This window comes from Bradyrhizobium sp. 2TAF24 (assembly GCF_052115025.1).
Classification (GTDB): Bacteria; Pseudomonadota; Alphaproteobacteria; order Rhizobiales; family Xanthobacteraceae; genus Bradyrhizobium_A.
Genome location: NZ_JBFRFW010000020.1, coordinates 57,672 through 112,083 on the forward strand (window position 1 = coordinate 57,672; position 54,412 = coordinate 112,083).

Sequence of the window (54,412 nt, forward strand, 5' to 3'; positions counted from 1 at the left end):
CCGGCGCATGGGGATCGAGCCGCAGCAGCCGCCCCTGCGCGCTGCCCCAGCCGCCCATGTCGGCGACCACGAACAGCTCGCTGTCCGGGATCTGGACAATGGTGCGGGGAAATTTCAGACCGTCGTCCTGGCTGGCGACGAGGCCTGCACAGAAGCCCTCCGCAAGGCCGATGCGCAGTTGCGGAAACGCCAGCGCGCCGCCGCCGCAGGTATCCGGACCGAGCACGTAGCCGCTCCTGCGCACCGTCTCCTGCGCACGCGGCGCAGCGGCGACCAGCATCGTCGCGGCAACGGCGACCGCCACGGCGAGCGATCGGCAACGCAGCAGGCTTCGGATCATCCCCAGCGCTCCCCCGCGAACAATGACGCGGGCGACGCTAGCGTGCGTATCGCTTCATGCCAAGCGAGGTGCGAACCCAATGAGGCGTGCCACACCCACTGCGTCATTGCCGAACTTGATCCACGAGTGTTCGGTTCGTTCTCGGCGCAGACCACACCCATTGCGTCATTGCCGGGCGAAGACCCGGCAATCCAGCTTGCTCGCAGTGCGACGTGAGTTTGAAGCTGGATCACCGGGTCACGGCGCTACGCGCCGGCCCGGTGATGACGCAGAATATGTGGAACGCCCCCAATCCACAGCTCCGGCCCTCAAGGCGTCTTCTTCGGATTGATCGAGAAGCGCAGGTTCAGGGGTTGCAGCATTTCCGGCGGCGGGGCCTCGCCGACATTGCCGCGGGTGAGGATGGTGCGCAGGTCCGCGTCCGCCGCCGCGTTCTTCAGCGCGGCGAATGACACCTTCTCCACCGTACCGTCCGGATTGAGCCAGGCGCGCACCACGAGCGCCGGCGGCAGCCCGTCCTCCTTGCCCGCGTGCTCCTTGACATAGGCGCGAAACCGCCGCGCGACCTCGTCGTCGCCCTCGATCCAGCTCTCGAAGCGATACTGCACGAGCTTGGCGAACTGGCCCCAGGACGGCGGCGCCTTGGCCGACTCGCGGAAATCGAGCCCCTGGGCGTGCGCGGAGACGAGCGGAACGCTGCTGAGACCCAGCACGACACCGCAGAGCACGGCAACCGTCCGGAATCCGGGACGACGAACAGATGACAGACACATGACAGGAATGGCGACCGGCAGGAGTGACGACGGCGCGACTCTGCCCGGCTAGTTTTGCAGGCACGTGACACGGGCCGAGATCGACGCCGCGCGGTTGGCCCGCGAGGCGCCGCCCGCGAGCTGCGGGCGATCATCGTGCGCGAATCGCACGCCATGATCGGCCATGAACGCCTTGGCCTCCATCGCCCCGACCGCAACGACCCGCGTCGCAGAGGTGCGACGGCTGATCACGCCCTCCACCAGGCCACGCCCGTCGAGCACCGGCGCCCCGCTGGCGCCGAAGGTGGCGTCGGAATCGAGCGCGAGCTGCCCGGCCGAGTCGGCGGCGACCGCCACCGTCGCGTTGGCCAGCGTGCCGCCACGGGCGATCAGCCCCGGCAGGCGGTCATAGGCGCCGACGAACACCATGTCGTTGACGGCCGGCGTGGCATTACTGGGGAACACCGCGGCGAGCCCCCAGGTGCGCGGCACCTTGATCAGCGCGAGATCGGCGCGATCGGACAACGCCACCACGCGCGCGCTGACCGCGCGGCCTTCCTTGGCGACCACCACCCGCACGCAGGCATCCACCGCATGGCGCACGGTGAGCATCGTGCCGGCATCGTCGACGAAGAAGCCGGTTCCGGTCTTCTCGTGGCTGATGGCCGCCTCCACCGGGCGCGACAGCGAACGCACCGGCTCGCGCGCGCGATCACGGTCCTGCCACGGCAATCCCTGCGCCACGGCCGGCAGGGCAGCGAGAACAGCAAGGCTGGCGGTCAGAAGCAGGCATCGCAACATGCGGCCCGTCTCGCACGGGCCTGCGAGACGGTCAAGCGCCTCCACCGCCGGTCGGCGACCAGCGCAGCGCGTTCAGGAACCTGTCGTGGCCGGCTTCAGCTGCGCAGCCAGACGCCGGCGAAATTGCCCTGGACACCGGTGGCATCGACCGTGTGATCAATCACCTTGCGGTTGTAGACTGTGACGGAACGGCTGAGCATCAGCGGGATGACAGGCAGTTCGTCGGCCAGGATATCCTGGAAACGGTCGATCGCGGCCTTGCGCTTGCCCGCATCCGCCTCAATCGCGATCTCCGCGAACAGCCGGTCGACCTCCGGATTTGCATAATGACTGGCGTTGGTGAAGGCGACACCTTTACGAAAATTGTCGCTGGTGAAGAAGCGCTGCAGCCCGACCGTCGGATCGAACATGTTGGTGAAGGGGTGGTTGGTGAAGTCGTAGTCGCGATCGCTGTAGACGCGCTTGAGGTAGCTCGGAAAGTCCTGCCCGCGCACCGTGACGTCGATGCCGACCGCGGCGAGCGCACTCTTGAGGTATTCGCCGGTGCGTTTGAAGTTCTCGCCGAACGGCTGGTAGTCGTGTGTCAACGCGAAGCGGAAGCGGCCGTTGAGCGGAAAGCCGGCCTGGTCGAGCAGCTGCGCCGCCCTCTTCGGATCGAACGGATAGGTCTTGACGTCGGGATTGTAGAACCGCTTCAGCGTCGGGCTGACGATACTGACCGTGGGCTCGCCGAGGCCATACCAGGCGACATTGAGCACCGCCGAGGGATCGATCGCATGGGCGATCGCCTGCCGCACCAGCTTGTGCCTGAGGTAGGGATTGTCGAGGTTGAACTCGATGCCGTAGAGCGTCGGTGCGTACTCGCTGCCGCGGTTTTCAAGACCGAGATGCGGCAGCTTCGCAAAACGCTCGAGATCGAGCGGCGACACCGGCGTCGAGCCGCCGATGTCGATCTCGCCGGTCTCGAACGCCACGGCGCGCGCGGCGCCGTCGGGAATGATCCGCACCAGCAGCGCATCCAGGTAGGGTTTCGGCGCGTCCCAGTAGTTCGGATTGCGGACGTAGCTGATGTAGCTGCCGTTCACCCATTCCTTGAACACGAACGGCCCGGTGCCGACGGGCGCGCGGTTGTTCGGGTTGAGCAGCGGATCGCCCTTGCCCTCATAGAGGTGCCTGGGAACGATCGGCGACTCGCCGGCCGCCAGCGCATAGAGCAGATAAGGCGCGGGCTTCGACAGCACGACCTGCACGGTATGGTCGTCGACGGCCCGCACCTCCTGCAGGTTGGCGAAGGTGGTGCGTCCACGCGGATGCGCCGATTTCAGCAGGCCGAACGAATAGACCACGTCGGCGGCGGTGAACGGCTGGCCGTCGTGCCAGCTGACGTTGCGGCGCAGCTCGAAGCGGTATTGCAGCCCATCCTCGCTGACGCTCCAGGCGGTGGCGAGCTGCGGCCTGGGATTGAGATCGAAGTCGTAGGTCAGAAGCCCCTCGACCACCTTGCTGCTCGCCTGGATCGCCGGGCCTTCGGTGGTGTTGAAGCACACCAGCGTGGTCGGCTCGGGATGGATGACGAAATTCAGCCGGCCGCCATGGCGCGGCCCCTCCTCCGCGGCGCGGGCGCGGGTGATCGCGGCGGGCAGCAGCAGCCCCGCCACCGGTGCGGCGACGAAGGCACGTCTCGACAAAGTCATGATGGACAATCCAGTGCGGGCCAGCGCGGCATCAGTCGAGCAGATCGGGCTCGGCCGCCACGATCCAGTCCCACAGCGGCTGGAAGCTGAAATAACCGCCCTTGTGAGAGCCGACCTGGGACGCGGTCAGCTTGGCGATGTCGTGCGCGATCGGCTTGGTCTCGCCGGCGGCTTCGGCGAGGAGTTGCGTGCGGGCGGCGTTGTCCATCGCGATGTACCACCATGCGGCGGCCTCGATGGTCGGCCCGACGGTGAGCAGGCCATGGTTCTGCAGGATCGCAGCCTTCTTCGTTCCGAGAGCCTCGGCGAGGCGGCGGCCCTCCTCCGCTTCCAGCACCACGCCGGAAAACGGATTGAACAGCACATGATCGTCGTAGAAGGCGCAGGAGTCCTGGGTGAGCGGATCGAGCAGCCGGCCGAGTGCCGACCACGCCTTGCCATAGGTGGAATGGGTGTGCGCGGCGGCGACCACCTGCGGATGCGCGGCGTGGATCGCCGAATGGATGACGAAGCCCGCCTGGTTGATCGGTTTGTCACCGATCAGAATGTTGCCGTCGTGATCGACCAGCTGCAGGTCGGACACCTTGACCTGGCCGAAGAATTTCGACAGCGGATTGATCCAGAACCGGTCCGGAAATTCTGGATCACGCACCGTGACATGGCCGGCGAGGCCCTGGTCAAAGCCGTAGCGCGAGAACAGGCGGAATGTCGCCGCGAGCCGCTGCTTGCGATGCAGCCGCTCCTCCTCGAAAGTCGCCGCAGGCGCGCGCTCGACGAGCGCATATCGCTTCGGCTTCTCCACCAGCTGGTTCACCCGCGTTCTCCTTGTCCCTGCGGAGCAGAGGAGAACGCTACGCTGGTTTGGCGAGATGGTGCTTTTAAAGAGCGGGCGGACCAGACAACATTTGCAAACAGATCATCCGGCCTTCGATGAAAATCATCTCTTCGGCGACATCCGGCCCGAAGGTTGGCTGGCCATGATTCCCTCCATTTTACTTCATTAGCTCTTGATAAGATTCGATGACGTCGCTAGCGCCAGAAGAAGCAACGGGATACAAATTACGGGGATCAACCAGTATGTAGTCCACAGCGACATCCATGGTCTTGAGCGACAAAATTGCTGCTGCAAATATTTTTAGATTCGCCCAGGGAGAGTTTTTCAATCTCTCTTTGTCCGCCAATGTCGCATCCACCTCCCGCAGCAGCGGCGATGCGGCCGTTTTGAATATCGCTTTGAATATCGCTCATAATGTCAGCACCCTTGGCTTGGCATCGCAAGGTTTGGAAGACACAAGTCCTCTTCGATATGTTCGTATTTCAAATTCGTGATGTCCGCGGCGCGCATCGCATCCGCCAATTCGTCGGACATGAACACCCAACTCGACATATGGTCTGCATTATCCTCGTGCCAGATGTGGATGTCGGTATGCCCACTTCGATCGAGCTTGATCCCCAGCTTCTGCTTGCCGAGAGCCCATTCGTGCGGAAGATCGACATAGCGATATCCCGTTTTCGGCTCGACAGACGTCCACTCCACGCCGTCCCAGCAGATCGTTTGCACGCGATTGAGAATGTTGGTGTAGCAGTATCGATGTTCGTTGATGGGCTCGCCGTTTTTTCTAACGACCTCGACCGGCAGATATTCGATCAGGCCTGGCGCAAATTTGTCCCAGATTGCCCGAACCCGTTCCGAGATGGCCCATTTTGAAATTCCGGCAATAACCACATCGTTCTTGATCTTGTGACTCGAAACCAAGATCGCTTTCTTGGGAAACCGTTCGGGTGGAACGCGAAGCCCGTGATTGACTAGGTAGGACGTTGTTTCTTTCGTTGGCAAATCGAGTTCACTTTGCCATTTCGGCTCGAAGTCGAAAGCTGGGTCGCGACTGAAATATTTCGGTGTCACCACATAGGCCACTTTGAACTCTCCCCCCCAGCCTTGGACGCGCGTTACGACCGGGCCGGCATGGCCAAATGCAGCGCGAGCCTATCCTCGAAGCTGCTCCGCCCCTCCGTGACCGCGAAATTCTCCGGGCCGGCGACGTCGCCCGGCTTCAGTGTCATCACGCCAGTGATGAGAAAATGCGAAAACTGCATAGCGCGGGTGGCGAGGGTTGAGAGATCGAGTCTCTTGGTCGGCGCGAATTCGAGTTCGAAAGTCCCCGTAAAGGCGGCAAGACCATGGGTCGCGACGACGAGCCCCGCTTCTGTCTGCGCCACGAAGAGACGAACCCAGATAGCGCTGAGCATCTGGCCCTGGTCCTTAGGCGTCGTGGTGATCTGGACGAAGCGGCCTGCGCTCATAAGATGGTCAGAGGCGCACCACAACACGCCGATAGCCTCGACCGCATTGCACACGGCGGCAGCGAGTAGGGTCAAAGCCCGAGCCTGCTCGGTAATCGACTTGCCCGATTTTTCGGGATTGACGACCATCACGCGCACATGGGCCGAGTGGCCCGCGAGATCCTGAGCCGCAGTCTGCCAGAAAAGCGTTGGCAACGGACCATAGATGAGCGACTCCAAGGGGAGTGGCGCCGCGACCTCCAAGACCGCCATCATCACACCATCACAGATCACAACCGCCCCTCTCGCTCCGCCCCCTCCAACAGCCGTGCCATCAAGCGCTTCCTCGAACGGCAAACCAGGAGCTATCCGTTCGAGCCGTTGGCGGATGACATCCGTGCTTATTGAAGCCGGGCGTTTGCAGATGATGATAGCGGTGAGGTCAATATCCACGAAAATAGCTCCATGTGTGCTGCACCAGAGCATGCGTTGGCGCGGCGTCGTTTCAAAGGGACTTAATGCCTGATCCATTCACGATTGCGGCTCCACGTCGTCGTTTCCTACAAATACAGTTCTGGCTATGCCCTGTTTGATCAGGCGCATCTTCGAGTTTTGTGCGCGGGCAAGTGCATCACGCGGCTTGGACCACCGAGCGACCAGCTCTGATAATGCCTGTTACCTATCTTCCCAGAAGCGCCAGAACGCATTGTAGCCAGATATCAACAAGAGGATGCTCGCCAGAACAGCCATTCCAAATCCTGAAATCATGCCAACAAGACCTTGAGCCAGATGGGACCAGTCCAGCTTCAAAGCGAGGCCATCGACACCTGTCAGCGAGGGGGGCAGCAGATAATAGATGCGCCCCAGCAAGATCACGAACAACACCGATGCGTATGCGAGGACGATCGGCGCATTTCGCCGAGCCAGAAGGACGACAATGATCGGCAAAAGGTAGATTCCGTCCGATATCGCATCACTGAAATTTTCTGAGAACGCTTCATGACTCTGTACCGCCCAGAGATACCGCTCATACTTAATTCCGGCCACTGACGCCACGTTACATGCGCACGCAAAAATCACCGCCGCGCGAAGCCATCCTTTATCCAAAGTCATATTGCCCCTATTCCCGCGGGGCACAGAGACTGCTCTGCTGGCCCCCGCTTTCCATAGCGAGACACGACGACACCAGGAAGGCAATACGCATCCCGGATCCGCCTTGATGATGCGAGGGTCCTTCTGCCAGCCGCTGACATCCGAGCGGGTCACGCGGCTTGGACCACCGCGCGACCAGCTCTGATGATGCCTGCCGTTCAAGTGCGGGCCACCGCCGCTCGTACCGGGATCGGGAAGACCCGGTCGTAGGCGAGGTTGAAGCCGAACGCATAGGCGACGTAGAAGCCGATCATCGACAGATCCATCAGCAGGGTCTCCCACAACGTCATGCCGAGATACCACGCGATCGGCGGCAGCAGCATGATCAGAAGACCGAGCTCGAACAGTCCGGCGTGCAGCACACGCGTGCTGATCGACTTCTGGGTATGGCCGACGGCGCGGCGCATCGCATGATCGAAGCCGAGATTGAACACGAAATTCCAGACGGTCGCGATGGTCGCGGCGGCGACGCCGACGACGCCGACCTTGTGGGCCTCCAGTCCGAACAGCCAGGCGCCCAGCGGCACCAGCATCACGAGGCCGACCGCTTCGAACAGCACGGCATGACGGATCCGGTCAGGCAGGGAACGCATGGACATCAGGAACTCCTAAATCATTGTTCTTATTGACAATATCTTTTCTATCTGTATTTTAGGTTCCTTCAAGATAGATACCATCTGATATGGAGATAGATGACCGTCTCCCTCGACCAGCTCGAGGCGTTCGTCGCCTCCGCCGAGCGCGGCTCGTTTTCCGCGGCGGCGCGCGCGCTGCGCAAGGCGCAGTCCGCGGTCAGCACCCATGTGGCGAACCTCGAGGAAGATCTCGGTATCCAGCTGTTCAGCCGCGCGGGACGCCAGCCGGTGCTGACGCCCGCGGGCGAGCGGTTGCTGCTCGAGGCCAAGGTGGTGCTCGATCGCCGCGCGCATCTCATCGGCGTCGCGCGCAGCTTTGAAGAGAAGATCGAGCGCAAGCTCGTCATCGCCATCGACGAGCTCTATCCCGAGAGCGCGCTGGCGCCGCTGTTCGCCGACTTCGCGCGCCACTTCCCGCATGTCGAGCTCGAGATGCTGTTTCCGCTGATGGAGGACGTCACGAGCCTCGTGCTCGCCGGCAAGGCCGATATCGGCATCAGCTGGCGCCAGGAGCAACTGCCGGTCGAGCTCGGCTTCCGCACCATCGGCTGGGTGCCGATCCAGATGGTGTGCGCCAAAGACCATCCGCTCGCCGGCGTCCGCGTCGACTGGGAGGATCTCAAGCGCTATCGCCAGATCCTGGTCGGCGCGCGCAGCGACGGCCCGGAGAAGCGCCGCCTGCGGGTCGCCGCCGACGTGTGGTGGGTGGAAAGCCACTGGGTCATCCTGCAACTGGTGAAGCAGGGCATCGGCTGGGCGTTCGCCTCCGGCCATGTCATCGCCCATGCGCCGGAGGCCCCGGATCTCGTGACGCCCGAACTGCAGTTCGACGACTACGACCTGCCGATCGCGCTGGAGATGATCTGGCACAAGCAGCGGCCGTGCGGCCCCGCCGCAAAATGGCTGCGCAAGCGTTTTGCCACCACCCGGATCGACGCCGCGATCGGCTGACCGACGCCGAAACGACGCTCTTTGTCAGCGGCGTCGACGCGGCTAGTCTGTGCGCCAGACAACAATGGACTCTCATGACATGAAAAAGATCGGCTTCCTCTCCTTCGGCCACTGGACACCGTCCCCCCAGTCGCAGACGCGCTCGGCCGCCGACGCGCTGCTGCAGTCCATCGAGCTCGCCCAGGCCGCCGAGCAGCTCGGGGCCGACGGCGCCTATGTCCGTGTCCATCATTTCGCCCGCCAACTGGCGTCGCCCTTCCCGCTCCTCGCCGCCATCGGCGCCAAGACCAGCCGCATCGAGATCGGAACGGCTGTTATCGACATGCGCTATGAGAATCCGCTGTACATGGCCGAGGACGCCGGTGCCGCGGACCTCATCGCCGGCGAGCGGCTGCAGCTCGGCATCAGCCGCGGCTCGCCCGAGCAGGTGATCGACGGCTGGCGCTATTTCGGCTTCCGCCCGGCCGAGGGCCAGAGCGATGCCGACATGGGCCGGCGCCACGCCGAGGTGTTCCTCGACATGCTGCGCGGCGAAGGCTTCGCCCAGCCCAATCCACGGCCGATGTTTCCCAATCCGCCGGGCCCGCTGCGGCTCGAGCCGCATTCCGCGGGCCTGCGCGAACGCATCTGGTGGGGCGCGGGCTCCAACGCCACCGCGGTGTGGGCTGCCAAGCTCGGCATGAACCTGCAGAGTTCGACGCTCAAGGACGACGAGACCGGCGAGGCGTTCCACGTCCAGCAGGCCGCGCAGATCCGTGCTTACCGCGCCGCCTGGAAGGAAGCCGGCCACACCCGCGAGCCGCGCGTCTCGGTGAGCCGCAGCATCTTCGCCCTGGTGGATGATCGCGATCGCGCCTACTTCGGCCGCTCGGGCGAAGATCAGGACCAGGTCGGATTCATCGACGAGAACACCCGGGCGATCTTCGGCCGCAGCTATGCCGCCGAGCCGGACGTGCTGATCGAGCAGCTCAAGCAGGACGAGGCGATCGCCGAGGCCGACACGCTGCTGCTGACCGTCCCCAACCAATTGGGCGTCGCCTACAACGCCCATGTCATCGAGGCGATCCTGACCCACATCGCCCCGGCGCTCGGCTGGCGCTAGCCGATACGCCTGTTCACGTCCGCACCAGCGACACCGGGGCTCCCTGAACGGAGCTCCGGTGTTGGATCGAGCGCTAGTGATGCACGACTGACACGGCGCTGGCCCCGACACTGTCGGACGCAGCACCCTCGGTCCCGTCGGCGGCATTCGCCGCCGCCGTCCATCCCATGCGCTTCGCCCACATCGCGGTGAGGATCGGCACGACGATCGCGGTGACCAGGCAGGACGTCGCCACGAGGGCAGTGGCCGCCGGCGCGACCTTCTGGAACGCCGGGATCATGTCGCCGATGATCTTGGGGTTGGCGATCGCCGCGCCGGCCGTCGACGATGCGGCGAGCCCGGCCGCGCCGTTGCCGCGGCCGATGAAACGGTCGGCGAGCATCAGCGGAATGCCGGTCACGACGATCACGCCGAGGCCGAGAATGATGCCGGGCAGACCGCTGGTGAGAATGACCTTCATGTCTATGCCGTTGCCGAGCGCGAAGCCGAAGAACGGGATCAGCGGGTGGACGCAGCGGCCGAAGAAGGCGCGCAGCTCGTGGTCGAGGTTGCCGAGCGCGAACCCGATCAGGAACGGCAGCACGGCGCCGACGAACAGGCGCGGCTCGAACACCGCGGCCCCTGCCGCACCGAGAATGAGCATCGAGATGAGCGGACCGGATTCCACGGACATCAGGACGAAAGCGCTGGCTTCCTCCTTCTCGCCATACTGCTGCATCAGCGCCGCGTAGAGGCCGGCATTGGTCATGTCCATGGCGGACGTGATGGCGAGCACGGACAGCCCCGCGAGCAAGCCGGTCTCGATGCCGCCCTCCGGCAGCACGCGCATGGCGACCAGCGTCGCCAGCCACGCGACCGCGGTCTTGGTGACCAGCAGCGTCCCCGACTTGCGCAGCACCGTGCCGGTCGCACGCAGGTCGATGGTCGCCCCCATGCAGAAGAACCACACCGCAAGGATCGGCACGGTGCCGGTGATGAGGCCGTTGGTGAACGAGCCGAAATAGCTGCCGGCGCCGGGCGACCATGTCCGGCACATCGCGCCCAGCACCAGCGGCACCAGCATCAGCCCACCGGGAATCTTCTCGATCGCAGCCTTGATCCGCATCTTCTTCCCTTATTGTTGTGTTGTTGTGTTGTTGTGTTGTTGTGTTGTTGCGACGTGATGGAGAGTTGTCAGGCGGGCCTGAAGCGCAGATTGCTGCGCGACAGCTGGTCGATCGAGCGGCAACCCATCAGCCGCATGTCGCGCTCGACCTCGGTGCGCAGCAGTTGCAGCGCGCGCGTGACACCGGCCTCTCCCGCCGCCGCGAGCGGATAGAGATAGTAGCGCCCGAGGCCGACGGCCTTGGCGCCGACCGACAGCGCCTTCAGGACATCGCTGCCGCGCTGGATGCCGCCGTCCATCATGACGTCGATGCGGTCGCCCGCGGCATCGACGATCTCCGCGAGCTGATCGAACGCCGCACGCGAGCCGTCGAGCTGGCGGCCGCCGTGATTGGAGACGATGATGCCCGCGCAGCCGATCTCGGCGGCACGGATGGCATCGGCCGGCGCCATGACCCCCTTGAGGCAGAACTTGCCACCCCAGATCTGCACCATCTCGGCGACATCGTCCCAACTGATGGACGGGTCCAGCATCTCGGTGAAATAGCGCCCGATCGACATCGCGCTGCCGCCGAAATCGACATGGGCGTCGAGCTGCGGCAGGCTGAACGTCTCATGGGTGAGGTAATTGATCCCCCACATCGGCTTGATCGCGAACTGCGCCATGCCCTTCAGATTCAGCCGGAACGGGATGGTGAAGCCGGTGCGCAGGTCGCGCTCGCGGTTGCCGCCGGTGACGCTGTCGACCGTCAGCATCATCACATCGATGCCGGCCTCCCGTGCCCGCTGCATCATGGCGCGGTTGAGGCCGCGGTCCTTGTGGAAATAGAACTGATAGACCTGCGGGCCGGCATGGGCGCGGCGGACCTCCTCGAGACTGACCGTGCCGAGCGACGACACCCCGAACATCGTGCCGTATCTGGCCGCCGCCGCCGCGACGGCGCGCTCGCCCTGATGGTGAAACAGGCGCTGCAGCGCGGTCGGCGAGCAGTAGAACGGCACCGCGAGTTTCTGCCCCATCACCGTGGTCGACAGGTCGACGTCGGCGACGCCGCGCAGAATATGGGGCACGAGATCGCACGCCTTGAAGGCGGCGGTGTTGCGGCGGTAGGTGACCTCGTCCTCGGCGGCGCCGTCGATGTAGTTGAAGATGGGGCCGGGCAGCCGGCGCTGCGCGAGGCGGCGGAAATCATGGAAATTGTGGCACTGCGTCAGGCGCACGCTTGCCTCCCCGGCTGTCGAGCGACGATCGACCACGGCGACGACCGGCGGCTCCTGGACCTATTGCTGTATCCATTGAACCGCGTGGTAAAAAGATTTTACCATGACGTCAATCCTCTTGATCGGCCCAGCATCTGGGTTGCAGAAAGCGGGCGCACGACGACGGCAAGGAATGGCTTGCGAGGAGACGGACACGAGCGTGATCAACACCGTACGGACACCAAAGGTCGCCCAGGCGATCGCCGACCATATCGAGAAGCTCATTCTCGAAGGCACGTTGCGGCCGAACGAACGGCTCGCCCCGGAGCGTGAGCTTGCGGACAAGCTGCAGATCTCGCGGCCATCGCTGCGCGACGCGCTCGGCCTGCTGGTCGAGCGCGGGCTGCTCGTCAGTGACCGTTCCGGCACGCGGGTCGCCCAGTTCCTGTCACCGCTGCTGCAGCCGCTCGCGAGCCTGCTCGAGGACAAGCCGCGCGTCACCGCCGACTACTTCGAATTCCGCCGCATCCAGGAGGCCCACGCCGCCCGCCTCGCCGCCGAGCGCGCCACCGACGTCGATCGCGCCGCCATCCGCGACTGCATCGGGCGGATGAAGCGCGCGCACGGCCTGAAGGACCCGACCCGGGAAGGCGAGGCCGACGTCGAGCTCCACCTCCTGATCTACGAGGCGAGCCACAATGTGGTGCTGCTGCATGTCATGCGCGCCCTTGCCGACCTGCTGCGCAGCAACATCTTCTACAGCCGCAGCCAGCTCTACCTGCGCGAGGGCGTGCGCGAGCGCCTGCTCGAACAGCACATCGCGCTGGCAGAGGCCGTCGTCGCCGGCCGCGCGGCGGATGCCGAGGCGCGGGCGAGCGAACATGTGCGCTTCACGTTCGAGACCGTGGAGGATATCCAGCGCGACAGCCAGCGGCTTCAAACCTCGCTGAGCCGCATCGCGCGCAAAAGCCTGCTGGCCAAATGACGCGCGGCGCCGCGGGTGACCGCGACGCCGCCATCGGGACATGAATCATCCCGTTCGAAACATCCCTCCCCGAGAAAAAGCACTACTGCCTGGTCTATCCGGTAGGAAAGCACGGCTCCTCGCCATTGGGCATCTTCAGCGCGTGGCTCGAAAACACTGTCAAAACCTGTGTCGTGAATCGGCAAGAGCGCGCGCAGGGGTAGCGCGGCGAGGCCACCCATCGCGGCAGCCATCAACGACTGCCTCCGCTCCATGACGAATTCTCGCCAGCGGCGGCCTCCTGAATGCTGTTTTGAACAACCACGAGCGACGTCGCATCCCGGCTCCGACAGCACTCAATTGAGACGAAGCAGGATAAAAACCCGATAATTTCGTCTTAGACTTTCAGCCTCCCTCGACTGATGGTCCTTTCCCTCGGCTCGTCCATCGCAGCACAGATGAGGGCCACTGATGAGGGAAACCAATTATGAAACATCTGCTTGTTGCGACCCTTGCGGTCGGGATCGCATTGGTGACAGCCAGCCACGCCGAACAGCCTGACAGACTGCGCGGCGCTCGCGCTGACAAAACAGTTCGGAATACGAATGCATCCATGGGAAGCGGTGACGATTTTGTCGGCAGCAACGCAAACTCGATGAGCGGCCGCAACAGCGCGAACGAAAACCCAAATGGACGCACCGGAGGGTGAGTGGGGTCGATTTGGCCTAACGCCTGCCACAATCCATGTCCGGGCGACAGCCGTTAACGATGGCCAGCCCGGAGGGCCCCGCCGGCCGCCACCTGCGGGGCTCGAGCAACAGCTGCGGCGGGCTGCATGAGAGCCTGCTGGCTTGCAGAATCCGTACCGCCCCGAGGCTCTACCTCACCATTTCCCAGAGAGCTTCGATCATCGGCGGAGAATGACCGCGCCGCCGAGCGAGCAGGTAGTGAATCCGAGCAGAACCGAGGGTTTTGCGGACAATCCCCGACCTATTGATATTCTGCTTCATATTCAGCGAATCAAAATACGACACGATCAATTGCCCTGAGGCACGTACCTGATCGAACAGATCGTCACTCGGCTCGGATACCTCCAGCAACTTGGCGCCAGCAACCTGAAGCGGCATGTAGAGATGATCGAAGAGGACGGGATGCGCGCGCCTGGGAAAGGTGGCTATCGTTTGCCCGGCAAGATGGGCCGGTTGAAGCACCTTCAGCCGCGCCACGGGGTTGTTCTTTGAGGTGAGAAGGCTGAGATTCGAACGACCGATGGAAACCGACTCGATGTCAACCTCCTCGATCGGGCCCGCGATAAAGGCGACATCAAGCTCTCCTGCACGTAAACGTTTCAATAACGACGGCGTCCATCCGATATCCAGTTCGACATCCAGATCGCCCTTGCCCGCCAGGAAACGTTCGATGATCTCCTTCCTCTTCTGAAAGAGAGCGCCATGGAGGCTCGATCCCACACGCAACCGGCGCCCTTCCTGCTTGCGAAGCCGCTCCGCCAGAACCTGCGCCGACTGGATGGATGCCAGCACGCCACGAGCCGCCTTCAGGAACTCCTGCCCCTGATCCGTCAACGAAACGTTTCTCGTATTCCTGGAGAAAAGCGAAAATCCGATCTGATCCTCGAGCTTTCGCAACCGCGCGGACAACCAGGGCTGAGCTACTCCGAGACGAACAGCCGCCCTGGTGAATGACGCCTCCTCCGCGATGACGGCGAACTGCGCGATGAGTCGAGGATCGATAATCAATAGTGCATCCATTCAATAGAATGACGAACATCATTTCACAACCGGTCAAGCCATACCGTGCCGCGAACGCCGCCCTTATCTGTGCACGGACATGAACGGAAGCAAGGGAATAGCCGCCGACCGCCGCTGAGATTCTGCAGGTGATGAAAGCATGCCTCTCTTGAAAGACGAAATGCCGCGCGGGACGCGCGCGTTTTGGCAGCATCTCCCGTTTTGATGGAATGCACATTCCGTGACGGCCACCAGACGAGAAAGCTGTACTCCTAGTCGAATATCGTCCTAATCACGATCAAGTTCATATTGGACGCGCGACTATTTCAAACACAGGGTCTCCACACGCGGTGCATTCGGTCATCCGACGACACGATCGCGCTTTGAAGCGAGATCGAAGCGGACGTCCGGGCAACCGTCGATCTGGGGCTCCGTCGGCTGAAACGCCATCGCACATTGCATGGGCGAGGCGCTTTGCAAAAACGTAGCCAGTAACGATGACCCCGCGCGCCAACGGCGCCCAGGGTCACATACGCGATATTGGGGGCTAGAATGAATGTCTTGAAGTATGCAGCGCTCACGACGGCGGCTGGTTTCTTTGCTGTTGGTAATGCCGACGCCGCCGATCTTCCCGTCAAGGCCAAAGCAGTGGAGTACGTCAAGGTCTGCTCGCTGTACGGTGCCGGCTTTTACTATATTCCCGGAACCGACACCTGCATCCGCATTGGCGGGTACGTCCGGGTGGCGACTTCCATCAACGCCGGCACGTTCGACCTGCCATACTGGCAGGGCGGCGCGAATGGCGCCGGATCATACAACAAGGACTATTTCTCGACCCGCTCGCGCCTGGGTCTCTTCGTCGATACGCGCACCGAGACCGAGTATGGTATTCTCCGCACCTATGCGAACATATTGTTCGATTGGTCACGCGGACGCGAGAACATCTCGGGCGGGTTCGTCGAGAATGACTTCCTGTTCATCCAGTTTGCCGGCTTTACCTTCGGCAAAGCCGTGTCGCAGTTTGATCCTCAATGGGCACTTGCAAAGCCCTATATCGGAGGAACCGGCTTCATCTCCGGATCGAACAACTCGACCGGCATCGACCAGTTGGCCTATACAGCGACTTTCGGCAACGGAGTCTCGGCGACCATCTCGCTCGAGGATGCACAGCCGTATCGATCTGCCGGCGTGATCAACACGTCGTCCGCGTTGTTGGGGCCCTTTGGGGCCGCCACGGTCACATACGGCACCACCGGCAACACGTTCACTGGCAATGCTCAGGGCGGGGACCACGTTCCCGATATTGTCGGCAACCTCCGGATCGATCAATCATGGGGATCTCTGCACCTGGGTGCCGCGGCTCATGAAGTCCATGGAACTTACTACACCTCTTCCGACAGCACGACAGGCCATCCCGATTCGACGTGGGGCTACGCCGTCACCGGCGCATTCGAGCTCAAGAACCTGCCGACCGGCGTTGGCGACAGCCTGAAAGTGGTTGGCACCTTCGCCAATGGAGCCGCGAAGTACGCCTTTGGCGGGACATTCGACACGGCAGGCGCAGGTCGCTTCGCGGTCGCGAATGGCGGCAGCCTCGCTTTTGGTTATGTCCTTGATGGTGTGTATTCGGGCCTGAGCGCGGCGAGCGGTTCATCGATCGCAAAGAGCGACGCATGGAACGTCAGCGCCTTCTACGAACATTACTGGACGCCCGCATGGCGAACCTCCGTATTCGGCTCTTACAGCCATATCGCGTACGGCTCGGTTGGCAACAGTTTGCTGCTGGCCGCGGCAAATTCCGGCCTGCTCACGACGGGTACAACGACCGCGACCGGCAACTTCGATCTGGGTTTCGTTCAGGTCGGCACGCGCACAGCCTGGACTCCCGTCAAAGACCTGACCGTTGGAGCTGAATTCCAATACACACGGTTGGAGCAACACCTGAACGGCACCTTCACCAGCGCGGGCGCGAGCATTCCGGGCTACGCGCCCAGTTCGAAACTGCAACTGCAGAATCAGAATTTCTATACCGGCACAGTCGAGATTCTGCGCAGCTTCTGATCCTCGATGGACTGAAAGGAGACACCGCAAACCATACTTCCTTTTGTCGACCTCCACGGATCTCCGGTGATGCCCCACCGGAGATCCCACCGCGGGTTTGCTCTTATATTCCTCGATAGCGGTCGCCGGGTTGGCTCTGCGTCCCAGTCGCCATCTCCCCAGCCGTTGTTGTTCTGCGATCCAATGCAGCCGTTAAGTGAGAGCCTGGACTCCATCTTCAACGCCATCGCAAATCCTGTTCGCCGTGCAATCCTTGCGCGGCTGGCCGAAGGCGAAACAAATGTCGGCATTCTGGCCGAGCCATTCGACATGTCGGGACCTGCCGTTTCCCGGCACATCAGGATTCTGCGGGACGCAGCACTCGTCTCGAGTGAACGCCGTGGCAAGAAAAGGTTCTGGCGCTTGAACCGCGAGACACTGGCCCTCGCACAGGAATGGCTCGACCTCGACCGCCGCTTCTGAGCGTACACCGCATTGCGATTTCAACCCAAGTTGACACCGAAGCCTCGAGAGTACCGCAGCGCCGTCAGGCTCGAACGCCGCGCCGTCCCGTGTCGCCATGATGATTCCGGGGCGCCTTCTCAGGCCATTTGCTCGCGCTCATTCGGCTGGAGCCGCATTGACCGCGGAAGCGGAATTGGTCCCATGCCCGCTCACTTGAGATCCCGCGTGCGGATCCATGGTGCAGCTGACCACCGGAGCAAACATGGACACGAGAGCGACCGCGAGAAATGCCACGGAAAAATCCATCAGCTGCGGCTGGTCGTGTCCCAAGATCCTGCCGGACAGTGCCATTGCCATCGCGGAAAAGGCGACACCGAGCGCCAGAGAAAGCTGCTGGAAAGTTGTATAGAAACTTGTCGCCGCGCTCATCGTGTCGCTGCGCACATCAGCGTAAGCGATCGTATTGTACGAGATGAACTGCAACGATTGGCAGAAGCCTTGCACGAACAGGATGGCATAGATCGCGGCGATCGGCCAGCTCGGCCGGAATGCAGCGCACGCCCCCAAAAGCAGGGTGGCTCCAAATCCGACCCAGACGAGCACATTCCTGAACCCGATCTGGCGCAAGAACCATGGCGCCATCGCCCGCATGAACAGCGACCCGGCCGAATTTGCAAACGTGACAAGGCCACTCTGGGCGGCGGACAATCCAAACCCGAGCTGCAGCATCATCGGCAAGAGAAAGGGCATGGCTCCCACTGAAATGCGGGATAGCGTACCACTGACGACCGATGTCCGGAACGTCGCGATCCTCATCAGCCGGAAGTCGAGGATCGGAGCGTGAGATCGCCAGGCATGGGCCCCATATAACAGCGCAGCTGCCGCGCCAGTGGCAAGGATCACGCCCACGGATACGAGGGAGCCTATACCGCGACCGACCAGCTCGAAGCTGCTCATGAAACACGTCAGTGCAACGCCCGAAAGAATGATGCCCCTGAAGTCGAAGGTCGTTCCCTCGGCCTCGCGAAACTCTTCGATGTAGCGGCTGGCGAGGACCATTCCGACGAGGCCGATGGGAATGTTGATATAGAAGATCCATCGCCAGTCGAGATAGGTGATGATCATGCCGCCGACCGGCGGCCCCAGGATCGGACCGAGGGTTGCAGGCACCAAGACCCATGCCATTGCGGCGACCAGATCCTTTTTCGGAACGGCGCGAAGCAAGACAAGGCGCCCGACCGGCATCATGAGCGCGCCGCCAATCCCCTGGACGATGCGCGCCGCAACGAGAAATGTGAGTGATGGAGCGAGCCCGCACAGGAGCGAGCCGATCGTGAAGATTGCAATTGCGGCACGAAAAACGGTTCTGGAGCCGAACCGGTCGGCGACCTTGCCACTGACCGGGATCAGCACGGCCAGGCTGAGCAGATAGGCCGTCAACGCGACGTTCATGTACAGAGGATCGACATGGAACGAACGCGACATCGTCGGCAGGGCTGTGGCCAGCACCGTTCCGTCGAGCTGCTCCATGAACATCGCACTGGCGATAATGAGCGCAATCGTGCGTGGCTTCCCCCGTCCCGCGTGAACGGCGTGAGCGCTCGATTGTGCGGGAGGTATCGGCGGTTCGGACATTGATGCGGTTATGTGCCGTGTCAGGGTCCAATGGGAAGCTTCATTTGCTCATGCCCGACTTGCGAGTATTGCGCGCCTGCCATCACTGGCGCTGCACATGATGCCTTGGGGCCCGGGGCGCCCCGTGCCCACGCGGACAAATCATTTCATGTTTGCAACAAGACTCAGAACGTCCTGCTTCACCGCTCGGCTCCTGAAAGCCAATTCCTCCACCGGATAGATTTGGGATGCTGGCGCCTCCAGAACATGCCACCATAAAGGCTAACCTGGCACAGGAAATTGTGCTGATCGAGACGGCAGGTTATCAAAGATCTGCCATATCGCAGATCGCAACAGCCCCCATCACTCGCACGTCTTCTGAGCGGCCGCCCTCATGATCAGCAAGCCCGAATTTCTTTGGTACATCCCCAACGATGTGAAAGCCGGCCACCGTGGCGACACCGCGGTCGACGACCACAACAGCCTGGAGACATTGACCACGCACGCGAGGGCCCTGGAGGAGCATGGCTGGTCGGGCGCACTGATCGGTACGGGGTGGGGACGGCCGGACACCTTCACCGTCGCAGCCGCGCTGGCGGCGAGGACGACGACCTTCGAGCCGCTGATCGCGATCCGTCCCGGCTACTGGCAGCCCGCTCATTTCGCTTCGGCTGCGGCTACTCTGGATCAACTGACGGGCGGCCGGGTGCGCATCAATATCGTGTCCGGAAAGGATCATCTGGCCGCCTACGGGGACAGCGAGGGGGACCAGGACCAACGATATGCCCGCACCAAGGAATTCATGCGCCTCGTTCGCAGGCTGTGGACAGAGGTGGACGTCACATACCCCGGTGAATATTTCCAGGTGACCGGATCGACGGCGGCACCCCGCATCAAGCCGCGCGGCGACCGTCGATATCCCAAGCTCTATTTCGGCGGAGCTTCGGAGCCGGCCGAACGGGTCGCCGCCACCGAAGCCGATGTCCAGCTGTTCTGGGGAGAACCGCTCGACGGCGTGCGGGAGCGCATCGAGCGGCTCAAAGCATTGAGCAGCAGGCTGGATCGTGACCTGCCGCCGCTCGAGTTCGGGCTGCGGATCACGACGCTGGTCCGCGACACCACCGAACAGGCCTGGGCCGATGCCGAGGCCAAGGTCGCTGAAATGGCGAAGAGCAACGGCGCAGGCTGGCACGACCACAGGGGAGCGGTTGCGGTCGGGCAGCGGCGGCTGCTCGACCTCCATACGCGCGGCGATGTGCTCGACGACAACCTCTATACCGCTCCCGGCAGGTTCGGCGGCGGCGGCGCCGGAACCACCTGGCTGGTTGGCTCTGCACAGGACGTCGCGCGCTCGCTCCGCAAATATCAGGCTCTCGGCATCACCCAGTTCGTGCTGTCCGACACGCCATATTTGTCGGAAATCAAGCGGCAGGGCGATCTGCTGCTTCCATTGCTGCGCGATTGAGGCCCGTGGCCCGCGGCGTCGAAGAACGCCCAGCTCGCGCTTCATCACCTACCATTGGTATTTGACGCCGCCCTGACCCGCGTCGCTGCGCGTAACGTTCGAGAATTCGCCCTCGAAAGTTGCCGTGGCGAACCACCCATTTAACCAGTGCATTTGTCGGTGCGAAGGCCGAGCTCGCTGCGCGTGTCCGTGACGCTTCCTGCGCCTGAAGCGCTGCCCTATCTGCGCCCGATCGAGCCGACAGCGGAGCAAATCTATAGCGTTTTCGAGCCAAGCATGCCTCCGGACTTGATCCGGGGGCGGCACTGTTCGCGCCAGGAAAGCGAGGTACATCAATAAGCGTGCGTTCGTGTTTCCTTCAACAGCGAACGCGCTCCAGGCCTGCACTTGCTGTGGTCATGCTGGCGCGAGCACAGGAGGTCTCCACCATCTCCCCGCAGGTTCATGCAGGGCGCGCTGGCAGCCATTATCATCAAAGCCCCAACACGTTTCGGTGGGTGAAACGCTGGTCAGGCTGAATGGTGAGCGGGAGAAAAGGCAAAAATGCCAAAGAAACCATGGTCGGAGTGGTAGGATTTGAACCTACGACCCCTGCGTCCCGAACGCAGTGCTCTACCGGGCTGAGCCACACTCCGACTAGGAGGCGGCGTTATAGCCAAGGGTTTCGCAGACCGCAAGAACTGCTATTGAAGAAAAATCTTCAGCGAAAACACTTCCGTAATGCCGAAACCGACCACCGAGACGCTGCCCGCGGGGCCCAATTCACAGGAAAAAGCCGCCGAAACCCTGGTCCGGGGCGGCCTGGTGGCATTTCCGACCGAGACCGTCTACGGCCTCGGGGCCGATGCCACCAATCCGGAGGCCATCGCCCGGCTGTATGCGGCCAAGGGGCGCCCCTCGTTCAACCCCCTGATCGCCCATGTGGCGGATCTCGCGGCGGCCCGAAAGCTCGCCCGATTCGATGCCCGCAGCCTGGAACTCGCAGAAAAATTCTGGCCGGGGCCGCTAACCCTGGTGCTGCCGAAGACCGACGACTGCCCGGTGGCCGATCTCGCCACCGCAGGCCTCGACACCGTGGCGATTCGCATCCCCGCCCACCCGGTGGCGCATGGCATCCTGGCCGCGCTCGGCCGCCCGGTCGCCGCGCCTTCGGCCAACCTCTCCGGCCATGTCTCGCCGACCACCGCCGCCCATGTCGCAAGCGATCTGAGCGGCCGAATCGAGCTGATCATCGACGGCGGACCGGTCATGGTCGGCGTCGAATCGACCATCGTCGCCTGTCTCGCAGCCCCGACCCTGCTCCGCCCGGGCGGCGTGCCGCGCGAGGCGATCGAGGCCGCGCTCGGCATGCGGCTCGCTGACGCCGGCCCGGAGGCTCATGGCAGCGCGGATGGCCCCCGGCCGCTCGCACCGGGCATGCTGACCTCCCATTATGCCCCCCGCACCCGCGTGCGCCTCGACGCCGAGACCCTGGCCCCTGGCGAGGCCTTGCTCGCGTTCGGCACCGTCGCTATCCCAGGCGCGGATCAGGCCGCCGCGACCCTCAATCTCTCGCCCGCCGGCGACCTCGTCGAGGCCGCCGCCCACCTGTTCGGTCACCTGCGCACGCTGGACCGCGCCGGCGCCACCGGTATCGCCGTGATGCCCATTCCCCACGACGGCCTCGGGGAAGCCATCAACGACCGGCTGCGCCGCGCCGCCGCGCCGCAGGACTGACGCCGCCCGATTTCCAAGGAGCTGACATGAGCACCACCGACCGGCCCGCCCCGACGCTGTCGCCCGACCTGATCGCGCGCTTCGCCGCGATCGTCGGCGAGCGTTATGCCGTCACCGACCGCAACGACATCGCCCCCTACCTCGTGGAAGAGCGCAACCTCTACCAGGGCCGCTCGCAGCTCGTGCTGCGCCCAGGCTCGACCGCGGAGGTCGCCGCCATCTGCAAGCTCGCCACCGAGACCCGCACCGCGCTGGTGCCGCAAGGCGGCAACACCGGCCTCGTCGGCGGCCAGACGCCGCACAATGGCGAGGTCGTGCTGTCGCTGCGCCGGCTCGACAACATCCGCGACCTTGACCTTGCGTCCAACACCATGACCTGCGAGGCCGGCGTGGTGCTCGCCACCGCCCAGCAGCGCGCCGACGCCGCCGACCGGCTGTTTCCGTTGTCGCTCGGCGCCGAGGGCAGTTGCACCATCGGCGGCAACCTCTCCACCAATGCCGGCGGCACCGCCGCGCTGGCCTATGGCGTGGCGCGCGACCTCGCGCTCGGCGTCGAGGTGGTGCTGGCCGACGGGCGCGTCGTCAATGCGCTGTCCAAGCTCAAGAAGGACAACACCGGTTACGACCTGCGCGACCTGTTCATCGGCGCCGAAGGCACCCTCGGCATCATCACCGCCGCGGTGCTGAAGCTGTTCCCCAAGCCGCGTGCGGTCGAGACCGCGTTCATCGGCCTCGCCTCGCCGGAAGCCGCGCTCAAGCTGCTGACGCTGGCGCGCAGCGAAGCCGCCGGCACGCTGACGAGCTTCGAGCTGATTGCCGAGATCTGCGTCGATTTCTGCGTCCGCCACGGACCTGGTATCCGCGATCCGCTGACCAGCCGTCACCCCTGGTACGTGCTGATGGAAATTTCCTCGCAGCGCGACGATGCCCGTTCGACCATCGAGGCGATCCTCGAGCGCGCCATGGAGGACGGCCTCGTCGACGACGCGGTGATCGCCGCCAATCTCGACCAGCGCCAGGCATTCTGGACCCTACGCGAGGTGATCTCGCCGGTGCAGAAGGCGGAAGGCGGCTCGATCAAGCACGACGTGTCGGTGCCCGTCGCCGCGGTGCCGCAGTTGATCACGGAAGCGAGCGAAGCGGTGGTGAAGCTGATCCCCGGCGCACGCCCCGTGCCGTTCGGCCATCTCGGCGACGGCAATATCCACTACAACGTCACCCAGCCGGCCGGCGCCGACAAGGACGCGTTCCTGACGCGCTGGGAAGAGGTCCACGACACCGTGCACACCATCGTGGCACGGCTCGGCGGCTCGATCTCGGCCGAGCACGGCATCGGCTTCATGAAGCGCGACGAGCTGCCCCACTTCAAGGATCCGGTGGCGCTCAACCTGATGCGCACGCTGAAGGCGACGTTCGACCCGCTCAACATCCTCAATCCCGGCAAGGTGGTGTGAGCCAGCCTGCGCCGTCGCCCGCTGAAGGATCTGCCGACATGAGCATCGCCGACCGCATCCGCGTCGAGAACGTCCGCCTGTTGTCGGACAACAAGTACATCCTCAAGACCACCACCTTCGCCTGGCGGCGCTCGAACGGCGAGTGGCAGACCCAGCACCGCGAGACCTATGATCGCGGCAGCGGCGCTGCGCTGTTACCCTACAACCGCGCACGCCGCACCGTGATCCTGACGCGGCAGCTGCGCTATCCCGCCTTCGTCAGCGGCTACGACGACCTGATGATCGAGGTGCCGGCCGGCCTGCTCGACGGCGCGGCGCCGGACGAGCGCATTCGCGCCGAAGCCGAGGAGGAGATCGGCTATCGCATCGTCGACGTGCACAAGGTGTTCGAGGCGTTCATGAGCCCCGGCGCAGTCACCGAGACACTGCACTTCTTCGTCGCCGAGTATGATCCGACCATGAAGATCGGCGATGGCGGCGGCCTCGCCGATGAGGGCGAGGACATCGAGGTGCTGGAGCTGCCGTTCGACGACGCCTTCGCCATGATCGCCGACCGCCGCATCGTCGACGCGAAAACCATCATGCTGCTGCAGCACGCGGCGCTGCGGATCTTTGGCTGACGGGATAGGCCGTCATTCCGGGGCGCACGCGGCAATGGCCTGAGCACACCGCTGCTGGTGAAGGCTGATCTCCTCATGGTGAGGAGAAAGGCGCGTTGTTGCGCCTAGAACAACGAGCCCTGGCCATCGTCGACGGCCTTCACCCGCGGCGCGCGCGGCGGCTTCTTCGCCTCCGCAGCCGCGCGTTCGACCGCGGCCTGCTCTTCAGTGAGCGGCAGGATGAGCTGCGGGGTGTCTTTGGCGACATGGTTCACCGCGGTCGACACCTCATGCCAGACCAGCGCGCCGGCACGCGGCGGCACCATCAGGCCCGTCACCGCATCGACATTGAAGGCAGCGCAGTCGAGCCAGCGCTCGAAATGCTCCGGCGCGATGGTCACCGGCACGCGGTGATGCAGCACCGCCATCTCCGGCGCCGCCGCGGTGGTGACGATCGCCACCGTATCGACCTCCTCGCCGTTCGGCCCGACCCACGTTTCCGCGAGCCCGGCGAACGCCATCGGGCCGCCGTCGCGCGGGTGGATGTAGAACGGGCGCTTGCGACCACCGCGCTCCTGCCACTCGTAGTAGCCATCCGCCGGCAGCAGGCAGCGCCGCCGCTTGATGGCGTTCTTGAACGCCGGCTTGTCGCGGACGGTCTCGGACCGGGCGTTGATGACAAGCGCGAACGCGCGCGGGTCCTTGACCCATGCAGGCATGAATGCCCAGCGCATCAGGAGAAAATGGCGCGCGCCCATCTCGTGCAGCACGACGGGCACCGGCTGGGTCGGCGCGATATTGTAGCGCGCGGGCATGTTGGGCTGCTCGCCATAGGCAAACAGCTGGCGCAGGGCGTCAGGCGCCGTCAGAAGGACGTAGCGGCCGCACATTTCCTCATCCTGATACCATCATATTCAGGCCCTCTTAACCCTGCCCGCCTAACACTTGCCCAGATGACCTCGCCGGCGCCGAAGATATCCCCGATTGATGCTGCCGCTCGCGGTGAGGCGACGGCGCTCGGTGCCGCACGCGCAGCCGAGCTGCGCGCTGCCAACATCAACCCTCGCACCGGGCTTGCCACCGATTACCTGAATCACTTCAATGAAGCCATCATGCTGCTGGAGATGATTCCGGACCTGCCGGACTGCGCCGACGACTTCCTGAGCTGGGAGCCGCTGTCCTACGCCGAGCACTTCCGAGCCTCCAACTTCAAGGCTCGCGATCTCGCCATCCAGGCCTATGACGAAGCGGATCCGGCGATCCGCGGCGAATTCGATGGCATCACCACCACCATGACCTCGATCCTCACTGCGGTCGGCGATGCCATGCGCAAGGTGCGCCACGACAACAGCCGGGCGCAGCTCGCCATCCAGGCGACCGGCTGGGTCAAACCGCTGGTGGCGCATGCGGGCGGCATCATCAACGGCGCCGACGACGAAGCCGACGTCGACCGCATCATGACGGCCTGATGAGCTCCGCTTCACCCACGCCGATCCGGCCGCAACTCGCGGTCAGCGCCTCGATCTTCCGCGATGACCGGATCCTGCTGGTGCGCCGCGCCCGACAGCCCGGCAAGGGCGTCTACACCCTGCCCGGCGGGCGGGTCGAATTCGGCGAAACCCTGGTCGAGGCCATCTCCCGCGAGGTCCGGGAAGAGACCAGCCTCGCGATCGACGTGGTCGGGTTCGCCGGCTGGCGCGAGGTGGTCCCGAACCCGGCACTCGGCGTCACCGGCCATTTCGTCATCCTGTCGTTCGCCACCCGCTGGGTGTCCGGCGAGGTCATGCTGAACGATGAACTCGACGACGCCCGCTGGCTCGCGCCTGACGCGATCGGCCCGTTGCGCACCACCGAGGGGCTTGCCGAGATCATCCGCGCCGCACAGGCGCGGCTCGCGGGCAGAACCGGCGCTCTCTGATTCGGACCCCCGGGGAGCGAACAGGACCCCGCCCGCCTTGCGTCCGGCACCCCGAACGGGCATATCCCGCCGGCATGCCCAGGCTCCTTGCTGCCGCCCTCCTGATGGCCCTCACCCTCGCCGGCCCGACCGCCGTGCGGGCGCAGGATGCGGCCGCCCCGTTCGACGCCGACCTGCAACGATTCGCCGAGATTCTCGGCACGCTGCACTACCTGCGCGCGATCTGCGGCAGCAATGAAGGCATGAAGTGGCGCAACGAGATGCAGGCCCTGGCGGACGCCGAAACCCCGTCCGGCGAGCGGCGCACCCGCATGATCGCGAGCTTCAACCGCGGTTATCACAGCTTCCAGCAGACCTACCGCAGCTGCACCCCGGCCGCCCAGCTCGCCATCCGCCGCTATCTCGAGGAAGGCTCGAAGATTTCCCGTGACCTCACGGCACGCTACGCCAACTAGCCTCAGGCGATCCGGCGGCTGGTTCCGGAACCAACATCCCCGAGCACGGCCATTAACCTTTCCTAAAGAACTCACCTAGGCCTTCCTGCGGCCCGTGCTAAAGCTTTGGGCATAGCCGACGCGCTCCACCGGGGAGCGTGCCACGCAGGTTGTTTTATTCCATGAGCCATTTGCCGTCTTTCACGACTGCCCGCGACCCGCTGCCCGACCATGAGCAGAAGCAGGCTGCACTCAGCTACCTCAACGAAGCCTGGGCGGAAGCACGGCACGACGGCATCGACGGCGACTGCCTGGCGCAGGCCAGCCTGTTCGCCGCTTTCGCCGAGCTGGTCAGCACCTATGGCGAGGATGCGGTGGCCAAGTTCGTCGAGGGCCTGCCCGGCCGCATCCGCAACGGCGAGTTCTCCATCATCGGCGCGCGGCAGTAGGTCGGCAGCTTCCGACGGCGCTCGCCGAAGCAAACGGCCGTCTCGGAACGACAAGCCGTTCGAAAGGCGCGTTCCCTCCGGCCTCCTGCCTCATGGTGAGGAGACGCGTCAGCGTCGTCTCGAACCATGACGCCACGGCGCGGCGGCGATCCGCGCCTCATCATTCGAGACGCCCGCAATCGGCCGCGAGCGCCCGCATGCTGCGACGAAGGCATCGACCGCCTGCACGGCGGCCGGAAACGCCGCCGCACCGCAGGGGGCCGCCCTACGGCTTCAGCGTCTCCAGGAAGCGCACCGCCTCGCCTTGCGACGGCGTCGTCACCTCGCCGTCCCACATCACGCGGCGGCCGCGCACGAAGGTGCCGACCGGCCAGCCGGTAACGCGCACGCCGTCATAGGGCGTCCAGCCGGCGCGCGAGGCGATCCAGCGGTTGGTGATGGTCTCGCTGCGCTTGAGGTCGACGATCGTGAAGTCGGCGTCGTAGCCGGCCGCGATGCGCCCCTTGCAGGCGATGTTGTAGAGCCGTGCCGGACCCGCGCTGGTGAGATCGACGAAGCGCGCGAGGGACAGCCGTCCGGCGTTGACGTGGTCCAGCATGATCGGCACCAGCGTCTGCACGCCGGTCATGCCCGAGGGCGACGCGGGATAGGTCTTGTTCTTTTCCTCAAGGGTGTGCGGCGCGTGGTCGGAGCCGAGCACGTCGATGATGCCCTGCTCGATGCCGTACCAGATGACGTCGCGGTGGCTGGCGTCGCGCACCGGCGGGTTCATCTGCGCCAGCGTGCCGAGCCGCTCGTAGCACTCGGGCGCGGCCAGCGTCAGGTGATGCGGCGTCGCCTCGGCCGAGGCAACATCCTTGTGGTCACGCAGGAAGAGGATTTCTTCCTTGGTCGAGATGTGCAGCACATGGATGCGCTTGCCCGCTTCGCGCGCCAGCGCCACGAGGCGCTGGGTCGCCTGCAGCGCGGCGATCTCGTCGCGCCACACCGGATGCGAGCGCGCATCGCCCTCGATGCGCAGGCCCTTGCGCTCGTTGAGGCGATACTCGTCCTCCGCATGGAACGCGGCGCGGCGGCGGATGACCTTGAAGATGCGGCGCAGGCTCTCGTCGTCTTCCACCAGCAGACTGCCGGTCGACGAACCGATGAACACCTTGACGCCGGCGCAGCCCGGCGCGCGCTCCAGCTCGGGCAGATCGGCGACATTGTCACGCGTGCCGCCGATGAAGAAGGCGAAGTCGCAGTGCATGCGATGATGGCCGGCGGCGACCTTGGCGGTGAACGCCTCCTCGGTCACGGTCAGCGGATTGGTGTTCGGCATCTCGAACACGGCGGTGACGCCGCCGAGCACCGCGGCGCGCGAGCCGGTCTCGAGGTCTTCCTTGTGGGTGAGGCCCGGCTCGCGGAAGTGCACCTGAGTGTCCATCACGCCCGGCAGGATGTGCAGGCCGGTGCAGTCGACGGTTTCGCCAGCCTGCGCGGCGTCGAAGCTGCCGATGGCGGCGATGCGGCCGTTCGTCACCGCGACGTCGCGCACGCCCGCGCCGTCCTGGTTGACGACGGTGCCGTTCTTGAGAAGGAGGTCGTAAGTCCTGGTCATCGGTCCTCGCGGGTGGGAAAAGCCGGGCATGACGCCGGGGCGGACGGAAAACGGGTGTCCTGTCCATCGGCTCGCGGATAAGAGCAGTTCCAGGCAGCCCTGCCGCCCGGCGGGCCTTGTCGCGCGCCGTTCGGCGACTTACGTTCCACACCACCATCTGGCAAGCGAATTTCGCACGGAAACCTCATGAAATCAGCGTTTCTCCCCGATCGCGGGGTGATCAAGGTCAGCGGCGACGACGCACGCAGTTTCCTCAACAATCTCGTCACCTCGGACATCGATCAGGTGCGCCCAGGCGTCGCGCGCTTCGGAGCGTTGCTGACGCCGCAGGGCAAGATCGTGGCCGATTTCCTCATCACCGAGGCGCCCGCCGGTCATGGCGGCGGCTTCCTGCTCGACTGCCCGCTGCCGCTCGCGGATGCGCTCGCCACCAAGCTCGGCTTCTACAAGCTGCGCGCCAAGGTCACGGTGGACAACCTCTCCGGCGGTCTCGGCGTGCTCGCGGTGTGGGACGGTGCGCCCGCGACACCGCCCGACCTCGCCTTCCCCGATCCGCGCCTCGAGGCGCTGGGCTGGCGCATCCTGGTGCCGCACGACCTCGCCGAGAAGGCGACGCAACTGATCGGCGCCGAATGGGTTGCGCCCGCCGCCTATGACGCGCACCGCATCGCCTGCGGCGTGCCGCGCGGCGGCGCCGACTTCGCCTATGGCGACGCCTTCCCGCACGAGACCAACATGGACCGCCTGCACGGCGTCGACTTCGACAAGGGCTGCTACATCGGCCAGGAAGTCGTGTCGCGGATGCAGCACCGCGGCACGGCGCGCACCCGCACCGTGCGGCTCGTGCTCGACCAGGCCGCACCCGCGCCCGGCACCAGCATCACGGCCGGCGACAAGCCGGTCGGCACGCTGGGATCGGCCGCAGGGGGCAAGGCGCTGGCGCTGCTGCGCACGGACCGCGTGAGCGAAGCGCTCGACGCCGGCCTGTCGCTCACTGCCGACGGCGCCGAAGTCCGGATCGCCGTTCCCGAGGATATCCGCACGCCCACCAAGGCGGTGTCGGCATGAGTGGCAAGCAGCACGCCGACGGCCTGATGCGCTGCACCTGGCCGGGCGAGGATCCGCTCTATGTCGCCTATCACGACGAGGAATGGGGCGTGCCGGAATACGACGACCGCGCGCTGTTCGAGAAGCTGATTCTCGACGGCTTCCAGGCCGGCCTGTCGTGGATCACCATCCTGCGCAAGCGCGACAACTTCCGCAACGCGTTCGACGGCTTCGACCCCTACAAGATCGCGCGCTATGACGCGAAGAAGGTCGAAGCGCTGATGAACGACGCCGGCATCGTGCGCAACCGCGCCAAGATCGAGGGAACGGTCGCAGGCGCCAAGGCCTACATCAAGATCATGGAGGACGGTCCGGGCTTCGCCAAGCTGCTGTGGAGCTTCGTCGGTGACAAGCCGCTGGTGAACACCTTCAAGACCACCAAGAGCGTGCCGGCGTCGACGCCGGTCTCGGTTGCCATCTCCAAGGAGCTGGCGTCGCGCGGCTTCAAGTTCGTCGGCCCGACCATCGTCTACGCCTTCATGCAGGCCACCGGCATGGTCAACGACCATCTGGCGAGCTGCCATCGCCATGCCACCTGCGGCAAGGCCAAGCGCCCGAAGACGCTGAAGATCCCCCGCAAACCCGCCGCCCGCGCATGACGGGCGACGGGATCGTGGCTGGTGCGCGCTGAAGCCCTTGCGCGTACCTACTTCGCCTTGATGAGGCAGTTGAGGATCATGCTTGGCTGCACGGTCGACGACGTGACCTGGACGTTGTGGTTATGCTCCTTCGGCGTGTAATCGAACGCGTCCCCCGCTTCGAGATCCCCGGCGGAGCTCCCATGCATGCGCTGGGTGCTGGACGCCCCGCTGGTGGTCGCAGTCGCTAACGACGTCGCCTTGCCGACCGGCGTCGCAAGACCATGGTTGAGATCATCGGTGCCGCCAACCGCGACGGCGGTCCGCCCCCTCATATCGGGAACACGAAACGTCTTGTCCTCGGGCTCCCCGGCGCCATACAGCGTGCTGATGGCCGCGAACAGTTTGGGAAAATCGCTCCGCAGATAGGGCTTGCCGTCGCAGGCCAGCCAGTTCGGTGGGGTGTGGATGCCGGCAGAAAAAACGATGGTTCCGATCAGATCGTCATCAATACTCATCAAAAACTCCTTTTAAAATAAAGCGCACCCTAATCGATTGGGCGGCCTACCCTAGTCGAAGCCCCGCGCAGCCACCGCCAATCACAGCGCGCAAGAGCGGAACTTCTCTCGCAATTACTCCGGTCGCCGCTTGACGGCCTTCGTCATCGCCTCTATAGAACCTGAAGGTTATATAACCATATGGTTCTATAAAATGACCGACCGCCTCTCCGCGACCCTGTCCGCCCTTGCCGATCCCACCCGCCGGGCCATCCTGGCGCGGCTGGCGCTCGGCGAGACGACGGTCACGGAACTGGCCGAACCCTTCAAGATCAGCCAGCCCGCCATTTCCAAGCATCTCAAGGTGCTGGAGCGTGCCGGCCTGATCGCCCGCGGCCGCGAGGCACAGTGGCGCCCCTGCCGGCTCGAGGCCGGGCCGCTGCGCGAGGTCAACGACTGGCTGGCGCACTACCGCCGTTTCTGGGAGCAGAGCCTCGATCGCCTCGACGACTACCTGCGCGAGCTGCAGGCCAGGGAGGACGAAGGTGGACGCAAGACCTGACAAGGCGCTTTCGAGCCGCGCGGGCGAACGCAGCGACTTCGCACTGACGCTGCCCTCGGAGCGCGAGATCCTGATCACCCGCAGCTTCGCCGCACCGCGCGAGCTGGTGTGGGCGGCGATGACCGACGCCGCGCATGTGCGGCGCTGGTGGGGCTGCGCCGACTTCGAGACGATGGTGTGCGAGATCGACCTGCGTGTCGGCGGCCGCTTCCGCTTCGAGATGCGCGGCGCCGACGGCACACGGCATCCGATCACCGGCGTCTATCGCGAGATCGTCCGCCCCGAGCGGCTGGTCCACACCCAGATCTACGACGTGCCAATGCATGCCGACAAGGAAGCCATCGTCACCGTGACTTTCACGGAGGCAGGCGGCCGCACCCGCTATGCCTGCCTGATCACCCATGCCACCCGCGAAGACCGTGACGCCCATGTGGCGGGCGGCATCGAAGGTGGCGTGTCCGCGGCGCTCGACCGCATCGAGCAGTTGCTGCTCCCCCCGAACTGACTGTTTTAAGGCCGCGGGCACCGTTCGCTCCCGCGACCGCTCAGCCTCGTCTCATCATCACCGCCCCTTCCATGGAGTTGACCATGACTGCACCCGTTCAGGCCGTTACGCCTCATCTCGTCATCCGCGGCGCGGCCGACGCCGTCGCGTTCTACAAGAAAGCGCTCGGCGCCACCGAAACAATGCGCGTGCCCGCCGAGGACGGCAAACGCCTGATCCATGTCGAACTGTCGATCCTCGGCATGCGCATCTTCGTGGTCGACGACTTCAGCGACCTGCCCAACTGCCCCGGCGGCGACAAGATCGTCTCCCCGGCGAAGCTCGGCGGAACCTCGGTGGCGATCCATCTCGAGGTCCCCAATTGCGACGAGGCCGTCAAGCGTGCGGCCGACGCCGGCGGCACCGTCCTCACCGCGCCGTTCGACGCGTTCTGGGGCGCACGCTTCGGCCAGGTGATCGACCCGTTCGGCCATGCCTGGAGCTTTGCCCATATGCTGTCGGCACCGCCGCGCTGATCGCGACGACATCATCGCCGTCACAGGATCACGACCATGTCCGTCAATCTCTCGCAAACGCCGCAGACCGGCGAGGATTTCACCATCAGCCGCACCTTCGATGCGCCGCGCGCAGTGGTGTGGAGGGCCCGGGCCGAGGTCGAGCGGATGGTGCAGTGGTGGGGACCGGAGGGCTGCAAGCTGCATGTCGAGTCCCTCGATTTCCGCCCCGGCGGCCTGTTCGTCTACGCCATGGACTTCGATCAGGGCGCGCGGATGTGGGGGCGGTTCGTCTATCACGACATCGTCGCACCTGAACGCCTGGTGTACACGCACGGCTTCTCCAACGCGCAAGGCCAAGCCGCGCGTTCGCCGTTCAGCGAGAACTGGCCGCTCGAGATCCACAACGTGCTGACGCTGACCGAGCAGGACGGCCGCACCCGTCTCGATCTGCGCAGCCGCCCGATCGATCCGACCGACGCGGAGCGTGAGACGTTCAGGACCATGCGCGGCTCGATGACCGAGGGCTCCAACGGCATCTTCGATCGGCTCGCCGCCTATCTCGCTCACGACTGACAGCCGGCTGGAGCCTGGCAAGGCTCCGGCCATTCCCTTTCCTCGTCACCTTGCAAAGGCCTTACCATGTCGACGATTGCGACGACCTCATCTCCATCCGGCGCGCTGCTGTGGACCGGCCGCGTGCTCTCCGGCCTTGTCATCGTGTTTCTGCTGTTCGACGCCACCATCAAGCTGATTCCGCTCGACGTGGTAACCGAGACCTCGCGCCAGCTCGGCATCCCGACCGATCTCAGCCGCACGCTCGGCGTGCTGACGCTGCTGTGCACCGTGCTCTATGCCATTCCGCTGACGTCGGTGCTCGGCGCAGTGCTGATGACCGGTTATCTCGGCGGCGCCATCTACGTCCATGTGCTCAATGGCAGCCCGCTGCTCACCCACACGCTGTTCGGCGTCTATCTCGGCGTCATGATGTGGAGCGGGCTCTACCTGCGCGACCCGCAACTCCGCCTGCTGTTCCCGATCCGACGCTGATCGCTTCACCCGCAAAGGTGCCTGTCATGACCACCCTCGCCATCATCGCCACAACCGTCGCCGTCGTGCTCGTGCTATTCCTGATCTATGCCGCGACGCGGCCCAACACCTTCGCGATCAGCCGCACCGCCAGCATCCAGGCGCCACCGGATAAAATCCAGCCGCTGATCAACGACTTCCATCAGTGGCCGCAATGGTCGCCCTACGAGGCCAAGGACCCCGGCATGCAGCGCACCTTCAGTGGCGCGGCGAGCGGCAAGGGCGCGATCTACGCCTGGGACGGTGACAAGAATGTCGGCACCGGACGGATGGAAATCCTCGACGCCTCGCTGGCGAAAGTTGCGATCAAGCTCGATTTCATCAAGCCGTTCGAAGGCCACAACGTCGCCGAGTTCAGCTTCGAGCCGCGCGGCGAGACCACCACCGTGACCTGGGCGATGCACGGTCCGGTTCCCTATATCGGCAAGATCATGCACCTGCTCATCAACATGGACCGCATGATCGGCCGGGATTTCGAGGCCGGCCTCGCCAACCTGAAAGCCGTCTGCGAGCGATAGCGAAGGACACAATGCCGTCACCAGCCCCGCGCAAGCTTGCGACGCCAATGCCGCAGGGACCGGCGCCGTCCCAGCGTTACGCCGTCGTGTTCTCGTTCTCCGGATTCAAGATCGTCCCCAAGGAGGATGCCATGAACGTCACGCCCTATCTGTTCTTTCCCGGCAACTGCGAAGCCGCATTCAAGTTCTACGAGAAGGCGCTTGGCGCCAAGATCGAGATGATGATGCCGCACGCCGGCAGCCCGGCCGAGGGCCACGTGCCGCCGGACTGGGCCAACAAGGTGATGCATGCCCGCCTCAAGCTCGGTGATCGCTTCCTGATGGCCTCCGATGCCCCGCCGGGACGCCACCGGCAAATGCAGGGCTTCTCGGTGACGCTCGATGTCGATACCCCGGCCGAGGCCGAGCGGGTGTTCAAGGCGCTGTCCGAGAACGGCACGGTGACCATGCCGATCGAGAAGACCTTCTGGGCCGAACGCTTCGGCATGGTGACCGACCAGTTCGGCACGCCCTGGATGATCAACTGCGAGAAGGCGGCCTGACGTCGCTCTCCAGACGGCTGGCGCTCGTGCGCCAGCCGTCTTTGCCACTCCCCATTCCCATCCCCATCACGGACCGTCCTCATGACCATCGCTCCGGACATCAAATCATTGCACCACGACGAGCTGCTGATCATCCGCGTGTTCGATGCGCCGCGCGATCTCGTGTACCGGATGTGGACCGAGGCTCGCCACGCGGTGAACTGGTGGGGACCGCGGCACCATCCCGCCGTCCACATGGAGATGGACGTTCGCCCCGGCGGCAAATGGCGCCACTGCCTGCGCGGCGTCGACGACGGGCGCGAGCTGTGGCACCACGGCACCTTCCGCGAGGTGATGCCGCCGGAGAAGCTGGTGTTCACCCTCGCCTGGGAGGAGGACGGCGAGCGCGGCCAGGAGACGCTGGTCACCATCACCTTCACTGAGGACGGCGAGCGGACGAAAATGGTCTTTCATCACGCGCCGTTCCTGTCGGTCGGCGAACGCGACGGCCATACCGAAGGCTGGGGTAGCGCCTTCGATCGCCTCGCCGAGCATCTGGCCCGACGGGAGCGCGACCGATGACCCCGTCGACCGGCCGCAACGACGTCGCCGAGGTAACGTTGAGCCGTTTTATCGCGGCGCCCCGCGCCCGCGTGTGGCGCGCCTGGACGGAAGCCGAACATCTGATGAAATGGTGGGGACCGAACGGCTTCACCACGCCGGTGTGCGCCATCGATGCCCAGCAAGGCGGCGCCCTGCACATTGTGATGCGTGGCCCCGACGGCGTTGAGTATGCCATGCGGGGCACCTATAGCGACGTCGTCCCACCGTCGCGTCTTGGTTACACTTTCCAGGCATTCGACGCGGACGGCCGTGTCGCGCTCGACGGCCACACATTGGTCACGTTCGCCGACGATCAAGGCGGAACCCAGCTCGTCATCCACAGTCGCGCGACCGCCCTTGTCGCCCACGCCCGCCACATGCTCGACGGCATGGAGCCAGGCTGGACGCAGACCATCGATCGTCTCGCGCGGTTCATGACGGCGCCCTGACCGGGCCGCTGGTCCACAAGGTCTCACTGGAAGTCCGTTTCATGTTTTCGTCCTACACCAAGAACGCCGTCGTGCTCGGCCTGTTGTCATGCGTCGGGCCGTTCGCCATCGACATGTACCTGCCGGCGCTGCCGACCATCGCCGCCGACCTGCATGCCTCGACCGCTGCGACGCAGATGACGCTGATGTCGTTCTTCATCGCCTTCGGCATCTGCCAGCTGGTCTACGGTCCGGTCTCGGACATGGCCGGCCGCAAGCCGCCGCTCTATGTCGGCCTCGTCCTGTTCGTGATCGGCTCGATCGGCTGCGCGTTCGCGCCCGACGTCGGCTGGCTCATCGCCTTCCGCTTCGTGCAGGGCATCGGCGCCGCGTCGGTGATGGTGATCCCGCGCGCCGTGATCCGCGACCTCCACACCGGCATCGAGGCGACCAAGCTGATGGCGCTCGTGATGCTGGTGATCAGCGTGTCGCCAATCCTCGCGCCGCTCGGTGGCAGCGCCCTGATCGTCACCTTCGGCTGGCGCACGGTGTTCTGGGCGGCGTCGATCGCGGCCGTCGTGGCGTTCGTGCTGACTGCGCTGGCCCTGCCGGAAACCCGCCCCGCCAGCGAACGGGTCGAGGTCGGCGTGCGCAGTGTGCTCGGCAGCTTCGGCTACCTGATGCGCCACTTGAATTTCCTCGGCCTGACCTTCATCGGCGGCTTCGGCATGGCCAGCTTCTTCACCTTCCTCGCCGGTTCGTCGTTCGTCTACATCGAGCATTATGGTCTGACTCCGACCGGCTTCAGCCTGGCGTTCTCGGTCAACGCCATCGGCTTCATCGGTGCGTCGCAGTTCGCCGCCCAGCTCGGCCAGCGCTTCGGCATGGGTCGCGTGGTGATCGCCGCGACCTCGGCCTACGCCCTGTTCACCACGGCGCTGCTCGGCCTCAATCTCGGCGGCGTCGACAGCTTGCCGGTGATGATGGCTTTGCTGTTCCTCGGCTTCGCCGCCATGGGCCTCGTCATCCCCGCCACCATGGTGCTGGCGCTGGAGGAGCATGGCCCGATCGCCGGCATGGCGTCGGCACTCGGCGGCACGCTGCAGATGGTGGCCGGCGGGATCATGATCGTAATCCTCTCCCAGGTGTTCGACGGTACGCCCCGCCCGATGATCGCCATCATCGCGCTGTGCGCCATCGCCGCACTGGTGCTGAGCATCGTCACGCTGCGGCGCAGCGCGATCTTCGAACCGCAGCCGGCCGAATAACGACCGATTCCCTGAGCAGATCAGCAAGCGCCGGTCCCGTACCGGCGCTTGGTTTCAGATCCGCATCCTGCGGGTCCCCGCGATCCAGCCCACATAGCTCAGCCACAGCCCGACCGCGGCCATGATGCCGGCCCCGAGGCGTACCCAGGGCGTGGCCTCTACCGCCGAGGCGCCGACCTCGGCTATCACCTGCGGCGCTACCAGCAGCGCAAGACCGCGCAGCAGCAGCACCCAGCCGAGCAGCGAGATCACCACGGCCGCCGCGCTTGACCAGACCTGGTGGTTGGCGATGATAAAGATCCCGAAGAGCAGAACGATCGCGCCCGTGACCCACGCCAGTGCCGCATTGGCGAAGAATGCCGCCAGCAGCACATCCATCTCGGACGCACGGACCGCGACCAGGCCGGCGATGATGGCAAGAAAGGGGCCGACGACCCGTGCAAACGCGCGGGTTCGCCGTCGTGACGCAGCAGTGGCAGGCATCGCAGCCTCTCGACATTGATGAAAACGGTTGCGATTTTCGCGCCGCCGCCGCGCGTGCGCAATGGCTGCCGCACCTGTCCCGGTGCCGGTTTTGCCCCTGATCAAAGCTGGGATCGTCGCGTCAGGAGCGTCGGTCGGCTCTGCTAGCCGCCGCGCAGCGCCTGGGCGCTGAGCTTCCACAGCCCCTTGTCGGAGGTCGAGACGGCGACGGCGCCGGCCTTGACCGCGGCGACGACGCCGGCGCGGTCGCAGACGAAGCCGGAAGCGATGATCGGCGGCATCGCCTTGCGTGACGGCGCCGGGATATGCGGCAGCATCGGCGCCGGCATCAGCTGCACGAGATGCGGCTCGCTCTGCTCGAGCGCGGCGACGCTGCGCGGGAAGGTCGAGCGGTCGGTGACGAACACCTTCTGCACCGCGACGAGCCCGGCCCGCTTGGCGCGCTGCACGGTCGCGACCCTTGTCGAGACCAGCCCCTTGGCGCCGATCTCGGCGAGGTAGTCGACCCCTCCCTTGTCCTGGGAGAGGCCGTCGCAGCTGTCGATGTTGACGATCGGATACTTCTTGGCGGCGGTGAGCGTCTGGATCACAGACTGCAGCCTGCGCAGCTCGAAATTGGCGACGATCGAGATTTCCGCCGCACTGCCGATGAAATCATCGATCAGGTCGGCGCCATACAGCGTCGCAATCACGGGATGCCGCGCGAGGCGCGCAGCCAGGGATTTATCCATACCGCTCCTTAGCGTGAGGGCTCCGTCTTGTCACTCAATCCGAGCTTGCCGGGATTGAGGATGTTCTTGGGATCCAGCGCCCGCTTCACGGTCTCCAGCAGCGGAAATGCGGACCCCAGCGCATCAGCCATATAAGGTGCCCGCAGCAGGCCGACACCGTGGTGGTGGCTGAGCGCCGCGTTGTACTTGATGAGCACCGCATTGGCCGCATCCCAGGCCGCCTTGTACCAGGCGGCGCGCTTGTCGACGGCGACCTCGCCACGCAGCGAGAAGTACAGGCAGGCACCGTCGACATAGGCGTGGGACTGATGGGCGGAGCCGGCGAGCGTGCCCGGCACCGCGTTGATCGCCGCCACGACCTCGTCGTAGATTGCCGGCAGGTCACGCCAGCAGCCTGTCATTTCCAGCGTGTCGGAGACGAAGCCCGGGCTCGGCGTAAAACCTTCCGCGCTCTTGCCGGTGAGATAGCGGGTATCGAGCCAGCGCTCCAGAATGGCGGCGTCGTCGAGCTTGTCGCCGAGCTCGGCGCAGGCCTTCTCGCTGATGGCCATCACCGCGTCGACCATCTCCTTCGGGCCCTCGTCGGCGATCAGCAGCACGTTGCTGTTCGGCAGGCCGAACTGCACGCCGCTCTCCAGCGCGTCATAGAGCCGCAGCGCCGCCGGGTTGGCGCCGCGCTGCATGATCTGGCGGCAAGCCTCGAGGCCAATGGCGAAGGTCTTGAAGCCATAGGCGATGGCGCGGCCGTAGTCCGGCAGGCGGTGCAGGCGCAGCCGCGCCCGCACGATGACGCCGAGCGTACCCTCCGAGCCGATGAACAGCTGCGCCAGGTCGGAGCCCTGCGCCGCGCGGGCATGGCCGCCGACGGTGACGAGGCGGCCGTCGGCCAGCACGACGTCGAGGCCGACCACCATATCCTCGATCTTGCCGTAGCGGGTCGAGAGCTGGCCGGCGCCACGGCAGGCGATCCAGCCGCCGACCGTGCTGATGGCAAACGACGACGGCCAGTGGCCCATGGTCATGCCGTAGTCGCGCTGGATCGTCTCTTCGAAGATGTCGCCGAACAGGCCGGCCTCGACATCGACGATCTGGCTGTCCTTGTCGAAATCGACCAGCCCGTTGAGCTGGCAGAGGTCAAGCACGATGCCGCCACGCAGCGGCAGCGCGGCACCGGTGACGTTGCTGCGGCCGGCCGAAACCGTGACCGGCAGCGACGCGCGGTCGGCGATGCGCATCACCTCCTGCACCTGCGCCACCGTTGACACCTTGACCACCACCGCATTCGGCGTCGCCGGCTTGCCGGCGGTCTCGGTGATCATCGAGCCGGCCCACCAGTCGCGCGTCCAGCCGACGACATCGGCGGTCGCGGTCAGCACCTCGTCGGACGCCTTGCGCAGCGCCGCGACGACGTCGTCGCCCACTGCGATCGGCGCGCGCTGCAGGCCGGCCTCGGTGCCGCCCTCCTTCACCCGCGCGACCCAGCCCGGCGGCGTGTGCGCCCCGACGACGTACTTGCCGCGGTTGTAGCCGCGGCGGATGGCCTCTTTGCTCAGCATATCAGTTGGCTCCCATGAGAACGGATTTTTCCCGCGCGACGCTGGCGACATAGTCGCTCACCTGTTGCGCGACGATCTGGTCGGACAGTCCGAGTTCGGACTTGAGGATGGCGCCGACGCGCACGGCCGCGCGCGCGGAGGCGTCACGCGCCATCAGGCGGGCGCGGGTGCGGCGCGACAGCACGTCGTCGACGCTGCCTGCCATCTCGTGACGAACGGCGTAGATCGCCTCGGCCTCGCTGTAGGCGAGGCCCTCGACGATCGGCGCCGTCAGGGCCGGATCGCCCTGCAGGATGTCGCTGACGAAACGCGCTTCGGTACCGTAGCGTTCGCCGAGATGGGCCTGCAGCCCGCCCGAGGCGACGATCGCCTGGGCGTCGTAGCCGGCGGCGCCGAGCAGATAGGCCTTCTTGGTCCGGCAGCGCGCCGAGCGGCCGACCACTTTCTGGGCGGCGTCAATGGTCTGCTCGGCCATGTGGCGCGAGGTCGTGAGCTTGCCGCCGACGATGGTGATGAGGCCGTCATCGGCGATGTCGATCTTGTGGTTGCGCTTGATCTCCAGCGTCTTGCCGCCGGGCGGCGCGACCAGCGGGCGGCAGCCGGCGATGCTGCCGACGACGTCGTCGGGCGTGAGGTCCGTCTTCAGCGCCGAACGTGCCCCCTCCAGCAGGAAGTCGAGCTCTTCGCGGGTGCACAGCACATCGTCGAGGTCGCCGCGATAGTCTTCGTCCGTGGTGCCGAGATAGGAGACGTTGCCCCAGCGGGTGATGGTGGCGCGACGGCTGCGGCCGGGCACCGGAATGGTGACGGTGCAATCGTTGCGGATCTTGAGCCAGGGGATGGCGACATGGACGCCCTTGGCCGGGCGAATCTCGAGTGTCTTCGCCTCGCCCTTGCGGATGCCGGTCCAGTCGCGCAGCCACACGCCGGTGGCCATCACCACCGCCCCGGCCCGCACGGCGATCTCCCGACCGTCGGCATGGACGACGGCACCGTCCACTTTGCCGTGAGTGTCGCGGGTGATTTCCACCGCCTTCGTATGATTGGCGATCGCCGCGCCATGGAAGGCGGCGGTGCGCGCCAGCGTCAGCGTCAGCCGCGCATCGTCGACGCGGGCGTCGAAGTACATCAGGCCGCCGACGAGATTGTCCTCCCGGAAGGTCGGGCAATGCGACAGCACCTCGGCCTTGCTGAGGCGCTGATGCAGGATGCCCTCGCGCCAGCCGCCGGCAAGATCGTAGGTCCACAGCAGGCTCTCGAACGCCTTCGCCAGGCGCTGGTCGAACACGCCGTCCTTTTTCAGGATCGGGAACAAGAACGGCAGACGCTGCACCAGATGACCGGCATTGCGGCGCAGCCGCTGGCGTTCGAGCAGCGAGTGGCGGACGAGGTCGAGGTTGCCCTGCTCGATGTAACGCAGGCCGCCATGCACCATCTTGGACGACTTCGACGACGTCCCCGAAGCGAAGTCATCCTTCTCCACCAGCGCGACGCGGAAGCCGCGCAGGCTGGCGTCGAGTGCCGCATAGGCGCCGGTGACGCCGCCGCCGATGATCAGGATGTCGAAGCGCTCGGCCGCGAGGCGGTCGAGCTGCTCGCTGCGCACGAACCGCAGCGGCTCGGTCGTAGTCATGGCAGCACGGTCACGGGCGGGCTTTCGGGCAGGAAAGAAACTCATCGTCGCAGGTCTCTCAACTCAATCGGCGCGCGGCATCGCCGCATGCTCCAGTTCCGAACGGACACGGGCGTGCCACAACGCACGCCGCGCAGCCCGCTGGTCGGCGGATATGGTTGGTTCGAATACACGCTCGTCGGCGTGCGCCGCGGTGCCGCGCGGCAGCGCGGTGCCGAACAGGCCGGTGGCGCCGGCGAGGAAGGCGATGCCGCGCAGCGTGGCGCGCGCGGTGTTCGGCTTGCGGCGGATCGGCACGCCGATCAGGTCGGCCTGCATCTGCAGCAGCGGATCGCTCGAGGCGAGCCCACCACCGACGATCAGCTGGGAGACGCCGACCTCCGACACCTCCTCGTCGGCGGATACGCAGCTCGCGACCGAATGGGCGATGCCTTCGAGGATCGCATAGGCGACCTCGGCGCGTGTCGAGGCCATCGAGATGCCGGTCAGCGCGGCACGGGCGTTGGGCTGCATCTGTGGCACGCGCAAGCCGGTGAGCGCCGGCAGGAAGATGACGCCGTTGGCGCTGTTGGCTTCGGCCGCGAAGCGGCTGATCTCGGCGGCGTTCTCGAACCAGCGCAACTTGTCGCAGATCCAGTCGAGCGCCGAGCCGGTGGTGGCGACGAAGGTCTCGACCGCGAACCGCGAGGCGTTGCCGACGCGGCGCGCCACCATGGTGGTGGTACCGGCATAGAGCCCGGCCTTCGGCGGCAGGGCGTCGCCGATCACGAGGTCGACGAAGCTGCCGGTGCCATGGATACACATCGCCTGGCCGCGATCGAGACAGCCAAGGCCGATGGCGCCGGCGTGCTGGTCGCCCATGCTGGCGAGGATCGGCACGTCGATGCCGAGCAGCGCCGGATCGGTGCGGCCGAAATCGCCGGCATCGGCGCGCAGCTCCGGCAGCAGGTCCTGCGGAAAGCCGAGCGCATCGAGCCAACCGCGCTGGTAGCGGTGCTCGGCCAGCACATAGGCGCCGGCCGACGCCGCATTGGTGGATGTCGTGACATAGACGCGCTCGCGCGACAGATGCCACAACAGCCAGGTGTCGACGGTGCCGAAGCCAAGGCGCTTGTCGCGGAACGCCTGCGCCACCGCCGGCGTCTCCTGGATATGGCGCGCCGCCCACAGATAGGGTGAACGCACGCCGCCGGCGCGGCCGACCTCGCGGGCGAGCGTCGCATCCCAAGTGGGCGCGAGGCGGTCGAGCTCGGCGGCGTAGCGGGTGTCCTGCCAGACCATGGCGGGCACGAGGGCCCGCCCGGTCGCGGTGTCCCACAGCACGGCGGTGGCGCGCTGGGTGGCGAGCGCCAGCGCGACGATGCGCTGGCCCTCCTTGTTCGCCTGCGCGATCGTGGCGTGGCAGGCCTGGAGCGTCTTCGCCAGGATTGCATCGGCATCTTGCTCGACGACGCCGGGCCGCGGCGTGTCGACCTGAAGGCCGATGTAATCGAGGCAGGTGACCTCGCCGTCGGCGGAGACCGTCGCGGCACGGGTGCCGGACGTTCCCTCGTCGATGGCCAGGATCACATCGCGCGATATCGTCATGGTCAGGTCCTGCTGGCCGAAGGCTGCAGCGTCGCGGAAGCGGCGACCTTGTCGCCCTCGAATTGCGGCGCGCCGACCTCGGTATCCGGGTTGATGGTCGTGCGCGTCGGGTCCCACTTGATCGCAAAGCAGATGATGCTGGCAACCAGCGGCACCGCCGACAGGATCAGGAAGGTGTGGTTCAGACCATACCACTCCCTGAACAGCGGGAAGACCAGCAGACCGAGCGCCGCGCCGGTCGAGCCGAGCGCACCGATCACGCCGTTGGCACCGGCCCGCAGCTCGCCACGGAACGACAGCGACGACAGGCTCTTGCCGTTGGCGCCGGGGCCGCCGGAATGGAACAGGATGAACAGCGACGGCACGATGGCGGCAAGCCAGATCGGCAGCTTGTCGCTGAACAGGCCGAGAATCAGCAGCATCACGAATACCGCGGCAAAGCCCACGGCAGAGGCGATGCGCAGGCCGAACACGCGACCGATGGTCGGCGACAGGAAGCCGCCGAAGATGCCGAACACGTTGAACATCAGCGCGCCGAGGGTGGCGAACACAAAATCCTTGCCAAACATCGCGGCCGAGATCAGCGGCAGGTACCAGCCGATGGCGAAGTACTGGATCGACTGGCCGATCTGCACCGTGGCAGCGAGGATGGTGCGCGGCAGATAGACGCCGCGGAAGATCAGGAGCACGTTGGCAAGGCCGCGGCGCGCCTGGTTCATCACCGGGATCCACTCCGCCTTCGGCGCGGCCTCGAACGGCCGGCCGTAGATGCGGCTCATCGCCTGCGCAGCCTCGACGATGCGCTCCTTGCGCGCGAGCCACACCGGGCTCTCCACCAGCAGCGCGAACTGCAGCACCAGGATGACGACGGCGAACACGGCGGTGGCGCCGACCGAGTAGCGCCAGATCACGTCACCGACATTCCACGAGTTGAACAGCAGCGCCAGCAGCAGGTTGCTGCACACCGCCGTGTACCACATGCCCTGCCAGGTGTTCAGGCGGCTCTTGAAGCGCACCGGCGTGAACTCGGCCAGCACGGCCATGGCGATCGCGAAGTCGATGCCATAGGCGGCGCCGACGAAGAAACGACCGGCGAGGATGACTTCGAAATGCGCCGCGAACATCACCAGCGCCGCGCCGACGATCGCCAGCACCTTGGCGATCACCAGCGGCGTGACGCGGCCCCAGCGGTCGGCCATCCAGCCGCCGATCGGGTTGAACGCGATCGAGACCCACGAGGCGAACGACGTCAGCAGCGCCACCTGCGCGGCGGTGAGATGCAGGTCGCGCGTCATCGGCCCGAGGCCGGCGCTCAGCGCGGAGTTGGAGAACGCATCGAGGAACAGCCCGCCGAGCGCGAGCCACCAGACGATGCCGGCGCGACCGCTGATCCCCGTCTGCGCATCGATATACGCAATGACGTCATCGATGCCGCGGAGCTGGATGGGCTTGGATGAAGTGAATGTGGAGCCTTGCATGGACGACCTTCCCCCAGATGTCATCTGTAAGAAGGTCTTTTGCGATGAAGGCACAGCAAGCGACTATCTTACAGATAGTCTTCAATCTTGCTTCTGTGTGATCACACTAGGCAGAAAGGCCGGGGTATGTCAACGCCCCGAGAAAATCCTTCCAAAATCGCGCTCATCCAGCGGTGCGGCGCGCATGTGCGCGATCGACGCTATCTGGCCGCTGCATCCTTGCTGCGGGCCACCACCTCCAGATACGCCTTCTGCAGCCGCTCGCCGACGGTCGGGCCGCTCTTCCTGCGCTTGATGCCGAGATGGGTCTCGCGCAGCTCGTCCATCATTTCGGCCCACATCTTCGGACCACCGTCGCGCAGCAGTTGCGCGCGGATGCCGAGTTCCTCGGTGACCGGAAGATACTTCACCCCCCACGCCGCCATCTGCGCGATCACGGGCAGCAGCTCGATGCCCTGCTCGGTCAGGCTGTAGACACCCTTCTGCTTGTGCGTGGGATCGTCGGCGCGGGTGAGGATGCCCGCCTCCAGCAGCGTCTTCAGCCGGTCGGCGAGAATGTTGGATGAGATGCCCTCCTCCGAATGCGTCAGCAGCTCGCGGAAATGCCGGCGGTTGCCGAAGATGATGTCGCGGATGATCAGCAGGCTCCACTTGTCGCCCACCACTTCCAGCGTGAGGTTGATCGGGCAGCCCGACCGTTTCGCGTCGCTCATGGTCCGTTCCCCGGAGGCGCCGCCGCCGGCGCCCGGAATAAACTGCTTGCAATCTCGCACCGGTTACCCTACCAAGGCAACCAGTTGCAAATTGCAATCAGTTTGAAGGCTGCCATGGCGTTAAAGCTCTACTTCCACCCGCTGTCGTCCTACTGCCAGAAGGCGGTGATCGCGTTCTACGAGAACGACATCCCCTTTGAACCGAATGTGCTCAACATCGGCGATCCCGTTCAGAGCGCCGAAGTGAAGGCGCTATGGCCGATCGGCAAATTCCCAGTGCTACGCGACGAGAGCCGCGGCGTCACCGTCGGCGAGGCCAGCATCATCATCGAATATCTCGCGCTGCACCGGCCAGGACCGACGCCGCTCGTGCCGACGGACCCCGACGCAGCCTGGCAGATGCGCATGCGCGACCGCTTCTTCGATTTCTACGTCAACGACCAGATGGGGATCGTCATCGCCAACCGCATGCGCCCGGCCGCGCAGAAGGACACGCTCGGCGTCGAGGCGGCCCGCGCGCGGCTCAAGACCGCGCTCGACATCGTCGAGGCGGAGATGGCGACGCGCACCTGGGCGGCGGGCGATGCCTTCACCATGGCCGACTGCGCCGCAGCACCGGCGCTGTTCTACGCCAACCAGGTCATCCCGTTCGCCGACAGCCACCCGCACACCATGCGCTATTTCGAGCGGCTGTCGCAGCGCCCGTCCTATGCGCGCGTGCGGCAGGAGGCGGAACCCTATCTCCGTCTCGTGCCGCAGGATTAGCGAGGCGGCGCAGTCGCCAGACCGCGGCCGGCCGTCCTATAACCGTCGCATCACAGCGATTCGGACCGACCTGCGACACCATGGCGCCGCCCAGGACCACCACTGCTTCCGACACGCCGCGGGCCTGGCAGCGCATGCTGTCGGGCCGGCGGCTCAACCTCATCGATCCCTCTCCGCTCGACATCGAGATCGAGGACATCGCCCATGGCCTGGCGCGCGTCGCGCGCTGGAACGGGCAGACCTCCGGCGCGCACATCTTCTCGGTGGCGCAGCACACGCTGCTGGTCGAGGCTGTGCTGCGGGCGCGTGCGCCGCGCATCGACCACCGCATCCGCCTCGCCGCGATGCTGCATGACGCCCCGGAATATGTCATCGGCGACATGATCTCGCCGTTCAAGGCGATCATCGGCGGCGCCTACAAGCAGATCGAAAAGCGGCTGCTGTCCGCGATCCACATCCGCTTCGGCCTGCCCGCGGAGCTCGCGCCCGAGATCGAGGCCCAGATCAAGCAGGCCGACATGGGCGCGGCCTATCTCGAGGCCACCCATCTCGCCGGCTTCTCGCAGGCCGAATCCCGCCGCCTGTTCGGCCGCGACCCCGGCCTGCCGGCGGAGACCGAGGCGGGCTACATGACGCCGTGGCCGGCGAGCAAGGCGGAGAAGCAGTTTCTGGCGCGGTTCAAGAGCCTGCTGGATTGAGGCGGAAACGCTTCACACCTCGTCATTCCGGACGCCGCTCCGCGGCGATCTGGAAGCTCGATCTCGCAGCACGACCAACAGCCGGGATTCCGGGTTCGTCGCTGCGCGACGCCCCGGAATGACAACGAAAGTGAAGCCAGGCCGTAGCGCAAACCTCCCCGGTTCCGGCTTCCCGTCACGGCAGGTGGGGCTTATAAGGGGCGCGTCAGATTCAGGGATGGCCATGCTTCACGTCTGCTCGCTCGCCGACCTTCACGCCACCGTGGCGGCAACCGGGGCGCGCTACGTTCTCACCGTGATGGGCAATGTCGACAAGGCGGAGCGGCCGCCGTCGGTGCCGGAGGCGAACCACCTCAAAGTGTCGATGGACGACATCACCGAGGCCGTCGACGGCTTCGTCGCGCCTTCGGCCGGCCATGTCGACCAGGTACTGGACTTCGTGCGCGGCTGGCGCCGCGATGCTCCGATGGTGATCCATTGCTACGCCGGCATCAGCCGCTCGACCGCCAGCGCCTTCGCCGCCGCCTGCCTGCTCAACCCAGAGCGTGACGAGCAGTCGATCGCCCGGCAGATCCGCGCCGCGTCGCCGAGCGCCTTTCCCAACCGCCTGATCGTGACGCTGGCCGACCAAGCGCTCGGCCGTCGCGGGCGCATGCTGCGCGCGCTCGACACCATGGGCCCCGGCAACATGAGCGTGGAAGGCCGTCCGTTCCGCGTCGAGATCGACTGACCCCGCCAGCATCGGCGCCGACACCTGCATTCCAGGCATCACAGGCCGCACATCGTCCACGCCGCAGCACGGCGTGGATGCCCCGGCGCACGCGGCGCCGGGACTTTTGCATCGGCAACGCTTATGCCGCGGCTGGCAGCGGCTGCTTGCTCGCCAGTGCCTGACGGATGATCGCCTCCACCTGGATACGGCGCTCGCCCGCGAGCGGCATGCGCGGCGCGCGAACATGCTCGGTCGAGCCGATGGCGATCGCTTCCGCGAGCTTGATGTTCTGGACGAGGTAGGTCGAGACGTCGAGGTCGAGCAGTGGGCGGAACCAGCGATAGACCGCCAGCGCCTCCTGGATCCGGCCGGCCTTCATCAGGCGGTAGACTGCGACCGTCTCCGCCGGGAAGGCGCAGACGAGCCCCGCCACCCAGCCGACCGCGCCGACAGCGAGCGCTTCCAGCGCCAGGTTGTCGACCCCGGTCAGCACCGCATAGCGCGAGCCGAGGCGGTTGATGATCTCGGTGGTGCGGCGGATGTCGTCGGAGGATTCCTTGATGGCGACGAAGCGCGCGTCGCTGGCGAGCTCCTCCATCATCTCCGGGGTGACGTCGACGCGATAGGCGACGCGGTTGGAATAGATCATCACCGGCAGATCGCCAGCCGCGGCCACCGCACGCAGAGCCGATACGGTCTCGCGCGGATCGGTGTGGTAGATCGGGCTCGGCACCACCATCAGGCCGGAAGCGCCAGCCTGCGCGGCCTTGCGCGCCAGTGCGCAGGCTTCGCGGCTGCCTGCTTCCGACACCGTGAGCAGCACCGGCTTGCCGCCGGCCACCGCCTGCGCGGTCTTCAGCACCGCGATGCGCTCGTCATGGCTGAGCATCGGGCCCTCGCCGAGCGAGCCGCAGACGATCAGGCCGTCGCAACCGGCCTTCATCTGCAGATCGAAGCAGCGCTCCATCTCCTTATGGTCGAGCGCACCGTCGGCGGTGAACTTGGTCGTGACGGCGGGAATGACACCGCTCCACATGGTCTCTTCTCCTGTTGGGTCAAAGGTTGAACGGAATGAGCCGACTTTGGGGATGATCGATCGGTTCCGCTCACGCGTCGGCAGCAGGCGTGGCGGACGAAAACGTGCAAAGGGATGCGCTAGGCGGGTTTGGTCATGGCATCGGCCGGCCGCGCCTCGCCCTGCACCGGCGCCGCGCGACGGCGAAACTCCAGCCATTCACCGACGACGCCACGGCGGAAGAACGATACGCACAGGATGAAGATCAACCCGATCACCACGGTAACGAGATCACCGATGGTGGCGAGATAATTGTTCAGTCCGACCACCAGCGCCGCGCCGAGCAATGGGCCGAAGATGGTGCCGACGCCGCCGAGCAGCGTCATCAGCACCGCCTCGGTCGAGGTGTGCAGCGACACGTCGTTGAGCGACACCAGCTGGAACACCAGCGCCTTCATGGCGCCGGCATAACCGGCGATCGCTGCCGACAGCACGAAGGCGAGCAGGCGAAAGCGGTCAGTGTCGTAGCCGAGCGAGGTGGTGCGCGGCTCGTTGTCGCGCACCGCCTGCAGCACCTGGCCGAACGGCGAATGGATGATGCGGTAGACCAGCAGGAAGCCGGCCGCGAACAACGCCGTGGTCACGTAGTACATCGCGGTGTCCGAGGAGAGGTCGACGAGCCCGAGCAGCGTGCCGCGCGGAATGCCCTGCAAGCCATCCTCACCGCCGGTCCAGCGGAACTGGACCGCGAGGAAGTAGACAATCTGCGACAGCGCCAGCGTGACCATCGAGAAGTAGATGCCGCGCCGCCGCACCGCGAGGCCGCCGATGGCGAGCCCGACCAGCGCCGCCGCGGCGACACCGGCGATGAAGGCTGCGACCATGCCGAGCGGATGGCCACCGAAGCGGATCATCAGCGCGCCGGTGACATAGCCGGCACTGCCGAGGAACGCGGCATGGGCGAACGATACGAGGCCGGTGAAGCCGAGCAGCAGGTTGAAGGCGCAGGCAAACAGCCCGTAGCACATCAACTTCATGACGAAGATCGGATAGATCAGCCCCGGCACCAGCGGCACCAGCAGTGCGGCCGCGATCAGAACGAAGAACACCTTGAGGTTGACAGCCATGCGCGGCCTCACACTTCGCGGCCGAGCAGGCCTGCGGGGCGAACCAGCAGGGCGATGGCCATGATGATGAACACGACGACGGTGGAAGCCTCGGGATAGATCACCTTGGTCAGCCCCTCGATCAGGCCGAGGCTGAGGCCGGTGAGGATCGATCCGAAGATCGAGCCGAGGCCGCCGATGACGACGACGGCGAACACGATGTTGAGCAGGTTGCCGCCCATCAGCGGCGTGATCTGCATGATCGGCGCGGCCAGCACGCCGGCGAGCCCCGCAAGCGCCACACCGAAGCCATAGGTCAGCGTGATCAGCACCGGAACGTTGACGCCAAAACCCTGCAGCAGGCGCGGATTCTCGGTGCCGGCGCGCAGATAGGCACCGAGCTTGGTGCGCTCGAACAGGTACCAGGTGCCGAAGCACACCAGCAGCGAGGCCACCACCACGAACACGCGGTACTTCGGCAGTAACATGAAGCCGAGATCGACCGGCCCCTGCAGCAGCTCCGGCGGCTCATAGCCCTGCCCGGAGACGCCGAAGCCGTAGCGGAACAGGCCTTCCATCACCAGCGCGAAGCCAAAGGTGAGCAGGAGGCCGTAGAGATGATCGAGGTGGTAGAGCCGGCGCAGAAACACGCGCTCGATCGCCATGCCGACCAGCCCGACCAGGAACGGCGCCAGCAGCAGCGCCCACCAGAAACCGACCTGGAGATCGGGCCGGCCGAGCCACGGGCCGAGCTGCGTGAGGCCGATCCAGGTCAGGAACGCGGCCATCATGAACTGGGCGCCGTGGGCGAAGTTGATGATGTTGAGCAGGCCGAAGATGATCGCCAGCCCCATGCTCAGCATCGCGTAGAAGCAGCCGCTGATCAGTCCGATCGTCAGCTGCGCCATGAAGGCCTGCGAGGTCATGTTTCACGAAATCCCGTGGTGTGAGGGGAGCAAGGTGACGGAGCAGGATCAGCCCCGCCCCCGGTTCAACCGGGGGCGCAGCCGCGTTCACTCAGCCCGTTCACTCAGCCCTTGGCGTTGAGCGGGCAGGTGCTGGACGGCTTGGGGAAGACATCCTCGCCCTTCAGCACCGCCTTGACCTTGTAGTAGTCCCAGTCGCCCTTGGACTCGGCCGGCTTCTTGACCTGCAGCAGCAGCAGATCGTGGACCAGGGCGCCGTCGGCGCGCAGGTGTCCGTTACGGATTACCGCGTCGTCGATGGTCATGCTGCGCAGCTTCTCCATCACCGCGTTGGCCTCGTCGGTGCCGGCGGCCTCGATCGCCTTGAGGTAGCTCAGCGTCGCCGAATAGATCGCCGCCTGCGACGCGCTCGGCATCCGCTTCATGCGCTCGTAATAGCGCTGGGCGAAGGCGCGCGACCGGTCGTCGAAATCCCAGTAGAAGGCTTCCGTCAGATACATGTCCTGCGCCTTCTGCAGGCCAAGGCTCTTGACGTCGGTGATGTAGGCAAGCAGCGGCGCGATGATCTGCTTGTCGCTGCGGCCGATGCCGAACTCGGCGGCCTGCTTGACCGCGTTGACGGTGTCGCTGCCGGCATTCGCCAGCGCGATCACCTCGGCGCCGGAGCCCTGCGCCTTCAGCATGAAGGACGAGAAGTCGCCGCCGGGGAATGGATGGCGCGACGACCCCAGCACCTTGCCGCCCTCGGCGGTCACCATGGCGGCGGCGTCGCTCTCCAGCGAATGGCCGAAGGTATAGTCCGCGGTGACGAAGTACCAGCTCTTGCGGCCCTCTTTCAGCAGCGCCTTGGCGGTGCCGGCGGCGAGCGCATAGGTGTTCACCATCCACTGCGCGCTGAGCGGCGAACATTTTTCGTTGATCGCGGCCATGGCGACACCCGCCGACAGGATGGTGACGCGCTGCTTCTGCTTGGCGATCTCCATCACCGCGAGCGCGGTCGATGAGGTCGGGAAGTCGGCGATCATGTCGACCTTGCCCTGGTCGAACCACTCGCGCGCGAGGTTGGCGGCGATGTCCGGCTTGTTCTGATGGTCAGCGGCGACCAGTTCGACCGGGGCGCCGAGCACCTTGCCACCGACCTCGTCGATGGCGATCTGGGCCGCAACCGCCGAGCCGCGGCCGGTGAAATCCGAATAGATGCCGGAAAGATCATTGAGGATGCCGATCTTGACCACGCCGTCGCTGATCTTGTCGGCCGCCTGCGCCGCCGGCCCCGCGAGCAGCGCGACGGACAGGCTGAGGGCAACGCACTTCAAACGCTTTTTCATCGCTCGACTCCTGTAATGGGTGGTGGGGCCTAGACGCCCAGGAACTTGCTGACCTTGTCTTCTTGCGCCGCCACGTCGCGGGCCGCGATCTCCGCCACCACCCGGCCGTGCTCGACGACATAGTGGCGATCGGCGAGATCGCGCGCGAAATGGAAGTTCTGCTCGACCAGCACGATGGTGAAACCGCGCCGCTTCAACGACGTCACCGCGTCGCGCAGCGCCTCGACGATGACCGGGGCAAGCCCCTCGGTGATCTCGTCGAGCAGCAGAATGCGCGCGCCGGTGGTGAGGATGCGGCCGATCGCCAGCATCTGCTGCTCACCGCCGGAGAGCTGGCCGCCATAGCTCTGCGCGCGCTCGCGCAGGTTAGGGAACATCTGCAACACCTCTTCGCTCGGCAGCCCCTCCACGCCAAGCTTGGGCAGCAGCGTGAGGTTTTCCGCCGTGGTCAGGGTGCGGTAGATGCCGCGTTCCTCCGGGCAGTAGCCGAGGCCGAGCCGTGCGACCCGGTGCGGCGGCAGATTGATCACTTCGCGGCCATTGACCCGCACCGAGCCGCTGCGCCGGTCGGTGAGGCCGAGAATGGCCTTCAGCGTGGTGGTGCGCCCGGCGCCGTTGCGGCCGATCAGGGTGACGCATTCGCCCTGCCGCACCTGCAGGTCGACGCCATGCAGCACATGGGATTCGCCATACCAGGCCTGCAGGCCGCGGGTCTCGAGAACGATCGGCGCCTCAGGCATGGCCACCTCCGAGATAGGCGGCACGGACCGCCGCGTCCGCGGACACGTCCGCATAACACCCCTCGGCGAGGATCTCTCCCCGCTGCAGCACGGTGATGGTGTCGCAGATGTCGGCGACGACCGACATGTTGTGCTCGACCATCAGGATGGTGCGGCCGGCGGCGATGCGCTTGATCAGGCGCTTGATGCGATCGACGTCGTCGATCGCCATGCCCTGCGTCGGCTCGTCGAGCAGCAGGAACGGCGGATCGAGCGCCAGCGTGGTGGCGATCTCCAGCGTGCGCTTGCGGCCATAGGACAGGTCACGGGCATAGCTGTGGGCGGCATCCGCGAGCCCGACCTCGTCGAGCAGCTGCAGCGCTTCGTGGTCGAGCGCCGCGAGCGTCCGTGCCGAGGTCCAGAACTGAAAATAGGTGCCGAGCCGGCGCTGCAGGCCGATCCGCACATTCTCCAGCGCGGTGAAATGCGGAAACGTCGCCGAGATCTGGAACGAGCGCACGAGCCCGCGCCGCGCGGTCGCGGCCGCCGCCTCGCGCGTGATGTCCTCGCCCTCATAGACGATGCGACCGCCCGTCGGCAGGTGAAACTTGGTGAGCAGGTTGAAGCATGTGGTCTTGCCGGCGCCGTTCGGGCCGATCAACGCATGAATGGTGTGGCGGCGGACCCTGAGATCCACATTGTTGACCGCGATGAAGCCGCCGAACGACTTGGTCAGGCCAGATGTTTCCAACGCGTAGTCGGACACAGCATATTTCCCCCGTTTCATGTAGATTGTATAAAATATCCAAACTTGTCAAACAAGGTCGCAGGCCTAACTGAGCACCCTGGAAAATCGGATCATCTCTTTTAAAAATAAGGGAATTTTTCAAATCGGGGTGAGGCCACGACTTGGCACTCGCCTCATTTTTGTATAAAATATCCACACTGTGCAGAAGAGGAAGCTCAAATTTTGACCGACGACACGACGTCGCAGCCCCGACGGGCGATCTCGCACAAGACGGTGGCCGGAGCGGTAACCGACGCCCTGCGGGAGCGGATTTTGAGCGGCGCGCTGCTGCCGGGCGCGCAGCTGCGCCAGGACGCGCTCGCCGAGGAGTTCGCCGTCAGCCGCATCCCGGTGCGGGAGGCGCTGCTGCAGCTCGAAGCCAGCGGCCTCGTGAAGATCATGCCGCATCGCGGCGCCATCGTCTCCAGCCTGTCGGTCGACGAGATCGCGGATGTCTTCCAGTTGCGGGCGTCGCTGGAGCCGCAACTGCTGCTGCTGTCGGCGCGCAAGTTCAGCGCTCAGGATTATCAGGAGCTGCGCAGCCTCAAGGACGAGTACAGCGTGGCGCTGGACCATGGCCGCGTCACCGAATGGGGCGAGCTCAACCGCCGCTTTCATCTCGCGCTGCTGAAGCATTCGGGACGGCCGCGGACCTACGCCATCGTATCCTCCCTGCTGCAGGACTGCGATCGCCCGACCCGCCTGCAGCTCTCCGTCAGCGGCGACGTGGCGCGGGCGGACATGGAGCACAGTGAGATTCTCGAGCTGTGCGCCGCGCGTGACTTCGACAAGGCCGCCGACCTGCTGCGCCGTCACATCGAGAACGCCGCCCAGTCGCTGATCGAGATTTACCGCCGCTCAGCGGCAGGGGGGTGAGGCGGCCCCCTCCCTGTATCCTTCGGCACGCGTCGCCGCACCGGAGATGCTAAGCTCAACGTGGACGATTCACGCCGTCAGCGGGGAGCAGAGAGTGATGACGGCCGGCGAGCTCCATCTGCGCGCCCTCTACCAACGGCTCAAGCAGATCTGGAGCGGCGAGACCGGCCGCCACTGGCGGCCGGATCGCCCGGCCGATGGCCAGTGCTCGGTGACCGCGCTCGTGGCGCACGACCTGCTCGGCGGCGAGATTCTCAAAACCGACGTGAACGGCGCCTGGCACTTCTACAACCACATCGCCGGCCGGCGGATCGACTTCACCGCCGAGCAGTTCGAGAGCCCGATCGGCTATGACGACCTGCCGAGCAGCCGGAAAGAAGCGCTGGAAGATTGCACAGCGGAGCAATACCGGCAGCTGCGCGCTCGGGTCGTGGCAGGCACCTGACGCCTTGCGCCCGCAAGACCATTCCTCCGCCGACATGGCCGGAGTTATCCCGGCCGTTGGATGACGCTCCCGGCGGTTTGACCTACACTCGCGCGACACGCCGACCGCTCCAGCGATTCCCTCTGCCATCCGAGCCCGACCGACGCGCACCCGATGTCCGACAAGCTGCTCAGGCCCATCGAAATCGGTCTCACCGCCGCGATC

At 65.4% G+C, this 54,412-nt stretch carries 62 protein-coding genes and 1 tRNA gene (2 of these 63 only partly in view); 32 read left to right on the forward strand and 31 right to left on the reverse strand.

What is annotated here, in order from left to right; translation table 11 throughout:
• The 10 genes from AB4Z37_RS26715 to AB4Z37_RS26760 form a co-directional block, all read right to left on the reverse strand.
• On the reverse strand, positions 1-340 hold the 5' end (the start) of the coding sequence (locus AB4Z37_RS26715; RefSeq protein ID WP_441519738.1) for a PQQ-dependent sugar dehydrogenase. It extends 1,727 nt beyond the left edge of the window; only the first 340 of its 2,067 coding nucleotides appear in the window; it begins with the start codon at positions 338-340; its stop codon lies beyond the left edge, outside the window.
• Between the two features lie 308 nt (positions 341-648).
• The gene (locus AB4Z37_RS26720; RefSeq protein ID WP_441519739.1) at positions 649-1,068 is read right to left on the reverse strand and encodes a hypothetical protein; all 420 of its coding nucleotides are present in this window, start codon (positions 1,066-1,068) and stop codon (positions 649-651) included.
• A gap of 93 nt (positions 1,069-1,161) precedes the next feature.
• Positions 1,162-1,893, reverse strand: a complete 732-nt coding sequence (locus AB4Z37_RS26725) for a S1 family peptidase (protein WP_441519740.1) — start codon at positions 1,891-1,893, stop codon at positions 1,162-1,164.
• 95 nt (positions 1,894-1,988) lie between these two features.
• Positions 1,989-3,587 carry an ABC transporter substrate-binding protein gene (locus tag AB4Z37_RS26730; RefSeq protein ID WP_441519741.1) on the reverse strand — a complete coding sequence of 533 codons (1,599 nt, stop codon included), beginning with the start codon at positions 3,585-3,587 and terminating at the stop codon, positions 1,989-1,991.
• Positions 3,588-3,618: 31 nt separating this feature from the next.
• A complete protein-coding gene (locus AB4Z37_RS26735) occupies positions 3,619-4,401 on the reverse strand; it encodes a class II aldolase/adducin family protein (RefSeq protein ID WP_441519742.1) in 783 nt (260 codons plus the stop codon).
• Between the two features lie 254 nt (positions 4,402-4,655).
• Positions 4,656-4,835 (reverse strand): hypothetical protein, encoded by a 180-nt coding sequence (locus tag AB4Z37_RS26740; RefSeq protein ID WP_441519743.1) that lies wholly within the window; start codon positions 4,833-4,835, stop codon positions 4,656-4,658.
• 4 nt (positions 4,836-4,839) lie between these two features.
• Positions 4,840-5,505: an imm11 family protein gene (locus tag AB4Z37_RS26745; RefSeq protein ID WP_441519744.1), complete on the reverse strand. Its 666-nt coding sequence runs from the start codon at positions 5,503-5,505 to the stop codon at positions 4,840-4,842.
• Between the two features lie 32 nt (positions 5,506-5,537).
• Positions 5,538-6,323, reverse strand: coding sequence for a hypothetical protein (locus tag AB4Z37_RS26750; RefSeq protein WP_441519745.1), 786 nt, complete (start codon positions 6,321-6,323; stop codon positions 5,538-5,540).
• 222 nt (positions 6,324-6,545) lie between these two features.
• On the reverse strand, positions 6,546-6,983 hold the full coding sequence (locus AB4Z37_RS26755; protein ID WP_441519746.1) for a hypothetical protein: 438 nt from the start codon (positions 6,981-6,983) through the stop codon (positions 6,546-6,548).
• A 197-nt stretch (positions 6,984-7,180) separates the two neighbouring features.
• Entirely contained in the window at positions 7,181-7,621 is a 441-nt protein-coding gene (locus tag AB4Z37_RS26760) for a PACE efflux transporter (protein WP_441519747.1), read from the reverse strand.
• A gap of 93 nt (positions 7,622-7,714) precedes the next feature.
• Between AB4Z37_RS26760 and AB4Z37_RS26765 the strand changes: the two genes are divergently transcribed.
• Complete coding sequence (locus AB4Z37_RS26765; protein WP_441519748.1) at positions 7,715-8,608, forward strand: LysR family transcriptional regulator; 894 nt, start codon at positions 7,715-7,717, stop codon at positions 8,606-8,608.
• Positions 8,609-8,687: 79 nt separating this feature from the next.
• Complete coding sequence (locus AB4Z37_RS26770) at positions 8,688-9,710, forward strand: LLM class flavin-dependent oxidoreductase (RefSeq protein WP_441519749.1); 1,023 nt, start codon at positions 8,688-8,690, stop codon at positions 9,708-9,710.
• 73 nt (positions 9,711-9,783) lie between these two features.
• On the opposite strand, the gene kdgT is transcribed toward AB4Z37_RS26770, so the two are convergent.
• Both kdgT and AB4Z37_RS26780 read right to left on the reverse strand, forming a co-directional pair.
• On the reverse strand, positions 9,784-10,815 hold the full coding sequence (kdgT, locus tag AB4Z37_RS26775; RefSeq protein WP_441519750.1) for a 2-keto-3-deoxygluconate transporter: 1,032 nt from the start codon (positions 10,813-10,815) through the stop codon (positions 9,784-9,786).
• A gap of 68 nt (positions 10,816-10,883) precedes the next feature.
• On the reverse strand, positions 10,884-12,035 hold the full coding sequence (locus tag AB4Z37_RS26780; protein ID WP_441519751.1) for an alpha-hydroxy acid oxidase: 1,152 nt from the start codon (positions 12,033-12,035) through the stop codon (positions 10,884-10,886).
• 199 nt (positions 12,036-12,234) lie between these two features.
• On the opposite strand from AB4Z37_RS26780, the gene AB4Z37_RS26785 reads away from it, so the two are divergent.
• Both AB4Z37_RS26785 and AB4Z37_RS26790 read left to right on the forward strand, forming a co-directional pair.
• Positions 12,235-12,999 carry a FadR/GntR family transcriptional regulator gene (locus AB4Z37_RS26785; RefSeq protein WP_441519752.1) on the forward strand — a complete coding sequence of 255 codons (765 nt, stop codon included), beginning with the start codon at positions 12,235-12,237 and terminating at the stop codon, positions 12,997-12,999.
• A 466-nt stretch (positions 13,000-13,465) separates the two neighbouring features.
• A complete protein-coding gene (locus AB4Z37_RS26790) occupies positions 13,466-13,687 on the forward strand; it encodes a hypothetical protein (protein ID WP_441519753.1) in 222 nt (73 codons plus the stop codon).
• Positions 13,688-13,856: 169 nt separating this feature from the next.
• On the opposite strand, the gene AB4Z37_RS26795 is transcribed toward AB4Z37_RS26790, so the two are convergent.
• Entirely contained in the window at positions 13,857-14,735 is an 879-nt protein-coding gene (locus AB4Z37_RS26795) for a LysR family transcriptional regulator (protein WP_441519754.1), read from the reverse strand.
• Between the two features lie 543 nt (positions 14,736-15,278).
• Here AB4Z37_RS26795 and AB4Z37_RS26800 point away from each other — a divergent pair.
• Positions 15,279-16,787 carry a porin gene (locus AB4Z37_RS26800; RefSeq protein WP_441519755.1) on the forward strand — a complete coding sequence of 503 codons (1,509 nt, stop codon included), beginning with the start codon at positions 15,279-15,281 and terminating at the stop codon, positions 16,785-16,787.
• A gap of 183 nt (positions 16,788-16,970) precedes the next feature.
• A complete protein-coding gene (locus AB4Z37_RS26805) occupies positions 16,971-17,249 on the forward strand; it encodes an ArsR/SmtB family transcription factor (protein ID WP_441519756.1) in 279 nt (92 codons plus the stop codon).
• Between the two features lie 138 nt (positions 17,250-17,387).
• Here the strand turns inward: AB4Z37_RS26805 and AB4Z37_RS26810 are convergent, their stop codons facing one another.
• Positions 17,388-18,866: an MDR family MFS transporter gene (locus tag AB4Z37_RS26810; protein ID WP_441519757.1), complete on the reverse strand. Its 1,479-nt coding sequence runs from the start codon at positions 18,864-18,866 to the stop codon at positions 17,388-17,390.
• Positions 18,867-19,239: 373 nt separating this feature from the next.
• Between AB4Z37_RS26810 and AB4Z37_RS26815 the strand changes: the two genes are divergently transcribed.
• Entirely contained in the window at positions 19,240-20,310 is a 1,071-nt protein-coding gene (locus tag AB4Z37_RS26815; protein ID WP_441519758.1) for an LLM class flavin-dependent oxidoreductase, read from the forward strand.
• 558 nt (positions 20,311-20,868) lie between these two features.
• Here AB4Z37_RS26815 and AB4Z37_RS26820 read toward each other — a convergent pair.
• Positions 20,869-20,945: transfer RNA gene (locus AB4Z37_RS26820), tRNA-Pro, on the reverse strand.
• A gap of 85 nt (positions 20,946-21,030) precedes the next feature.
• Between AB4Z37_RS26820 and AB4Z37_RS26825 the strand changes: the two genes are divergently transcribed.
• From AB4Z37_RS26825 to AB4Z37_RS26835, 3 genes are read left to right on the forward strand one after another with little or no spacing between them, the layout of a single operon-like run.
• Positions 21,031-22,026: an L-threonylcarbamoyladenylate synthase gene (locus AB4Z37_RS26825; protein ID WP_441519759.1), complete on the forward strand. Its 996-nt coding sequence runs from the start codon at positions 21,031-21,033 to the stop codon at positions 22,024-22,026.
• A 26-nt stretch (positions 22,027-22,052) separates the two neighbouring features.
• A complete protein-coding gene (locus AB4Z37_RS26830) occupies positions 22,053-23,480 on the forward strand; it encodes an FAD-binding oxidoreductase (RefSeq protein WP_441519760.1) in 1,428 nt (475 codons plus the stop codon).
• Positions 23,481-23,518: 38 nt separating this feature from the next.
• Entirely contained in the window at positions 23,519-24,100 is a 582-nt protein-coding gene (locus AB4Z37_RS26835; protein ID WP_441519761.1) for an NUDIX domain-containing protein, read from the forward strand.
• A gap of 104 nt (positions 24,101-24,204) precedes the next feature.
• Here the strand turns inward: AB4Z37_RS26835 and AB4Z37_RS26840 are convergent, their stop codons facing one another.
• Positions 24,205-24,969 (reverse strand): SOS response-associated peptidase, encoded by a 765-nt coding sequence (locus AB4Z37_RS26840; protein ID WP_441519762.1) that lies wholly within the window; start codon positions 24,967-24,969, stop codon positions 24,205-24,207.
• 63 nt (positions 24,970-25,032) lie between these two features.
• Between AB4Z37_RS26840 and AB4Z37_RS26845 the strand changes: the two genes are divergently transcribed.
• From AB4Z37_RS26845 to AB4Z37_RS26860, 4 genes are all read left to right on the forward strand, one after another.
• A complete protein-coding gene (locus AB4Z37_RS26845) occupies positions 25,033-25,548 on the forward strand; it encodes a hypothetical protein (protein WP_441519763.1) in 516 nt (171 codons plus the stop codon).
• On the forward strand, positions 25,548-25,997 hold the full coding sequence (locus tag AB4Z37_RS26850; RefSeq protein WP_441519764.1) for an NUDIX hydrolase: 450 nt from the start codon (positions 25,548-25,550) through the stop codon (positions 25,995-25,997). Before AB4Z37_RS26845 ends, AB4Z37_RS26850 begins: the two co-directional genes overlap by 1 nt.
• A 74-nt stretch (positions 25,998-26,071) precedes the next feature.
• Complete coding sequence (locus tag AB4Z37_RS26855; protein ID WP_441519765.1) at positions 26,072-26,452, forward strand: TIGR02301 family protein; 381 nt, start codon at positions 26,072-26,074, stop codon at positions 26,450-26,452.
• A 161-nt stretch (positions 26,453-26,613) separates the two neighbouring features.
• Positions 26,614-26,880: a hypothetical protein gene (locus AB4Z37_RS26860; protein ID WP_441519766.1), complete on the forward strand. Its 267-nt coding sequence runs from the start codon at positions 26,614-26,616 to the stop codon at positions 26,878-26,880.
• 265 nt (positions 26,881-27,145) lie between these two features.
• Here AB4Z37_RS26860 and AB4Z37_RS26865 read toward each other — a convergent pair whose 3' ends face one another.
• Entirely contained in the window at positions 27,146-28,480 is a 1,335-nt protein-coding gene (locus AB4Z37_RS26865) for a dihydroorotase (RefSeq protein ID WP_441519767.1), read from the reverse strand.
• Positions 28,481-28,666: 186 nt separating this feature from the next.
• Between AB4Z37_RS26865 and ygfZ the strand changes: the two genes are divergently transcribed.
• Positions 28,667-29,548, forward strand: coding sequence for a CAF17-like 4Fe-4S cluster assembly/insertion protein YgfZ (ygfZ, locus tag AB4Z37_RS26870; RefSeq protein WP_441519768.1), 882 nt, complete (start codon positions 28,667-28,669; stop codon positions 29,546-29,548).
• A complete protein-coding gene (locus AB4Z37_RS26875; protein ID WP_441519769.1) occupies positions 29,545-30,186 on the forward strand; it encodes a DNA-3-methyladenine glycosylase I in 642 nt (213 codons plus the stop codon). Before ygfZ ends, AB4Z37_RS26875 begins: the two co-directional genes overlap by 4 nt.
• A 47-nt stretch (positions 30,187-30,233) precedes the next feature.
• Here the strand turns inward: AB4Z37_RS26875 and AB4Z37_RS26880 are convergent, their stop codons facing one another.
• Complete coding sequence (locus tag AB4Z37_RS26880; RefSeq protein ID WP_441519770.1) at positions 30,234-30,683, reverse strand: phage tail protein; 450 nt, start codon at positions 30,681-30,683, stop codon at positions 30,234-30,236.
• A gap of 193 nt (positions 30,684-30,876) precedes the next feature.
• Between AB4Z37_RS26880 and AB4Z37_RS26885 the strand changes: the two genes are divergently transcribed.
• The 10 genes from AB4Z37_RS26885 to AB4Z37_RS26930 all read left to right on the forward strand — a co-directional run bounded on the left by AB4Z37_RS26885 (position 30,877) and on the right by AB4Z37_RS26930 (position 36,650).
• Positions 30,877-31,224, forward strand: a complete 348-nt coding sequence (locus AB4Z37_RS26885) for a metalloregulator ArsR/SmtB family transcription factor (protein ID WP_441519771.1) — start codon at positions 30,877-30,879, stop codon at positions 31,222-31,224.
• On the forward strand, positions 31,208-31,729 hold the full coding sequence (locus tag AB4Z37_RS26890; RefSeq protein ID WP_441519772.1) for an SRPBCC family protein: 522 nt from the start codon (positions 31,208-31,210) through the stop codon (positions 31,727-31,729). Before AB4Z37_RS26885 ends, AB4Z37_RS26890 begins: the two co-directional genes overlap by 17 nt.
• Positions 31,730-31,812: 83 nt before the next feature.
• Entirely contained in the window at positions 31,813-32,244 is a 432-nt protein-coding gene (locus AB4Z37_RS26895; protein WP_441519773.1) for a VOC family protein, read from the forward strand.
• A 36-nt stretch (positions 32,245-32,280) separates the two neighbouring features.
• Positions 32,281-32,799: an SRPBCC family protein gene (locus AB4Z37_RS26900; RefSeq protein WP_441519774.1), complete on the forward strand. Its 519-nt coding sequence runs from the start codon at positions 32,281-32,283 to the stop codon at positions 32,797-32,799.
• A gap of 66 nt (positions 32,800-32,865) precedes the next feature.
• Positions 32,866-33,273: a DoxX family protein gene (locus AB4Z37_RS26905; RefSeq protein WP_441519775.1), complete on the forward strand. Its 408-nt coding sequence runs from the start codon at positions 32,866-32,868 to the stop codon at positions 33,271-33,273.
• A gap of 26 nt (positions 33,274-33,299) precedes the next feature.
• A complete protein-coding gene (locus AB4Z37_RS26910) occupies positions 33,300-33,830 on the forward strand; it encodes an SRPBCC family protein (RefSeq protein ID WP_441519776.1) in 531 nt (176 codons plus the stop codon).
• 11 nt (positions 33,831-33,841) lie between these two features.
• Positions 33,842-34,372: a VOC family protein gene (locus AB4Z37_RS26915; protein WP_441519777.1), complete on the forward strand. Its 531-nt coding sequence runs from the start codon at positions 33,842-33,844 to the stop codon at positions 34,370-34,372.
• 81 nt (positions 34,373-34,453) lie between these two features.
• Positions 34,454-34,933, forward strand: a complete 480-nt coding sequence (locus AB4Z37_RS26920) for an SRPBCC domain-containing protein (RefSeq protein WP_441519778.1) — start codon at positions 34,454-34,456, stop codon at positions 34,931-34,933.
• On the forward strand, positions 34,930-35,403 hold the full coding sequence (locus tag AB4Z37_RS26925) for an SRPBCC family protein (protein ID WP_441519779.1): 474 nt from the start codon (positions 34,930-34,932) through the stop codon (positions 35,401-35,403). The genes AB4Z37_RS26920 and AB4Z37_RS26925 overlap by 4 nt, the downstream gene beginning before the upstream one ends.
• A gap of 41 nt (positions 35,404-35,444) precedes the next feature.
• Positions 35,445-36,650, forward strand: a complete 1,206-nt coding sequence (locus tag AB4Z37_RS26930; protein ID WP_441519780.1) for a multidrug effflux MFS transporter — start codon at positions 35,445-35,447, stop codon at positions 36,648-36,650.
• A gap of 54 nt (positions 36,651-36,704) precedes the next feature.
• Here AB4Z37_RS26930 and AB4Z37_RS26935 read toward each other — a convergent pair whose 3' ends face one another.
• From AB4Z37_RS26935 to AB4Z37_RS26965, 7 genes are all read right to left on the reverse strand, one after another.
• Complete coding sequence (locus tag AB4Z37_RS26935) at positions 36,705-37,133, reverse strand: hypothetical protein (protein ID WP_441519781.1); 429 nt, start codon at positions 37,131-37,133, stop codon at positions 36,705-36,707.
• A 143-nt stretch (positions 37,134-37,276) separates the two neighbouring features.
• On the reverse strand, positions 37,277-37,864 hold the full coding sequence (locus tag AB4Z37_RS26940; RefSeq protein WP_441519782.1) for a glycerol-3-phosphate responsive antiterminator: 588 nt from the start codon (positions 37,862-37,864) through the stop codon (positions 37,277-37,279).
• Positions 37,865-37,872: 8 nt separating this feature from the next.
• A complete protein-coding gene (locus AB4Z37_RS26945) occupies positions 37,873-39,420 on the reverse strand; it encodes an FAD-binding oxidoreductase (RefSeq protein WP_441519783.1) in 1,548 nt (515 codons plus the stop codon).
• Position 39,421: 1 nt separating this feature from the next.
• Positions 39,422-41,053: an FAD-dependent oxidoreductase gene (locus AB4Z37_RS26950; protein ID WP_441519784.1), complete on the reverse strand. Its 1,632-nt coding sequence runs from the start codon at positions 41,051-41,053 to the stop codon at positions 39,422-39,424.
• Between the two features lie 63 nt (positions 41,054-41,116).
• Complete coding sequence (locus AB4Z37_RS26955; protein WP_441519785.1) at positions 41,117-42,640, reverse strand: FGGY family carbohydrate kinase; 1,524 nt, start codon at positions 42,638-42,640, stop codon at positions 41,117-41,119.
• Positions 42,641-42,642: 2 nt separating this feature from the next.
• Positions 42,643-44,118, reverse strand: coding sequence for an MFS transporter (locus AB4Z37_RS26960; RefSeq protein WP_441519786.1), 1,476 nt, complete (start codon positions 44,116-44,118; stop codon positions 42,643-42,645).
• 200 nt (positions 44,119-44,318) lie between these two features.
• Positions 44,319-44,831 (reverse strand): winged helix-turn-helix transcriptional regulator, encoded by a 513-nt coding sequence (locus AB4Z37_RS26965; RefSeq protein WP_441519787.1) that lies wholly within the window; start codon positions 44,829-44,831, stop codon positions 44,319-44,321.
• A gap of 114 nt (positions 44,832-44,945) precedes the next feature.
• Between AB4Z37_RS26965 and AB4Z37_RS26970 the strand changes: the two genes are divergently transcribed.
• From AB4Z37_RS26970 to AB4Z37_RS26980, 3 genes are all read left to right on the forward strand, one after another.
• Positions 44,946-45,596 (forward strand): glutathione S-transferase family protein, encoded by a 651-nt coding sequence (locus tag AB4Z37_RS26970; protein ID WP_441519788.1) that lies wholly within the window; start codon positions 44,946-44,948, stop codon positions 45,594-45,596.
• An 80-nt stretch (positions 45,597-45,676) separates the two neighbouring features.
• Positions 45,677-46,294 carry a YfbR-like 5'-deoxynucleotidase gene (locus AB4Z37_RS26975; protein WP_441519789.1) on the forward strand — a complete coding sequence of 206 codons (618 nt, stop codon included), beginning with the start codon at positions 45,677-45,679 and terminating at the stop codon, positions 46,292-46,294.
• Positions 46,295-46,517: 223 nt separating this feature from the next.
• Complete coding sequence (locus AB4Z37_RS26980; protein ID WP_441519809.1) at positions 46,518-47,024, forward strand: tyrosine phosphatase family protein; 507 nt, start codon at positions 46,518-46,520, stop codon at positions 47,022-47,024.
• A 121-nt stretch (positions 47,025-47,145) separates the two neighbouring features.
• On the opposite strand, the gene AB4Z37_RS26985 is transcribed toward AB4Z37_RS26980, so the two are convergent.
• The 6 genes from AB4Z37_RS26985 to AB4Z37_RS27010 form a co-directional block, all read right to left on the reverse strand.
• The gene (locus tag AB4Z37_RS26985) at positions 47,146-48,042 is read right to left on the reverse strand and encodes a dihydrodipicolinate synthase family protein (RefSeq protein WP_441519790.1); all 897 of its coding nucleotides are present in this window, start codon (positions 48,040-48,042) and stop codon (positions 47,146-47,148) included.
• A 119-nt stretch (positions 48,043-48,161) separates the two neighbouring features.
• Entirely contained in the window at positions 48,162-49,148 is a 987-nt protein-coding gene (locus AB4Z37_RS26990) for a branched-chain amino acid ABC transporter permease (RefSeq protein WP_441519791.1), read from the reverse strand.
• An 8-nt stretch (positions 49,149-49,156) separates the two neighbouring features.
• Positions 49,157-50,053, reverse strand: coding sequence for a branched-chain amino acid ABC transporter permease (locus tag AB4Z37_RS26995; protein ID WP_441519792.1), 897 nt, complete (start codon positions 50,051-50,053; stop codon positions 49,157-49,159).
• Between the two features lie 104 nt (positions 50,054-50,157).
• The gene (locus AB4Z37_RS27000; RefSeq protein WP_441519793.1) at positions 50,158-51,381 is read right to left on the reverse strand and encodes an ABC transporter substrate-binding protein; all 1,224 of its coding nucleotides are present in this window, start codon (positions 51,379-51,381) and stop codon (positions 50,158-50,160) included.
• Positions 51,382-51,410: 29 nt separating this feature from the next.
• Entirely contained in the window at positions 51,411-52,121 is a 711-nt protein-coding gene (locus AB4Z37_RS27005) for an ABC transporter ATP-binding protein (protein WP_441519794.1), read from the reverse strand.
• Positions 52,114-52,887, reverse strand: coding sequence for an ABC transporter ATP-binding protein (locus AB4Z37_RS27010; protein ID WP_441519795.1), 774 nt, complete (start codon positions 52,885-52,887; stop codon positions 52,114-52,116). The genes AB4Z37_RS27005 and AB4Z37_RS27010 overlap by 8 nt, the downstream gene beginning before the upstream one ends.
• Before the next feature lie 183 nt (positions 52,888-53,070).
• Here AB4Z37_RS27010 and AB4Z37_RS27015 point away from each other — a divergent pair, with 183 nt between their 5' ends.
• The 3 genes from AB4Z37_RS27015 to AB4Z37_RS27025 form a co-directional block, all read left to right on the forward strand.
• Positions 53,071-53,763, forward strand: coding sequence for a GntR family transcriptional regulator (locus tag AB4Z37_RS27015; protein ID WP_441519796.1), 693 nt, complete (start codon positions 53,071-53,073; stop codon positions 53,761-53,763).
• 97 nt (positions 53,764-53,860) lie between these two features.
• On the forward strand, positions 53,861-54,208 hold the full coding sequence (locus AB4Z37_RS27020) for a YunG family protein (protein WP_441519797.1): 348 nt from the start codon (positions 53,861-53,863) through the stop codon (positions 54,206-54,208).
• 153 nt (positions 54,209-54,361) lie between these two features.
• Positions 54,362-54,412 carry the beginning of an NUDIX hydrolase gene (locus AB4Z37_RS27025; RefSeq protein ID WP_441519798.1) on the forward strand. The gene runs 933 nt beyond the window's last position, so only the first 51 of its 984 coding nucleotides appear in the window; its start codon is at positions 54,362-54,364; its stop codon lies beyond the right edge, outside the window.

What these genes read in the sequence shown, in the direction of transcription:
- AB4Z37_RS26770 (WP_441519749.1), top strand. Translation starts at nt 8,688, where the DNA reads ATGAAAAAGATCGGCTTCCTCTCCTTCGGCCACTGGACACCGTCCCCC.
- AB4Z37_RS26810 (WP_441519757.1), bottom strand. Translation starts at nt 18,866, where the DNA reads ATGTCCGAACCGCCGATACCTCCCGCACAATCGAGCGCTCACGCCGTT.
- AB4Z37_RS26930 (WP_441519780.1), top strand. Translation starts at nt 35,445, where the DNA reads ATGTTTTCGTCCTACACCAAGAACGCCGTCGTGCTCGGCCTGTTGTCA.
- AB4Z37_RS26960 (WP_441519786.1), bottom strand. Translation starts at nt 44,118, where the DNA reads ATGCAAGGCTCCACATTCACTTCATCCAAGCCCATCCAGCTCCGCGGC.
- AB4Z37_RS26905 (WP_441519775.1), top strand. Translation starts at nt 32,866, where the DNA reads ATGTCGACGATTGCGACGACCTCATCTCCATCCGGCGCGCTGCTGTGG.
- AB4Z37_RS26915 (WP_441519777.1), top strand. Translation starts at nt 33,842, where the DNA reads ATGCCGTCACCAGCCCCGCGCAAGCTTGCGACGCCAATGCCGCAGGGA.
- AB4Z37_RS26975 (WP_441519789.1), top strand. Translation starts at nt 45,677, where the DNA reads ATGGCGCCGCCCAGGACCACCACTGCTTCCGACACGCCGCGGGCCTGG.
- AB4Z37_RS26935 (WP_441519781.1), bottom strand. Translation starts at nt 37,133, where the DNA reads ATGCCTGCCACTGCTGCGTCACGACGGCGAACCCGCGCGTTTGCACGG.
- AB4Z37_RS26845 (WP_441519763.1), top strand. Translation starts at nt 25,033, where the DNA reads ATGACCTCGCCGGCGCCGAAGATATCCCCGATTGATGCTGCCGCTCGC.
- AB4Z37_RS26860 (WP_441519766.1), top strand. Translation starts at nt 26,614, where the DNA reads ATGAGCCATTTGCCGTCTTTCACGACTGCCCGCGACCCGCTGCCCGAC.
- AB4Z37_RS26940 (WP_441519782.1), bottom strand. Translation starts at nt 37,864, where the DNA reads ATGGATAAATCCCTGGCTGCGCGCCTCGCGCGGCATCCCGTGATTGCG.
- AB4Z37_RS26985 (WP_441519790.1), bottom strand. Translation starts at nt 48,042, where the DNA reads ATGTGGAGCGGTGTCATTCCCGCCGTCACGACCAAGTTCACCGCCGAC.
- AB4Z37_RS26850 (WP_441519764.1), top strand. Translation starts at nt 25,548, where the DNA reads ATGAGCTCCGCTTCACCCACGCCGATCCGGCCGCAACTCGCGGTCAGC.
- AB4Z37_RS26740 (WP_441519743.1), bottom strand. Translation starts at nt 4,835, where the DNA reads ATGAGCGATATTCAAAGCGATATTCAAAACGGCCGCATCGCCGCTGCT.
- AB4Z37_RS26980 (WP_441519809.1), top strand. Translation starts at nt 46,518, where the DNA reads ATGCTTCACGTCTGCTCGCTCGCCGACCTTCACGCCACCGTGGCGGCA.
- AB4Z37_RS26995 (WP_441519792.1), bottom strand. Translation starts at nt 50,053, where the DNA reads ATGACCTCGCAGGCCTTCATGGCGCAGCTGACGATCGGACTGATCAGC.
- AB4Z37_RS26855 (WP_441519765.1), top strand. Translation starts at nt 26,072, where the DNA reads ATGCCCAGGCTCCTTGCTGCCGCCCTCCTGATGGCCCTCACCCTCGCC.
- AB4Z37_RS26830 (WP_441519760.1), top strand. Translation starts at nt 22,053, where the DNA reads ATGAGCACCACCGACCGGCCCGCCCCGACGCTGTCGCCCGACCTGATC.
- AB4Z37_RS26880 (WP_441519770.1), bottom strand. Translation starts at nt 30,683, where the DNA reads ATGAGTATTGATGACGATCTGATCGGAACCATCGTTTTTTCTGCCGGC.
- AB4Z37_RS26895 (WP_441519773.1), top strand. Translation starts at nt 31,813, where the DNA reads ATGACTGCACCCGTTCAGGCCGTTACGCCTCATCTCGTCATCCGCGGC.
- AB4Z37_RS26945 (WP_441519783.1), bottom strand. Translation starts at nt 39,420, where the DNA reads ATGCTGAGCAAAGAGGCCATCCGCCGCGGCTACAACCGCGGCAAGTAC.
- AB4Z37_RS26900 (WP_441519774.1), top strand. Translation starts at nt 32,281, where the DNA reads ATGTCCGTCAATCTCTCGCAAACGCCGCAGACCGGCGAGGATTTCACC.
- AB4Z37_RS26920 (WP_441519778.1), top strand. Translation starts at nt 34,454, where the DNA reads ATGACCATCGCTCCGGACATCAAATCATTGCACCACGACGAGCTGCTG.
- ygfZ (WP_441519768.1), top strand. Translation starts at nt 28,667, where the DNA reads ATGAAATCAGCGTTTCTCCCCGATCGCGGGGTGATCAAGGTCAGCGGC.
- AB4Z37_RS27020 (WP_441519797.1), top strand. Translation starts at nt 53,861, where the DNA reads ATGACGGCCGGCGAGCTCCATCTGCGCGCCCTCTACCAACGGCTCAAG.
- AB4Z37_RS27000 (WP_441519793.1), bottom strand. Translation starts at nt 51,381, where the DNA reads ATGAAAAAGCGTTTGAAGTGCGTTGCCCTCAGCCTGTCCGTCGCGCTG.
- AB4Z37_RS26950 (WP_441519784.1), bottom strand. Translation starts at nt 41,053, where the DNA reads ATGACTACGACCGAGCCGCTGCGGTTCGTGCGCAGCGAGCAGCTCGAC.
- AB4Z37_RS26955 (WP_441519785.1), bottom strand. Translation starts at nt 42,640, where the DNA reads ATGACGATATCGCGCGATGTGATCCTGGCCATCGACGAGGGAACGTCC.
- AB4Z37_RS26835 (WP_441519761.1), top strand. Translation starts at nt 23,519, where the DNA reads ATGAGCATCGCCGACCGCATCCGCGTCGAGAACGTCCGCCTGTTGTCG.
- AB4Z37_RS26755 (WP_441519746.1), bottom strand. Translation starts at nt 6,983, where the DNA reads ATGACTTTGGATAAAGGATGGCTTCGCGCGGCGGTGATTTTTGCGTGC.
- AB4Z37_RS26925 (WP_441519779.1), top strand. Translation starts at nt 34,930, where the DNA reads ATGACCCCGTCGACCGGCCGCAACGACGTCGCCGAGGTAACGTTGAGC.
- AB4Z37_RS26970 (WP_441519788.1), top strand. Translation starts at nt 44,946, where the DNA reads ATGGCGTTAAAGCTCTACTTCCACCCGCTGTCGTCCTACTGCCAGAAG.
- AB4Z37_RS26800 (WP_441519755.1), top strand. Translation starts at nt 15,279, where the DNA reads ATGAATGTCTTGAAGTATGCAGCGCTCACGACGGCGGCTGGTTTCTTT.
- AB4Z37_RS26825 (WP_441519759.1), top strand. Translation starts at nt 21,031, where the DNA reads ATGCCGAAACCGACCACCGAGACGCTGCCCGCGGGGCCCAATTCACAG.
- AB4Z37_RS26910 (WP_441519776.1), top strand. Translation starts at nt 33,300, where the DNA reads ATGACCACCCTCGCCATCATCGCCACAACCGTCGCCGTCGTGCTCGTG.
- AB4Z37_RS26965 (WP_441519787.1), bottom strand. Translation starts at nt 44,831, where the DNA reads ATGAGCGACGCGAAACGGTCGGGCTGCCCGATCAACCTCACGCTGGAA.
- AB4Z37_RS26765 (WP_441519748.1), top strand. Translation starts at nt 7,715, where the DNA reads ATGACCGTCTCCCTCGACCAGCTCGAGGCGTTCGTCGCCTCCGCCGAG.
- AB4Z37_RS26885 (WP_441519771.1), top strand. Translation starts at nt 30,877, where the DNA reads ATGACCGACCGCCTCTCCGCGACCCTGTCCGCCCTTGCCGATCCCACC.
- AB4Z37_RS26875 (WP_441519769.1), top strand. Translation starts at nt 29,545, where the DNA reads ATGAGTGGCAAGCAGCACGCCGACGGCCTGATGCGCTGCACCTGGCCG.
- AB4Z37_RS26990 (WP_441519791.1), bottom strand. Translation starts at nt 49,148, where the DNA reads ATGGCTGTCAACCTCAAGGTGTTCTTCGTTCTGATCGCGGCCGCACTG.
- AB4Z37_RS26840 (WP_441519762.1), bottom strand. Translation starts at nt 24,969, where the DNA reads ATGTGCGGCCGCTACGTCCTTCTGACGGCGCCTGACGCCCTGCGCCAG.
- AB4Z37_RS26725 (WP_441519740.1), bottom strand. Translation starts at nt 1,893, where the DNA reads ATGTTGCGATGCCTGCTTCTGACCGCCAGCCTTGCTGTTCTCGCTGCC.
- AB4Z37_RS27010 (WP_441519795.1), bottom strand. Translation starts at nt 52,887, where the DNA reads ATGAAACGGGGGAAATATGCTGTGTCCGACTACGCGTTGGAAACATCT.
- AB4Z37_RS26760 (WP_441519747.1), bottom strand. Translation starts at nt 7,621, where the DNA reads ATGTCCATGCGTTCCCTGCCTGACCGGATCCGTCATGCCGTGCTGTTC.
- AB4Z37_RS26815 (WP_441519758.1), top strand. Translation starts at nt 19,240, where the DNA reads ATGATCAGCAAGCCCGAATTTCTTTGGTACATCCCCAACGATGTGAAA.
- kdgT (WP_441519750.1), bottom strand. Translation starts at nt 10,815, where the DNA reads ATGCGGATCAAGGCTGCGATCGAGAAGATTCCCGGTGGGCTGATGCTG.
- AB4Z37_RS26790 (WP_441519753.1), top strand. Translation starts at nt 13,466, where the DNA reads ATGAAACATCTGCTTGTTGCGACCCTTGCGGTCGGGATCGCATTGGTG.
- AB4Z37_RS26805 (WP_441519756.1), top strand. Translation starts at nt 16,971, where the DNA reads ATGCAGCCGTTAAGTGAGAGCCTGGACTCCATCTTCAACGCCATCGCA.
- AB4Z37_RS26730 (WP_441519741.1), bottom strand. Translation starts at nt 3,587, where the DNA reads ATGACTTTGTCGAGACGTGCCTTCGTCGCCGCACCGGTGGCGGGGCTG.
- AB4Z37_RS26865 (WP_441519767.1), bottom strand. Translation starts at nt 28,480, where the DNA reads ATGACCAGGACTTACGACCTCCTTCTCAAGAACGGCACCGTCGTCAAC.
- AB4Z37_RS27005 (WP_441519794.1), bottom strand. Translation starts at nt 52,121, where the DNA reads ATGCCTGAGGCGCCGATCGTTCTCGAGACCCGCGGCCTGCAGGCCTGG.